General features: G+C 65.8%; 39 protein-coding genes and 1 tRNA gene (1 of these 40 only partly in view). 19 read left to right on the forward strand and 21 right to left on the reverse strand.

What is annotated here, in order from left to right; translation table 11 throughout:
• A protein-coding gene (locus ASG40_RS06320) for a tetratricopeptide repeat protein (RefSeq protein ID WP_082523930.1) crosses the window boundary here: on the reverse strand, positions 1-711 show its 5' portion. Its footprint begins 192 nt before the window's first position; 711 of the gene's 903 nt are visible here — the first part of the coding sequence; its start codon is at positions 709-711; its stop codon lies beyond the left edge, outside the window.
• 255 nt (positions 712-966) lie between these two features.
• On the opposite strand from ASG40_RS06320, the gene ASG40_RS06325 reads away from it, so the two are divergent.
• From ASG40_RS06325 to ASG40_RS06350, 6 genes are all read left to right on the forward strand, one after another.
• Positions 967-3,213: a TonB-dependent receptor gene (locus tag ASG40_RS06325; RefSeq protein ID WP_156387590.1), complete on the forward strand. Its 2,247-nt coding sequence runs from the start codon at positions 967-969 to the stop codon at positions 3,211-3,213.
• 91 nt (positions 3,214-3,304) lie between these two features.
• Complete coding sequence (locus tag ASG40_RS06330) at positions 3,305-3,988, forward strand: Fe2+-dependent dioxygenase (protein WP_055882585.1); 684 nt, start codon at positions 3,305-3,307, stop codon at positions 3,986-3,988.
• The gene (locus ASG40_RS06335) at positions 3,985-4,647 is read left to right on the forward strand and encodes a PepSY-associated TM helix domain-containing protein (protein WP_200938238.1); all 663 of its coding nucleotides are present in this window, start codon (positions 3,985-3,987) and stop codon (positions 4,645-4,647) included. Before ASG40_RS06330 ends, ASG40_RS06335 begins: the two co-directional genes overlap by 4 nt.
• 12 nt (positions 4,648-4,659) lie before the next feature.
• The gene (locus ASG40_RS06340) at positions 4,660-5,172 is read left to right on the forward strand and encodes a DUF2271 domain-containing protein (protein WP_055882588.1); all 513 of its coding nucleotides are present in this window, start codon (positions 4,660-4,662) and stop codon (positions 5,170-5,172) included.
• 11 nt (positions 5,173-5,183) lie between these two features.
• The gene (locus tag ASG40_RS06345; protein WP_055882592.1) at positions 5,184-5,984 is read left to right on the forward strand and encodes a DUF4198 domain-containing protein; all 801 of its coding nucleotides are present in this window, start codon (positions 5,184-5,186) and stop codon (positions 5,982-5,984) included.
• 79 nt (positions 5,985-6,063) lie between these two features.
• The gene (locus ASG40_RS06350) at positions 6,064-7,047 is read left to right on the forward strand and encodes an FAD:protein FMN transferase (protein ID WP_055882594.1); all 984 of its coding nucleotides are present in this window, start codon (positions 6,064-6,066) and stop codon (positions 7,045-7,047) included.
• A 110-nt stretch (positions 7,048-7,157) separates the two neighbouring features.
• Here ASG40_RS06350 and cobF read toward each other — a convergent pair whose 3' ends face one another.
• A complete protein-coding gene (gene cobF / locus ASG40_RS06355; RefSeq protein ID WP_055882599.1) occupies positions 7,158-7,922 on the reverse strand; it encodes a precorrin-6A synthase (deacetylating) in 765 nt (254 codons plus the stop codon).
• A gap of 173 nt (positions 7,923-8,095) precedes the next feature.
• On the opposite strand from cobF, the gene ASG40_RS06360 reads away from it, so the two are divergent.
• The 4 genes from ASG40_RS06360 to ASG40_RS06375 all read left to right on the forward strand — a co-directional run bounded on the left by ASG40_RS06360 (position 8,096) and on the right by ASG40_RS06375 (position 12,145).
• Positions 8,096-8,644, forward strand: coding sequence for a (2Fe-2S)-binding protein (locus ASG40_RS06360; RefSeq protein ID WP_055882695.1), 549 nt, complete (start codon positions 8,096-8,098; stop codon positions 8,642-8,644).
• Complete coding sequence (locus ASG40_RS06365) at positions 8,641-9,720, forward strand: FAD binding domain-containing protein (protein WP_055882603.1); 1,080 nt, start codon at positions 8,641-8,643, stop codon at positions 9,718-9,720. The genes ASG40_RS06360 and ASG40_RS06365 overlap by 4 nt, the downstream gene beginning before the upstream one ends.
• A complete protein-coding gene (locus tag ASG40_RS06370; protein ID WP_055882608.1) occupies positions 9,713-11,944 on the forward strand; it encodes a xanthine dehydrogenase family protein molybdopterin-binding subunit in 2,232 nt (743 codons plus the stop codon). The genes ASG40_RS06365 and ASG40_RS06370 overlap by 8 nt, the downstream gene beginning before the upstream one ends.
• Positions 11,945-12,071: 127 nt before the next feature.
• Positions 12,072-12,145: transfer RNA gene (locus ASG40_RS06375), tRNA-Gln, on the forward strand.
• A gap of 40 nt (positions 12,146-12,185) precedes the next feature.
• Here the strand turns inward: ASG40_RS06375 and ASG40_RS06380 are convergent.
• From ASG40_RS06380 to ASG40_RS06395, 5 genes are all read right to left on the reverse strand, one after another.
• Positions 12,186-12,896 (reverse strand): tyrosine-type recombinase/integrase, encoded by a 711-nt coding sequence (locus tag ASG40_RS06380; RefSeq protein WP_244480545.1) that lies wholly within the window; start codon positions 12,894-12,896, stop codon positions 12,186-12,188.
• Positions 12,897-13,222: 326 nt separating this feature from the next.
• Positions 13,223-13,411 (reverse strand): hypothetical protein, encoded by a 189-nt coding sequence (locus ASG40_RS20305; RefSeq protein WP_082523931.1) that lies wholly within the window; start codon positions 13,409-13,411, stop codon positions 13,223-13,225.
• A 3-nt stretch (positions 13,412-13,414) separates the two neighbouring features.
• Positions 13,415-13,828, reverse strand: a complete 414-nt coding sequence (locus ASG40_RS06385) for a hypothetical protein (RefSeq protein WP_055882610.1) — start codon at positions 13,826-13,828, stop codon at positions 13,415-13,417.
• Positions 13,829-13,980: 152 nt separating this feature from the next.
• On the reverse strand, positions 13,981-14,232 hold the full coding sequence (locus ASG40_RS06390; protein ID WP_055882614.1) for a hypothetical protein: 252 nt from the start codon (positions 14,230-14,232) through the stop codon (positions 13,981-13,983).
• 2 nt (positions 14,233-14,234) lie between these two features.
• Entirely contained in the window at positions 14,235-14,774 is a 540-nt protein-coding gene (locus ASG40_RS06395; RefSeq protein WP_156387591.1) for a hypothetical protein, read from the reverse strand.
• A gap of 1,154 nt (positions 14,775-15,928) precedes the next feature.
• Here ASG40_RS06395 and ASG40_RS21055 point away from each other — a divergent pair.
• From ASG40_RS21055 to ASG40_RS06410, 4 genes are all read left to right on the forward strand, one after another.
• On the forward strand, positions 15,929-16,912 hold the full coding sequence (locus tag ASG40_RS21055) for a hypothetical protein (protein ID WP_156387592.1): 984 nt from the start codon (positions 15,929-15,931) through the stop codon (positions 16,910-16,912).
• Between the two features lie 304 nt (positions 16,913-17,216).
• Positions 17,217-17,393, forward strand: a complete 177-nt coding sequence (gene rmf, locus ASG40_RS21060) for a ribosome modulation factor (RefSeq protein WP_156387593.1) — start codon at positions 17,217-17,219, stop codon at positions 17,391-17,393.
• A gap of 342 nt (positions 17,394-17,735) precedes the next feature.
• A complete protein-coding gene (locus ASG40_RS06405) occupies positions 17,736-17,954 on the forward strand; it encodes a hypothetical protein (protein ID WP_055882626.1) in 219 nt (72 codons plus the stop codon).
• Between the two features lie 11 nt (positions 17,955-17,965).
• The gene (locus ASG40_RS06410) at positions 17,966-18,226 is read left to right on the forward strand and encodes a hypothetical protein (RefSeq protein WP_055882628.1); all 261 of its coding nucleotides are present in this window, start codon (positions 17,966-17,968) and stop codon (positions 18,224-18,226) included.
• 103 nt (positions 18,227-18,329) lie between these two features.
• Here the strand turns inward: ASG40_RS06410 and ASG40_RS20310 are convergent, their stop codons facing one another.
• The 10 genes from ASG40_RS20310 to ASG40_RS06435 all read right to left on the reverse strand — a co-directional run bounded on the left by ASG40_RS20310 (position 18,330) and on the right by ASG40_RS06435 (position 27,724).
• On the reverse strand, positions 18,330-19,409 hold the full coding sequence (locus tag ASG40_RS20310) for a beta family protein (RefSeq protein WP_082523932.1): 1,080 nt from the start codon (positions 19,407-19,409) through the stop codon (positions 18,330-18,332).
• A 7-nt stretch (positions 19,410-19,416) separates the two neighbouring features.
• Entirely contained in the window at positions 19,417-19,932 is a 516-nt protein-coding gene (locus ASG40_RS20315) for an ImmA/IrrE family metallo-endopeptidase (protein ID WP_082523933.1), read from the reverse strand.
• 9 nt (positions 19,933-19,941) lie between these two features.
• Positions 19,942-20,280, reverse strand: a complete 339-nt coding sequence (locus tag ASG40_RS21065; RefSeq protein WP_156387594.1) for a hypothetical protein — start codon at positions 20,278-20,280, stop codon at positions 19,942-19,944.
• A gap of 831 nt (positions 20,281-21,111) precedes the next feature.
• Positions 21,112-22,308 (reverse strand): phage major capsid protein, encoded by a 1,197-nt coding sequence (locus ASG40_RS06415; protein WP_055882631.1) that lies wholly within the window; start codon positions 22,306-22,308, stop codon positions 21,112-21,114.
• A 279-nt stretch (positions 22,309-22,587) separates the two neighbouring features.
• Positions 22,588-22,830, reverse strand: a complete 243-nt coding sequence (locus ASG40_RS06420) for a hypothetical protein (protein ID WP_055882634.1) — start codon at positions 22,828-22,830, stop codon at positions 22,588-22,590.
• A 404-nt stretch (positions 22,831-23,234) separates the two neighbouring features.
• On the reverse strand, positions 23,235-24,464 hold the full coding sequence (locus ASG40_RS21070; RefSeq protein ID WP_156387596.1) for a hypothetical protein: 1,230 nt from the start codon (positions 24,462-24,464) through the stop codon (positions 23,235-23,237).
• Between the two features lie 443 nt (positions 24,465-24,907).
• Positions 24,908-25,819, reverse strand: a complete 912-nt coding sequence (locus ASG40_RS20320; RefSeq protein ID WP_082523934.1) for a DUF1376 domain-containing protein — start codon at positions 25,817-25,819, stop codon at positions 24,908-24,910.
• Entirely contained in the window at positions 25,816-27,228 is a 1,413-nt protein-coding gene (locus ASG40_RS06425; protein WP_082523935.1) for a replicative DNA helicase, read from the reverse strand. Before ASG40_RS06425 ends, ASG40_RS20320 begins: the two co-directional genes overlap by 4 nt.
• Positions 27,225-27,455 (reverse strand): transcriptional coactivator p15/PC4 family protein, encoded by a 231-nt coding sequence (locus ASG40_RS06430; RefSeq protein ID WP_055882640.1) that lies wholly within the window; start codon positions 27,453-27,455, stop codon positions 27,225-27,227. The genes ASG40_RS06425 and ASG40_RS06430 overlap by 4 nt, the downstream gene beginning before the upstream one ends.
• A complete protein-coding gene (locus tag ASG40_RS06435; RefSeq protein ID WP_156387597.1) occupies positions 27,452-27,724 on the reverse strand; it encodes a hypothetical protein in 273 nt (90 codons plus the stop codon). The genes ASG40_RS06430 and ASG40_RS06435 overlap by 4 nt, the downstream gene beginning before the upstream one ends.
• A gap of 216 nt (positions 27,725-27,940) precedes the next feature.
• Here ASG40_RS06435 and ASG40_RS22505 point away from each other — a divergent pair, with 216 nt between their 5' ends.
• The gene (locus ASG40_RS22505) at positions 27,941-28,258 is read left to right on the forward strand and encodes a DUF6538 domain-containing protein (RefSeq protein WP_443136588.1); all 318 of its coding nucleotides are present in this window, start codon (positions 27,941-27,943) and stop codon (positions 28,256-28,258) included.
• 84 nt (positions 28,259-28,342) lie between these two features.
• On the opposite strand, the gene ASG40_RS06440 is transcribed toward ASG40_RS22505, so the two are convergent.
• Together ASG40_RS06440 and ASG40_RS06445 are read right to left on the reverse strand one after the other, a co-directional pair.
• Entirely contained in the window at positions 28,343-29,110 is a 768-nt protein-coding gene (locus ASG40_RS06440; RefSeq protein WP_055882648.1) for a sulfotransferase domain-containing protein, read from the reverse strand.
• The gene (locus ASG40_RS06445) at positions 29,107-30,123 is read right to left on the reverse strand and encodes a sulfotransferase family protein (RefSeq protein WP_055882651.1); all 1,017 of its coding nucleotides are present in this window, start codon (positions 30,121-30,123) and stop codon (positions 29,107-29,109) included. Before ASG40_RS06445 ends, ASG40_RS06440 begins: the two co-directional genes overlap by 4 nt.
• Positions 30,124-30,329: 206 nt before the next feature.
• On the opposite strand from ASG40_RS06445, the gene ASG40_RS06450 reads away from it, so the two are divergent.
• From ASG40_RS06450 to ASG40_RS06465, 4 genes are read left to right on the forward strand one after another with little or no spacing between them, the layout of a single operon-like run.
• Positions 30,330-32,624 (forward strand): hypothetical protein, encoded by a 2,295-nt coding sequence (locus ASG40_RS06450; RefSeq protein WP_055882654.1) that lies wholly within the window; start codon positions 30,330-30,332, stop codon positions 32,622-32,624.
• Complete coding sequence (locus ASG40_RS06455) at positions 32,617-33,648, forward strand: hypothetical protein (RefSeq protein ID WP_055882657.1); 1,032 nt, start codon at positions 32,617-32,619, stop codon at positions 33,646-33,648. The genes ASG40_RS06450 and ASG40_RS06455 overlap by 8 nt, the downstream gene beginning before the upstream one ends.
• On the forward strand, positions 33,645-34,430 hold the full coding sequence (locus ASG40_RS06460; protein ID WP_156387598.1) for a DUF6270 domain-containing protein: 786 nt from the start codon (positions 33,645-33,647) through the stop codon (positions 34,428-34,430). The genes ASG40_RS06455 and ASG40_RS06460 overlap by 4 nt, the downstream gene beginning before the upstream one ends.
• 2 nt (positions 34,431-34,432) lie before the next feature.
• The gene (locus tag ASG40_RS06465; RefSeq protein WP_055882665.1) at positions 34,433-36,196 is read left to right on the forward strand and encodes a GT-D fold domain-containing protein; all 1,764 of its coding nucleotides are present in this window, start codon (positions 34,433-34,435) and stop codon (positions 36,194-36,196) included.
• Between the two features lie 76 nt (positions 36,197-36,272).
• Here ASG40_RS06465 and ASG40_RS06470 read toward each other — a convergent pair whose 3' ends face one another.
• Together ASG40_RS06470 and ASG40_RS06475 are read right to left on the reverse strand one after the other, a co-directional pair.
• Positions 36,273-38,111: a GT-D fold domain-containing protein gene (locus ASG40_RS06470; RefSeq protein ID WP_055882668.1), complete on the reverse strand. Its 1,839-nt coding sequence runs from the start codon at positions 38,109-38,111 to the stop codon at positions 36,273-36,275.
• Between the two features lie 464 nt (positions 38,112-38,575).
• Positions 38,576-40,577 (reverse strand): beta strand repeat-containing protein (locus tag ASG40_RS06475; RefSeq protein ID WP_162243296.1); only part of this gene is annotated, 2,002 nt, incomplete at its 5' end.

Below are 40,577 nucleotides of genomic sequence, written 5' to 3' on the forward strand. Positions count from 1 at the left end.
GAGGTCGACGATGGCCGAGAGACCGCCGGGCGTCGCCGTCGCGACGGCCTGGGCGAGGTGCGGGATCGCCTCGGCCCGGGCGCCGTCCTCCACCAGCATCAGGCCGAGGTTGAGCGCGCCCCAGCCGTCCCCGCCTTCGGCGGCGCGGCGGTAGAGGGCGCGGGCCGCCATCCGGTCACGGTCCGTGCCCCAGCCCTCCTCGTGGCAGCGCCCGAGCATCCCCATGGCCTTGGCATGGCCGAGATCGGCGGCGGCCGTGAAACTGGCGACGGCCTCGCCGTGGTTCCGGCCGACGCCGGTTCCGTAGAGCAGCAGGCAGCCGACGTTGTAATGCGCCCAGTCGAGCCCGGCCGCGGCCGCCTTACGGTAATGCAGCAGGGCGATCGCCTGATCGACCGGCACGCCCCAGCCGAGTTCGTGGCAGCGCCCGACCATGTTGCGGGCCTCGACGCTCCCGATCGCGGCCGCCTTCACGAACCAGGCGTGGGCCGCGGCCGGGTCGCGCACCACCAGCGTCCCGTCGAGGTGCATCTGGCCGAACACCAGCTGCGCCGCCTTGAAGCCGTTGGCGGCGGCCAGGGCGATCCACGCCACCGCCTCGTCGGGGCGGGCGGCGAGGATGCGGCGCCACTCGGCCTCGGTCTTTTGATGCAGGTCCCACAGGCCGACCACCGGCCCGGCCCGGTCACGACCCCGGGAAAGACGTATCATAATGCCTGTCTCGGCTCCCACGAGCCAACAATCTGGAACGCTTCCAGAGTAAAACTCGTCATCGTCGATGAATAGTTTCGCGCCCGCGGCGAAGCAAGATCGGTTTTTTCCAGTTTGTATCGGTTCAAAAGTAATTTATAACGATTTTAGTCTGTTGTGGTTCTGCAACTCGTCGGGAACGATTGTGTTTCTGTCTTGAAAGACAGCATCACAAATGCTTCAAGCGCCCTGGCGAGTACGTCAGGAGTTCGATCGATGAGCGAGTCGTTGTCAGTGCGGGACTGGACCGGGGCAGGTTCCCTCGGCATCGGCCTGGCGGCGACGCTGGGCGCCTTCCTGCCGTTCGAGGCCGAGGCCCAGGAGGGTGCCGCCGAACTGCCGCAGCTCAGCGTCGAGGGCTGGGGCGGGGGGCAGCCCAACACCCTCAACGAGGGAACCGGCCTGTCGCGCCTGCCCGGCCGCATCCAGGACACGCCCCAGGCGATCAGCGTCGTGCCCGGCGAGGTCATCCGCCAGCAGAACGCCACCACCCTGGAGCAGGCCCTGCGCAACGTGCCGGGCATCACGGTCTCGGCCGGGGAGGGCAACGGCGGCCTGAACGGCGACCAGTTCCGCATCCGCGGCTTCCAGGCCAAGAACGACATCTATCTCGACGGCCTGCGCGACTTCGGTGTCTACGCCCGCGACAGCTTCAACATCGGCGACGTCCAGGTCATCAAGGGGCCGTCATCCGAGACCTTCGGCCTCGGCACCGCGGGCGGGGCGATCAACACGATCTCGAAGCGCGCGCTGCTCACCGACTTCACGGCGATCGACGGCACCGGCGGCAGCGGCCCGACCGGGCGGGGCACCTTCGACGTCAACCGCCAGATCGACGCGACCACGGCGATCCGCCTCAACGGCATGATCCACCGCCAGGACATCCAGGACCGCAACAACGTCTCGTCCGACCGGGCGGGGCTCGCCGCCTCGCTCGGCTTCGGCATCGGCACCGACACCACCTGGTACCTGAACTACCTCTACCAGCACTCCGAGCGCACGCCCGACTACGGCGTGCCCACCGCGCGCCGGCCCGGCGACCGCTTCGCCCGGCCGCTCACGGAATACGGCCTGCCGCGCGCCACCTCCTACGTGCGCGCCACCGACCGCGACGACGCCAACGTCCACCTCGCCACCTCGCTGATGAAGTGGCAGGTGGCGCCCTGGCTGACCGTGACCAACGACTCGCGGCTGTCGTTCTACGACCGCAACTTCTCGACCACGGCGGCGACCTGCACGCTCGGCTGCATCACCGGGTTCTTTTCGGGCGGCAACCCCTTCGTCACCTACAGCGCCGGCGGCGGCCAGACCTTCGAGCAATCGGCCTGGGGCGCCCAGAACGTCACCACCGCGATCATGAAGTTCCACACCGGCTTCCTGCGCCACGAGGTCGTGGCCGGCCTCGATTTCTTCTACCAGAACGACGACCGGGTGAACTTCGCCGTCAGCGGCGCGCGCCGGGACCAGAGGGTCCGCACCCCCTCCTTCGCCCAGGAGGGCTACGCGCTCACCCGCAACTACGGCAACCGCCGCCTCGGCGACGGCGCCAACGCCGCCTTCTTCGTCAGCGACCGGGTCTGGCTCAACGAGCAGTTCTCGATCCTGGCGGGCGTGCGCCTCGACCGGTTCCTCAGCCGCTACGACGCCACCGCCACGACCGGCCCGCAGATCGGCCAGTTCCTGCCGCGACAGACCTCGGACACCAACGCCGCCAGCCCCAAGGTCAGCGGCATCTGGCAGCCGACGCCCAACCAGACCTACTACGTCTCCTACGCCAAGGGCTTCTCGCCCCAGGGCCAGTTCGTGGCCAATTCCACCGGCATCGAGGTGCCGACCGCCAACCAGCTCTCGCCCGAGGAGAGCGACCTCTACGAGATCGGCGCCAAGGTCGGCCTGTTCGACGGGCGCCTGGGCGTCGCCGGCGCCCTGTTCCGGGTCGACAAGAGCAACAGCTTCGACGTCGACCCCGTCACCGGCGGCCTCATCCTCGGGCCGCTGGATGCCGGCGAGCGCCGCCGCGTCCAGGGCTTCGAGGCCTCGATCACCGGCCGCCTCACCGACGAATGGAACATCCTGGCCGGCTACACCTACCTCGACGGCAAGGTCCAGTCGGGCGTCAGCATCGGCAACAAGGCCCCCTTCGTGCCCGAGAACTCGGCCTCGCTGTGGACCACCTACGACCTCACCGCCCCCATGCGCACCCTGTGGGACCTGCCCGGCAAGGTCACGATCGGCGGCGGCATCACGGTGGACGACGGCTACTTCCCGGCCAGCGACAACATCACCCGCATCCCCGGCAGCTTCTCCCTGGACGCGCTCCTCTCCTACGAGACGCCCACCTACCGGCTGGCGGTCAACGCCTACAACCTCACCGACGAACTCAACTACGGCTCGGCCTTCTCCACCCGCGCCGTGCCGCTCTCGGGCCGCACCGTGCTGGTGAGCCTCGGCACCCGCTTCTGAAACCGCGATCGCCTTCCCTCCCCGCGCGGACTTCTCTCCCAGCGGGAAGAGAAGGCGTTCCATCGCCAGCCCGCCACGGGATCCCGAACCCTTGCTCGTCCACGTCACATCCGTCCTCACCCCCGACGAAGTCGCCCATTGCCGGGCACGCCTCGACGCCAGCGACTGGGTCGACGGGCGCGTCACCGCGGGCGCCCAGGCCGCGCGCGCCAAGCACAACCTGCAGATCCCCGAGGATGCGCCGGTGGCGCGCGAACTCGGGGACCTGATCCTGCGCGCCCTCGGGCGCAGCCCCCTGTTCAACGCCGCCGCCCTGCCGCTGCGGGTGCTGCCGCCCCTGTTCAACCGCTACGACACCGGCATGGGCTTTCGCGCCCATGTGGACGGGGCGATCCGGGCGGTGCCCGGCGCGGGCATCCGGATGCGGGCGGACATCTCGACGACGCTGTTCCTCACCGACCCGGGCGACTACGACGGCGGCGAACTCGTGATCGAGGACACCTTCGGCTCGCACGCGGTCAAGCTGCCGGCGGGCGACATGATCGTCTATCCCGCCACCTCCCTGCACCGGGTCGAGCCGATCACCCGCGGCGCGCGCTGGTCGTCGTTCTTCTGGTCGCAGTCGATGGTCAAGGACGACGGCGCCCGCGCCCTGCTCTACGACCTCGACCGCGGCATCACCGGCGTGCGCGCCGCCCTCACCGACGACGACCCGTCGGTGATCGCGCTCACGGGCAGCTACCACAACCTCCTGCGGCGCTGGGCCGAGCTGTGAGCGACAGCCTCGCCCTGCGGGAGGCCGCCGCGGCGCCGCGGCGCGCCAAGGCGCGCCGGGCGTTCTGGCTGAAGCAGCTCTACGCCTGGCACTGGATCAGCTCGGCCCTCTGCCTCGTGGGCATGCTGCTGTTCGCGCTCACCGGCATCACCCTCAACCATGCCGGGCGGTTCGAATCGAAGCCCGTGGTGGACGCGCGCGAGGCGAGCCTGCCGCCGGACCTGCGGGCCCTGCTGGCGACGCTGCCGGCCACCGGCCGGGCGGCCCTGCCGGGCGCGGTGAGCGACTGGCTCGCGGCGAGCCTCGGCGTCGCGGCCGGCGCCCGCGAGGCCGAGCTGACCCGCGACGAGGTGCTCCTGTCGCTGCCGCGCCCGGGCGGCGACGCCTTCGTCAGCCTCGGGCGGCGCGACGGCGCGGTGCTGCACGAGCGCACGAGCCGGGGCTGGGTCTCCTACCTCAACGACCTCCACAAGGGCCGCAACGCCGGCCTCGCCTGGAGCCTGTTCCTCGACGTGTTCTCCGGGGCCTGCCTCGTGTTCTGCCTGACCGGGCTGGTGCTGCTGCAGTTCCATTCCGCCCGCCGCCCGGCCACCTGGCCGGTGGTGGGCCTGGGCCTGCTCGCCCCCGTGCTCCTCGCCCTCCTGTTCATCCACGCCTGAAAGGCGCGCCCCATGCGCACGGCCGTCACCGCCGCGTTCTCGACCCTCATCGCCGCGCCGGCCCTCGCCGGAGAGGTGGTCCTGAGCGTGCAGATCCCCCGCCTCGACGTCTCGGAATACCACCGGCCGTACCTCGCCGCCTGGATCGAGGGCGCCGACGGCCGGGCGCTGGCCAACCTCGCGGTCTGGTACGACGTGCGCAAGCGCGAGGGGGAGGGCGGCGCCAAGTGGCTCAAGGACATGCGGCAATGGTGGCGCCGCATCGGCCGCGAGACCGAGATGCCGCTGGACGGGGTCAGCGGCGCCACCCGCCCGGCCGGCACCCACGCCCTGCGCTTCGACGCCGCCGCCGCCCCCTTCGCCGCCCTGACGCCGGGGACCTACGAGATCGTGGTCGAGGCCGCCCGCGAGGTCGGCGGCCGCGAGGTGGTGCGCCTGCCCCTCGCATGGCCGCCGGCCGCGGCCGAAGCGTCCGTTCGCGGCAAGGACGAGCTCGGCGCCGTCTCCCTCACCGTCACACCGTAAGGACCGATCCCATGCGCGCCCTGTCCCTCGCCGCCGTCCTGAGCCTCGCCCTCGTCCTCCCGGCCTCAGCCCACCGGGTCTGGATGCTGCCCTCCTCGACGGTGCTCTCGGGGGGCGACGCCTGGGTCACCTTCGACGCCGCGGTGTCCAACGACCTGTTCGTGTTCGAACACGTGCCGATGCGCCTCGAGGGCCTGGCCGTCACCGGCCCGGAGGGCACCGCGCTCGCCCACGAGAACGCCGCCACGGGCAAGTTCCGCAGCACCTTCGACATCCACCTGACGAAACCCGGCAGCTACCGGGCGGCCATCGTCAACGACGGCGTCACCGCGAGCTACAAGCTGGACGGCGCCCAGAAGCGCTGGCGCGGCAAGGCCGAGGCCCTGAAGCAGGCCCTTCCCGCCGGGGCGCAGGACGTGAAGGTGACGCGGGTGGTGCAGCGCACCGAGACCTTCGTGACGCTGGGCAAGCCCGACGCCACCGCCTTCGCCCCGGCCGGTAAGGGCCTGGAATTGCGCTTCGACACCCATCCCAACAACCTCACCGCCGGCGAGACCGCCCGCTTCACGGTGCTCCTCGACGGGGCGCCGGCCCCGGGGATCGCCGTGGAGGTGGTGCGCGGCGGCAGCCGCTACCGCGACAAGTCGGAGGAACAGAAACTCACCTCCGGCCCTGACGGCGTCGTCTCCGTCACCTGGGCGCAGGCCGGCCAGTACTGGTTCGGCGCCGAGGCGCAGGACGACAAGTCCGGCATCGAAGGCGCCCGGCGGCGGTCCGTCTACGCCGCGACCTTCGAGGTGCTGCCGCAATAGGAACCTGGGAATCGCCGCCCGTGACGCGGACGCCCTCGCCCCGTCACGGTCGAAGGCCACCGACATACCAAAGCGACCGATGCGCCGCCTGCTGATCCCCGAAATCCTCGCGCCGATCGGCCCGGATGCGTTCCCCGCAGGGCCGGTGGAGCGGGTCGGCGGCCGCATCATGGGCACGACCTGGTCGGTGAGCGTGGTGACGCGCCGCCCCGGCGAGGGCGCGGCGGTGAGGGACGCGGTCGTGGTCGAACTCGCCCGGCTCGTGGCGCAGCTGAGCCATTGGGAGCCGGAATCCGCCCTCTGCCACTTCAACCGGGCGCCCGCCGGCAGCCGGCACGTGCTGCCCGACGACCTGTTCCGGGTGCTGGAGGCCGCCTGCGCCGTGGCACGGGCGAGCCGGGGCGCCCACGACCCGACCCTGGGCGCCCTCGTCGACCTCTGGGGTTTCGGACCGCCGGGTCCCGTCGCGCAGCCGCCGGACGAGGCCGTCATCGCGGCCGCGCGCGCCCGCTGCGGCTGGCGCCGTCTCGCCCTGGATGGGGAGAACCGCAGCGCGCTTCAGCCCGGCGGACTCCGGCTCGACCTCTCCGGCAGCGCCAAGGGCCACGCCGTCGACGCGATCTCGGACCTGCTCGCGGCCCGGGGCTTCGCCCACCACCTCGTGGAGATCGGCGGCGAGTTGCGCGGGCGCGGGCTCAAGCCCGACCGGCAACCCTGGTGGGTGGCCCTGGAAGCGCCGGCCGGCACGACCGAGACCGTCGCCGCCCTGCACGACCTCGCCATCGCCACCTCGGGCGACCACCGGCGCGCCCGCGACCTCGGCGGGCGCCGGATCGGCCATACCCTCGACGGGCGCACCGGCCGGCCCATCGAGACGGGCCTGACGGCCGCCACGGTGCTGCATGCCTCCTGCCTCATGGCCGACGCCTGGGCGACCGCCGTGATGGTGCTGGGCCCCGAACACGGCAGGGCCCTGGCCGAGGCGCAGGGCCTCGCCTGCCTCACCGCGAGCGGCGCCGGCTGGGACTGGATCAGCCCCGCCGCCCGCCGCATGCTGGCCTGAACCGCCGGCTCAGGTCGCCGCGAGCCGGCCGGTGGCTGCAAACACCCCCAGGCGGGCGGCCCGGTCGTTCGCCGGGACGGGGATGGCCGTGGGGATCGTGCGGCGGCCGATCAGGACTCGGAGTCCGGCCGGCGCAGCAGGTAGGTGTCCATGATCCAGCCGTGGCGGGCCCGCGCCTCGGCGCGCACCCGTGCGATGGTGTCGGCGACCTCGCCCAGGCGCCCCGAGACCAGGATCTCGTCCGGCGAGCCGAGGTAGGCGCCCCAGTGGATCTCGAGGTCGGGATCGAGGGCGGACAGCGCCGGATTGCCGTCGAGCATCACCGCCACCGATTCGTCGCCCTGCGGCAGCCCCCGGCTCAGCCGCCGCCCCGTCGTGATCCGCACCGGCGCGCCGATGCGGTTGAGCGGGATGCGGTGCCCGGCGCAGAGCGCCTGCACGCTGGTGATGCCGGGGATCACCCGGAACCCGAAGGCGATGCGCCCGCGCGCCACGATCCGGTCGATGATCCGGATCGTGCTGTCGTAGAGCGAGGGATCACCCCAGACGAGGATGGCGCCGCACTGGTCCTCCCCGAGTTCGCGGGCGAACATCGTCTCGTAGAGCGCGGCGCGGGCGGCATGCCAGGCCTCGACGGTGGCGCCGTAGTCGGCCGGGTTGCGGTCGCGCTCGGGGTCAGACGCCTCGACGATGCGGTAGGGTCGCCCGGTGATGTAGCGCGCGCAGATCTCCCGGCGCAGGCGCACGAGGGCGTCCTTGTCGCCGCCCTTGTCGAGGACGAACACCACGTCGACGGTGTTGAGCGCCCGCACCGCCTCGACCGTGAGGTGCTCCGGGTTGCCGGTGCCGATGCCGATGACGAGGATCCGTCTCATGCGCAGGTCCCATTCGACTGCAAAGGTCGCGACTGCAAAGGTCGCGACGGCAACGGTCGCCGCCCCTGGTCGGCCGGCGCGGCAAGGCTATCTGGAGCGGTTCCAGACATCCGCTGTGGAAGCCGGCCCGGTCGTGGCCGGTCCTCTGCACGCCCATCATGGGTCTGTCCATCATGAGCATACCGATCACGCTGACCGTGAACGGCGTCCGCCGCGAGATCGTCCTCGAGGACGCGCGGGTGACGCTGCTCGACCTGTTGCGCGAGCGCCTCGACCTCACCGGCGCCAAGAAGGGCTGCGACCGCGGCCAGTGCGGCGCCTGCACCATCCTGGTGGACGGGACGCGCATCAACGCCTGCCTGGCGCTAGCCGTGAGCCACGACGGCGCCAGCCTTCTCACCATCGAGGGGTTGGCGCAGGGCGACGTGCTGCACCCGGTCCAGGCCGCCTTCCTCGACAACGACGGCTTCCAGTGCGGCTTCTGCACCCCGGGCCAGATCCTGAGCGCGGTGGCGCTGATCGGCGAGGGCGGGCTCGCGGAGGAGGGCGGGCCGGCGGACCCCGAGCGGGTGCGCGAGGGCATGAGCGGCAACCTCTGCCGCTGCGGCGCCTACGCCGGCATCACCCAGGCGGTGCTGCAGGCCCACGCGGCCATGACCCATGCAGCGATGCACGCACCGGACGTGCTGCCCGGCGGCAACCTGACGGAGGACGCGGCGTGAAGAGCTTCGATTACGTCCGCGCGGGCTCCCTCGCCGAGGCGGTGGCGGCCGCCTCCACCCCGGGCAGCGCGTATCTCGCCGGCGGCACCAACCTCGTCGACCTGATGAAGGGCGGGCTGACGCGGCCTGACCGCCTCGTCGACCTCACCCGCCTGCCCGGCCTCGACCGGATCGAGACCCTGCCGGACGGGTCCACCCGCATCGGGGCCATGGTCCGCAACGGCGCGCTCACCCGCGACGCCGGCTTTGCCGGGCGCTATCCGGCGGTGGTCGAGGCCCTGCTGTCGGGGGCCTCGGCGCAGCTGCGCAACGCGGCCACCACGGCCGGCAACATCCTGCAGCGCACCCGCTGCGGCTATTTCTACGACCCCGCCAGCGCCTGCAACAAGCGTTCGCCGGGGGCGGGCTGCGAGGCGCGGGGCGGCATCACCCGCACCCATGCGGTGCTGGGCTGGAGCGAGCACTGCATCGCCACCCACCCCTCCGACTTCTGCGTTCCGCTGGCCGCCCTCGACGCGGTGGTGGAGATCGAGGGGCCGACAGGCCGCCGCGAGGTGCCCTTCGACGTCTTCCACCTCCTGCCCGGCGACACGCCCGAGCGCGAGACCGCGCTTCGCGCGGGCGAGGTGGTCACCGCGATCCGGCTGCCGCCCGAGGCCGCCGGCTTCGCAGGCCATTCGCGCTACCTCAAGGTCCGCGAGCGCACCTCCTACGCCTTCGCCGTGGTCTCGGCGGCGGTGGGCCTGCGCCTGGAGGGCGGCACGATCGCGGACGGCCGCATCGCCCTGGGCAGCGTCGCCCTCAGGCCCTGGCGCGCCCGGGAGGCCGAGGCCCTGCTGGCCGGCCGCGCACCGAGCCCCGAGGTGTTCGCCGAGGCGGCGCGGGCGGCGCTGGCCGGGGCCACGCCCTCGGGCGACAACGCCTTCAAGATCGAACTCGCCCGGCGCATCGTCGTGCGCGCGCTCACCCTCGCGGCGGCCGGAACGCCGGGGCGCATGCCCGCGCTTCCTGCAAGTCCTTTCGCCGCAAGTCCCTTCGCCACCAGCCCCACCGCCGGAGCGTCCCACCATGCCTGAGCGCCAGCGCCACGGTTCCTCCATCGGCCTGCCGCTCACCCGGCGCGACGGCCCCGACAAGGTGACGGGGGCGGCCCGCTACAGCGCCGACATCCGGCCCGACGGGCTCGTCCATGCGGTGATGGCCACGAGCACCATCGCCAAGGGCCGCGTCACCCACCTCGACCTGGCGGCGGCCGAGGCCCACCCCGGCGTGATCGCGGTGATGACGCCCGACAACGCGCCGCCGCTGGCCAAGTCGCCGGACGAGAAGGACAATCCCTTCGCCTTCCGCCTCAACCTGCTGCAGGACCACACGGTCCGCTACGCCGGCCAGCCGATCGCGGTGGTGGTCGCCACGACCCTGGAGGCGGCCACCGAAGGTGCCGCCCTGCTCAGCCCCCGCTACGAGAGCGAGGCCCCGACGATCGGGCTGGGGGAGGGCGGAATCTTCACCCCCGACAGCGTCGGGGCCGGCTCGCCGACCTCGGACGGGACGGGCGACATGGAGGCCGGTCTGGCCGCGGCGGACGCCCGCGTCACCGCCACCTACGAGACGGCCGGGCAGTACCACAATCCCCTCGAGCCCCATTGCAGCGTGGCGCAGTGGGACGGCGATCGGCTCACCCTCCACACCCCGAGCCAGGCGCTCTGGATCGCCAAGGCCCGGCTCGCCGGCTTCTTCGGCATCCCGCCGGAGAACATCCGCGTCGTCTGCCATTATCTCGGCGGCGGCTTCGGCTCGAAGGGCTTTCTCAGCCCGCCGCAGATCCTCGGGATCATGGCGGCGAAGCTGACGGGCAGGCCGGTCAAGCTCGTGACCCGGCGCGAGCAGATGTTCGGCCCCGTCGGCCACCGCTCGCCGACCCGGCAGACGCTCACCCTGGGGGCCACCCGCGACGGCGCCCTGACGGCGCTGGGCCACCACACCCTGAGCCAGACCAGCGCCTACGACGACTTCTTCGAGGCCTCGGGGCTCGTGGCGCGCCATCTCTACGCCTCGCCGGCGATCTCGACGACGCACGAGGGCTCGCGCGCCGACATCGGCACCCCGATCTTCATGCGCGCGCCCGGCGAGGCCTCGGGCAGCGTCGCGGTGGAGAGCGCGCTGGACGAACTGGCGCTGGCCCTCGACATCGATCCCCTCGACCTGCGCCTGAAGAACTACGCCGAGGTCGAGCCCATCACCGGGCGCCCGTTCTCCTCGAAGGCCCTGCGCGGGTGCTACGCGCAAGGGGCCGAGCGCTTCGGCTGGGACCGCCGCCCGCGGGCGCCGCGGGCGATGCGCGACACCGACGGGCTCCTGGTCGGCTGGGGCATGGGCACCGCGACCTATCCCGCCGGCATGATGCAGGGCGAGGCCCGCGCCACGATCCGGGCCGACGGCACCGCGCTGATCGAGACCGCGGCCCAGGACATGGGGCAGGGGGCCTGGACGGTGCTCGCCCAGATCGCCGCCGACGGCCTCGGCCTGTCCCTCGACCGGGTCACCCTGCGCATCGGCGATTCGGACCTGCCCAACGGCGGCCTGGCCGGCGGCTCCACCGGCACCGCCACCTCGGGCACCGCGGTCCACGCCGCGGCGCAGGCCGTGATCGCGCAACTCGCCGATCTCGCCACCACGGACCCGGCCTCGCCGCTCTACGGGGCCGGCAATGCCGGCGTGACCGCGAGCGAGGGCCGCCTCGCCCGCCGCGACGACCCGGCCCGCTCCGAGCGTTTCGGCGACATCCTGGCGCGCGCCGGAAAACCGTCCGTGGCGGCCAAGGGCCAGGGTGCGGGCGAGCCCGCCTCGCGAAAGACCTATGCGATGCATGCGCATGGGGCGGTCTATGCCGAGGTGAAGGTCGACCCCGACCTCGGGCAGGTGCGGGTGACGCGGCTGGTGGGGGCCTTCGCGGCCGGCCGCATCGTCAACCCGCGCCTCGTGCGCAGCCAGTACGAGGGCGGCATGATCTGGGGCCTCTCCCTCGCGCTGCACGAGCACGCCGCCCACGACCGGCGCTCGGGCCGGATCGTGAACGCCAACCTCGCCGACTACCACGTGCCGGTGAGCGCCGACCTGCCGTCGATCGAGACGATCCTGGTGGAGGAGCACGATCCGCACGTGAACCCGCTCGGCATCAAGGGCGTGGGCGAGCTCGGCATCACCGGCACAGCCGGCGCCATCGCCAACGCGGTCTGGCACGCCACCGGGGTGCGGGTGCGCGAGATCCCGATCACGCTGGACAAGCTGCTGACCTGACCCGTAACCTTGCGGTTGACCCTGCGCGAAAGGTGCCCTAATGGGGCGTCTCTCGCGGCTCGGCCGGGAGAACGTCAGGCCACGGTGCGTTTCCAAGGGTGTCCACATCCAGGATCGCCGGGCGTGATGGGGGATAGTTTAACGGTAGAACAGTGGACTCTGACTCCTCTAGTCGAGGTTCGAATCCTCGTCCCCCAGCCACTGATTTAACTACGCTTTTTCCACTTCAGTCCAAGAACAGCTAGGCCCGGTCGGGCACTTGGTCGGGAAAAGCTGTTCTCATTTCGAGCTTCCTGATGGCCGCGATGGCGAGTGCCGGATCGCGGTTCAGGTAGTGAGCATCCAGGATCGACCGCACGTCGTTCAGCGAGTGTCCGGTCAGCGTCGCGATCTCAGCCTCAGAACATCCAGCGAGCGCCAAGCGGCTCACCGCCGTTCCGCGCAGATCGTGGAAGGTCAGGCCGGAGATGCCACACGCCTTGCAGGCCTTCCCCCACGAAGAACGGAAACCGTCGCTGGTCCACGGCCGATGTTCCGAGTTGAGCAGGATCACCGGGCTGCGGCGTGGGACGACATCCAGGGCCAGCTTGAGCAAGCTGCTGACCGGGATCACGACACGGGCGCCGGTCTTTCCCTGCTTCAGACGGATCGTCTTCCCGTCATAGGCGCTCCAGGGAAGCCTCAGGAGGTCGCCTTGGCGCTGACCGGTCCAGAGGGCCAGGATTAGCGGCAGATGCAGGTGAGCAGGCGCTGAGGCGAGGAACGCGGCCTCGTCGGCATCGGTCCAGACCTTGTCCGTCCGCGTCGCGCGATAGAGCCGGCCGCCCTTCTCGCAGGGATTCACCAGGATCAGCCCGCGGTCGAGCGCCCAGGACAGGATCCGCGCAAGAACGCTCCAGGCGTAGTCCGCTTGCCGGCGCGAGCGGAGGGCGAGACGATCGCGCCAGGCCATGAACTCGCCACGCGTCCGCCGATCGGTGAGGGCGCCCAGGGGGAAGTCCCCAAACTCGGCCTCGATCGCCTTGATGTGCCGGATGTAGTCCTTGCGGGTGATGTCGCTCCGAGACCGGAAGGCGTCGCTCGCCTGATAGCCCTGAGTGATCGAGGATCACGCCCTGCGCCGGCTGTGCTTTCGCACTCACGGCGGCGTTGTAGCTCGTCATGAACTCCGGGGTGCCCGGCAGGCCTTCGATGCGTGGCCCGCCCTTCCAAGCGTACCAATAGGTACGCTTGGTGCCGTCAGCGAGCGCCTTCGTCTTGGAGTTGAGACCCTTCAGCCTAACCCGCATGGCGCTTCGCCTTCCATCCATCGAGCAAAGCTGCCGGCTCGGAACGGGCCTCCTCGCCGGAGTAGAGAACGATCCTGCTACCCTCAATCTCGACCCGGCCGACCTTGAGGCCGGCTGCTTGCGCGCCCTTCACGGCGCGAGAGATGGCAGCTTGAGTGATGGTCTGGCGACGCGCCAAGTCTCAGCCCTCCTGCGAGGCGATGAAGAGCTCGTCGACACGCCGGAAGAGGCCGGACATGTCGACGAAGTTGAAGGTGGGCGGGCAGGCGAGGCTTTCGGACAGCTTGGCCAAATCGGGCTCGTCCGTGAGAATCGCCCGGGTATAGTCACCGGCCGGAAAGACCAGCCATTTCCGAAGCGTACCCCGATACACGCCAGGCGCTGCCGCCGAGACGACGAAGGTGCGGGCGAAGGCGACGGCCTCAGAAGCCGACAAGCCAGCAGCAACGAAGGACGCGATCAGGGCCAGCTCGACCGTGTTCTTGTACGAGTAGTCGCGATGCTGGCCGTAGCTGACGATGGCGAGATCGGACGTGAATGTGAGGCGCTTCTGCCAGTTTCCGACATCGGCGCGTCGCACGCCCAGCGATTCCATTTCAGATAGCCGCATGACTTGACCCCCGGTAATCATTGACTACCGTAAAGCGCTTGCGCCGGTTGTCAATGACTACCGGCGCTTCTGGTGTGGCTCCTGACCTGCAACCTGACCGTTATGAGCGGTCTGGATGAGGAGAGGGCGGCATGCGATCAACGCCCCTCCAGATCGCGGTCACCGCCGTACGCCCATAGGCGCTGCGATGGTCCGCTGAGCGGAGATGCAAGGGAGGGGTCGGCATCGGCGTCCGCCTCGAAGTCAGCATCCCCATCGACGGCGTCGAGGATCGCGACGATCTGATCAACGACATCAAGGGCGAGATCGGCGAGGCGCTGGAACTCCTCCCGCGGGATAGTCGTCGCCTGGAGCCGGCGAGAAGCTGGGAAGCGTACGATGTTGCTCATGGCTAAGCGGCCTCCGGTGAGAGGACCGACAGAGCGTCGAGCCGCAGGGGCATCAACTCGGTTGCGCCGAAAGCCATACGTTCGACCCCTGTCCAAGCGCACAGGGCAGCAGCAATCGAGAGGAGACACCGCTCTGCTCTCGCTTTGGCATTCTCCTGGACGTCCTCAGTGAAACCGTCCTTGATCGAACCCAAGGCATCGTAGGCGACGCAAAGCTGGGCGAGCACGCCGCCTGCCGAGCCCGCCCGGCCATAGCTGATGGCCTGCTCAAGCGCCGCCTGCCGCTCCTCCAGCACCTTCATCCGCAATCGGATGTCGACGCCCTTGTCTTCAGCCGGCAGCGCATCGAGAGCCCAGTACTCCTCGTGCGCCTCCGCCAGGCGTTTCCCGATGCGCGAGACCCCGCACGCTGGGGCCAATGCCGCGCTTTCAGTCGGTTGCTCAACGTGACGGGTGCGACCTGCTGCAGCTCGCGACGTGCGCGCCCGATGACGGAGATCGGTGGCCGGCTGAGAGGCCTTCACCTTGGATGTTGACGTCATGACAGCCCCCTCAGCCGAGCTGCACGAAGCCGTAGGCGAACACGCCCCCGGCGATGATGAGGACGGCCGAAACGAGGTCTCCAGCGAAGTCGAGAAAGCGTGGGGCCCGGACGTGGGCCGTGTCGGGCCGCGCGGGGGTGATGATAGGGCCGTGCTCTGCCTCAGCCTCGTCGGGCTCTAGAAGCGGCATTGGACGGGAGTAAACCGCTGCGAAAGGCGAGCGGGAGCGTTCACCGGCGCGAGCCGATGCTATAGGTTTGTGGATAGCCATGATGCGTCGTCCCTCGACGTGAGTGGTCAGGGCCGTTCAAGAGCACCACCTCTTGTTCGGCCCGGCAGTTTCTGACATTATCAACCCCTGAGAGGTTGTCAATGTCGGAAACCAGAAAAGGTAAGGGGGGGCGTCCCAGAGTGGACGCCACACCCGTGACCGTCCGCATCCCGCCGGATCAGCTAGCACCCCTTGACGCCTGGATCGCCGACCAGCCCGATCCAAAGCCCTCACGTCCGGAGGCAATCCGCCACGCCCTTACGGACTGGCTCAGTGAACGCGGCTACATCAAGAACAGCGTAGATCCGGAGCAACCATGAAGCGAAAAAAGCCCCTGTTGCTCCGCATCTTACCGTGGGGCCTTTCAATTGACTGATCCTGTTCTTTACTCGACCAACCCGTATTTCGCAGTAGACGTCGCACGCCGATACCGTAAAGGAGTATTTTACGCTTGGGTAAGTGACGTTTTCTCGTCTAATCAGCAATCCGGTCATGCACCAAGCAGCGGAGTAGCTGCAAGCTCGGATCCTATGACAATATATCATCAACTTTTTAAGGCGGTAGACACTGAAGACGTTCATGATGCTAAAATAAAATCATATAAGAAGACTTTTTCTAGGCTTGCCGATAGTTGGTATGATCAAGAAATAATAAAAAAAGAAGATAGGGACGAAATAAAGGGGCAATGCAAGCTTCAGACTTTCAAAATGTGGCGTCCATTGTTATTTGTAATACCTCGGGCTTCCATAGACGAAAGCGGCCGCCTCAAACTGGTTCCGCCAAACAAAAGGGCTGGTTCAGGACGTGAGTATATTATATCAGATCTTCAGCCGAACGAGTTAAACATCATCGAACTACCAAAGCTTAGCTGAAGGAGGTCACAGTGTTCATTCCTGAACTTGATTCTCTTGACCGCAAGCGAGCTGCGGGAATTCTAGCCAGAATGGTTTTGGATCTTGAAAGCGGAGGCTTGAATCCAGCTAGCGTAGCACAGGACAACGTAGAAGTTGCTCTTCGAAGCACAATTCTTGAGCGCGTTAAAATCTATGCTTCGAATGTGGGCCAATATGATAAAGATACGCCAGAGTTAAATGATCGCGTTGTTGAGTTGCTTGACAAAGAAGTAGACCTTAGGGCGGAGCCTTTTGATGAAAGTGAGATTATAAATCGTCTTTCTAGAGAAGGCGAGTTGCCAAATGACGTACTTAAAGTATTTTCATCCGAATCCACTAGCATGCCACCTGAAAACGAGCTGGACGATCGAGTACTAATAAATAGCGTTATCAAAAACCCAGATTTTTCTGAGCCTCTAGTTGTTTATAACGGGGAAATAATCCCGGGGGCGTGCTCGTATGCCAAGTATTTCAACTTTGGATCTGATTCTGACCAATTCTTATTGGTTGTTTGCGGCCTAAGAATTGGTGAAAACTTTTATGCGCAATACTCGTTGCGCATATATTCAGCGGACGTAAATCTACATGCTGTATTAAGCCCAAGCACTGCTCTCGCTCGTTGGGCGGCCATCTATGGTAATGAGTTTTCAATCGAAGGATGGAAAGGAAAATTCCTTCGATGCCTTCAAGTGAATCCAATTGATGCAAGCAAATATATAACCTTAAAGTTCAATCAAAAACTTATTAGACTCCCCAAAAATAAAGGTGTTATAATGACAGCAACTTATAAACCTTCTGTGAAAAATATCGATGGCATCATGCTTATCTGCGGAGATGAATTTGAGGAATTCGTTTTATTTGGGATAGCAATCGACACCAATAGATACATCTATGACACAAAAAAACATATTAAAAGAGAAAAGCTTGTATTCAATCAGCCGGCCGCGAGATTGGCAAGTAAGTTTATTAGCTAATTTATAATTTACTGTACATACCGCGGATTAATAAATTGTTAATGCTGAGATAAGATCAGTGCCATTGGAGTTTACATCTTCCGGCATAAGATAGCGCTCTAAACTAACTCAGCGCGGCTACTCTTGTCGCTGCTGGCGGACTGGGGGACGTGCCCAAGCCAGAGCATGGCTCGCCCACCTCAGGCTCAGGTGAGTAACTGAGCAGCAGCGTCATCTTCGAAGGGTTGATCCCGTCTCCTATGCCGCGGGATCATGTTCCATATCAGAGTAGTTGTTTGGGGACACTGGAACGCGGAGCCCTGTCATGGCCCAGACCCGTCATTCACATCCTGATCCAATCGAGGAAGGCGCACAGGCGCGCATCCACGGCCGCCCGAAGGATGCCTGCCCTTATCCTCGTGACAGTGAGGAACGCGAATCCTGGATGGAGGGCTATGACGGCACGCCCCGAGATGATGCGGCTGATCCGGCCCAGAGATGACAAGGGCGTCGCATGCGTAGGTGGTTGGCACTGATCGTTCTGGGTTCGCTCGGGATGGCTCTTCAGAACGGAAATGCTTCGGCGCGAGGTATGGGAGCCAGCCCGCCTGCCGGACTTGCTCCAGCCACGGCGCCGGGATGTACACAGGGTATTGCCGGGCCACGGAACGCTGCCGACGCGGTCCGGAGCGGGCAAGCCTACGCCGTTCGGCCCGGTGTCGGCGTTATCCGTGTCTACCGACCGGTATCGAATGCGAACCGTCCAGTACGCAGTCCCTATCGCTGAGTAGGGGCCGGTTCCATCGAACTCCGGTCACGTAAGGCATCCCGAAAGGCCGACGACATGGCGACCTCGTTCAAGGGCATCTACCTGTGCCTGCCCAAGCAGCCCCAGCCAACGCACGTGCGCGCGGAGGATGGGGAGCAGGGGCAGCTAACGCTATCGCGAGAGGACTACGTGGCTCGTGGCGGCCAGCCGCCTTGGCAGAGCCTGCCGTGGGAGGGCGAGGAAGCACTTGCGTCTGACACTGAGGGCAAGGACATTCCTGACACCAGCATGTGAGGGTGTGAGCCATGTCGATCCCGGACCGCGAATTGAAGACCTCGCCTCTTGGCGGCGCGATCACCCGCGACGGCCAGACGGTGACGGTTCACATCTACAGGTTCGCCGGCACTGAGGATGAATGGACCTTGGAGGTCGTGGGCGTTGATCGCAGTCACATCGTCTCGGACGAAACATTCGAGAGTGATTTGGACGCATATGAGGCCTTCGAGCATGCCGTCGCCAAGGACGGCATCGGGTCATTCAACGAAGATGCGCCGGCAGGGCAATGACCGCCCAGGAGATGGCTGGAGTCAGCTCCCCATAATACATACGGAATGCGCGTTCGAAGCACCAAGTAAGGTTAGGTGCCCTTGAGATCGAAAAAGTCTATTACTAATCTTCCCATTCTTCGTCGAGCGCTGCCGGCGGTAGCGGAGGCTGGCCATAGAACGTTTGTCTGTAGAGATGAACGTTAACTCGTGAAGCAACATTCTTCTGGGGAGTATCGATTCCTAGAGCCTGATTTATCGTCGTGTTCGTAATCATCTCCTCACCCCAAATGCCAAGCGAGCCGTTCCATTGGGGAGAGGCAACTATAGCTAATGCTGCATCACGAAAATTCCAATTCTCGTCTTTGTTTCTCGCAATAAGCCATGAATTCTCAGCCGGGTAGTCAATCCGATCGAGTGGACGACTGGCAAAACCTGATTCCGCCCTGGGCCTAGTGCTTCCCCAGTCCCCGTAGATAATACGCTGCCTATTGGTCGATCTAGCTACCTGATCCACGAGCGTCCGGTTATTGAAATTTACTATTGAGGGGGTTCTCCCACCAAATTCAGTGAACATGTTGGGAATAGATGTGCAGGAAATGACGACTGGTATCGTAGCGTCGATACTTGTTAGGCTTGCAGAAATTACTCCAGCGAACCAAGCAGAGAGACTTAGAGGATCGGATACCCATCCACCCTCAAGTATGATCCCGAAGTCTGCGGATCCTGATGATGCTAGAGCGCGAACGATATCGGGAAAATTACTTGGGAAACGTTCGCGGTATATCCGAGCGCAATATGGCCTACCCAAAGCCTGGAACGCCTCAATCTGGCGTCGAATTTCGATTTCTGACAGATTTCTTGTTTGCAGACACGGAAGCACGGCATCATGCTCCCGCACAAAATCTACCCAATTTGAGAAGGATCCGGTGCTGTCCTTCAATCTTTCGAGCTGCAGCTGTGGCTCGCTTTCTTGATTGGTAATTTGATAATCGCGGTCGATATCTAAAATAAAAGGTCTATTTGGGAACGCCCTGTCAATACGGACCAGCGTGCGCTCCAAAGTCGATGAATTTGCCCATGGCGCCAAAAGGAAGCATGGAGTCATGCGATCTTTTGCAGCGCCGGGCAAAAACTCAAGCCCATTCATCTCACTTGGTCGGACGGCCAACGTCGGAACATAGGACTTGTTCTCTAGCGCCATCTCTAACCTACGCTCTAGCCATTCGCTCTAGACGCAGCTCCATTGCAGCTTTTGACACGCCAAACCGCGCGGCTAGGTTCTCAATGGTCGCTTCTGTTACGATCCCCTGATACTCTGACTTGAGCATGTCGTCCACTAAAGCGCTCGGCATTACGATGTCTGCCGCCAATCTGTTGGCCTCGAATTCGACCTGTTCAGGTGCGCCGGACCGATACAGAACGGTGTCCGTAATTCCTTCTGATGAAGTATCGATCAGGTTACGGTGAAGGAGATAGTGAGCAAGTTCATGTGCGATAGTGAATCTTTGTCTTTCGCGTGCTTCATTGCGGTTGACGCGAATAATATACTCGTCCCCTTCGCGTGCGACCTGACCTGATACGCCCGTGCGCATGCTGGAAACCTTGATCGCGCTCACCCCAAGTTCGCGCGCAAGCTCGCCCAATCGGACTGGAACCTGAGATAGATGGCGCTCAATGATCGAGCGCTTGTCCGGATCGATTCGAAGCAGTTCTCTGGATGCCATAAATAATTCCTAGCGTTCTTCGCCTTCGCCCCCCGGTGGGCCCCACTCTTGCTCTTGTTCTCTTTGTAAATAATACACTGATAATTGGGCTTCAACAATACTTTTTATCTTAATTTCAGATAGTGCTTCGGAGGCAATATCTTTTGCGGTTTGCTCTGATACTTCTTTCGCAGTACCTATGGCCGTAGATCTTGCTTCTGTTTTCAGACCAGAGAAAGTGTAGGCTCCAATAATGCCTATTGCGATCGCAAGAGCGGCAAGCACAACAGTCACTGCAGTGAGCATCACGCTAACAAAGCTTAAATAAACCGAAATATTCTGGGATGCATCCGATGATACGGTCTGCATCCCGCTTATTCGTTGCGGCAAGCCGAACGCAAAGAGGGCGTAGCAGGCAACTAAGCCTCCCGCGAAAGACCCAATGCCAATCACTACCTTCACAATTGCGGCCCAAATGAATGAGTGCCTAGGGTGATCATATGTTCTCGTTCCGTTCCCAGCAAGCACCGGCCATCGCATGGCTGCCTCAGATCTATGATTCGGCGATTGAATTGGATGCCCGGCTGCCAAAGCGCCAACGCCTTATCGGAAACCAGCGCAAGTGCAAAAAGAGCGAGGTCGGGCCCCATCGTCAATTGCTAGGTGACACCGGCTTGGGCGCGTATCTGGTAGACGAAGGGCTGCTGCAGAGAACGGTGTGGGCCAGAGAGGGGCAGTCTCGAACGGATGCCCCTGAAGGGCGGCTGCATCGAGCCGGACGGCCGCGCAGGGCTGCTGAAGAATAAACTGCGTGCTGATAAGCGGTGGTCAACTAGCTGCCGCCTCCCATTGCGCCTACGTTGACATAATCTCCTGATGACCGACGACCTGCCGGCCCTGAGGGGTCTTTGCCCCCGTCGCAACCATATCGCTGAGGGTCACCTGAAGGCAGCGGCTGCCTTTCTCGTCCGCAACATATGGGTCGGCCCGGAGCGCTGCTGTCGCCGGTGAATTTGAGAGGCGGCGCTCCCAGGCGGGCCAGTACATCCGTGGTCCCGCCTGGGGCGTCAGCGCCACACAGCGGTGCTGATGAGGAAGCGTCGGCCGCGCCCTGCTCCCGCGGGGCCGCCGACTGTCGGGGTTGTCTCGGGCACTCGCCGACTTGCCCGCGCCGGGGAAAGTGACCCGGCAGAACCTTGATTACGCGCCGAGCAGCTGCCCCTTCACGAAGGCCGTCGGCCGCTTCACCGCGAAGGCTAGGCGCTCCTCGCAGAGGACGGTCACGAGGTTGCGGATGAAGTCGTCCTCGTTCTCGGTCGAGATCATCACCGTGGCCGTAAGCCGGTCGTAGATCTGGGCACCCAGAGCGAAGGCGCCGACGAGGAACATGCCTTCCGGCATCTGCGTGGTGAGCGCACACGGCAGATCCCAGAGCCGGCGTGAGTCCGCGGGACCGAACGGCCCAGCCGAGAGATAGGCGCCGGTCGTATCCTTGATGGAGATCATCCGGTACCAATCGACCGGGTTGAGGACCATGCCGCTGGCAGGGAAGAGCGCCTTCTCTGACTGAGCCACCGCCTCGATGATGCGATCCAGCGGAGTTTCGGCCGCATTCGTGAACGGCGGGGCGAAGGCCTGGGCGTAGCCCATCAGGCCGCCGAGGTTCTGCCCGGTCCCGTTGCCGAACAGCAGCTGCGAGTCCTCCTGCTCGGCGAGCCCGTAGCGCAGCTCGGAGTCGATCATCGACTGCATGGCCGGAGCATCGTCCAGCATCTGCCGGGACGTCTTCGTGAAGTGAGCGATCGTGACGACCGGGCTCTGCACGAGCTCGTAGGTCATCTCGGATTTGGGCTTCAGCGCTCCCTCAGCGACCGACGCCGCGTTGTTCGTGCGAGCCGTCTGGCGGCTCCAGAAAACCATGTTACTGTTGGTCTGCCCCGGGGCCACCAGGTTGCGGATCGCAAGCCGCTTCTGCGGCAGGCCGACAGGCTCTGCGACACGGTAATCCGGGGCGATGAGGGCTCCGCCGCTCCCGACGGTCGAGAGGATGTTCTTCGTCTCGACCTCGATGCGGGCCTTGCCGCGCTGCTCGGCCGATCCGGCGAGAGCCTTGAACTGCTCGCTCTCGACCAGAGACTGGCCCCAGCTCTTTGTCTCGAGAACGCCACCACCGCCGCGACGGGAGCTCTTCTGCTCTACATCCGCAAGGCGGGCATTGGTCTCGTCCGCAAAGCGCTTCACCTCGCCGAACTTCTCGCGGACCAGCGTCCCGAGCTGCGTGATGTCGCTGATCGCGGCGTCGGGCGGAGCCAGGGCGACGCGGATGCCGCCGATCGAGCACGCGGCCAGGAAGCTGGAGTGAACCGCGCCAGTGGCGCGATGGGTGGTAGCGGTCATGGATGCCTCACGCCTCGGCACCGCTCAGGCGGGCCTGCGATGATCGGGGGTCCGTCCGGCACGTGCTGACACGTTCACCGAGACGAACGACAAAACGAGGACCCTGCGGTCCTACCAGTTCTGCCCTGCCACTCCCCCTCCCGAGGGCCGCGATAGGCGCCCATCCGATGGTGCGGACGCAGCGGTCACCCAAGCCTCATCCCGAGGCCAAGTGCGCGTTTCGAAGGTAGAAAAAACGATACCCTGAGTCAATCACCAATCGTCTTTTGATAGTCTCAATCAATGGGTTATTCTGGTCTGTCCACCGTCGTGCCGAGCAATCGCGGACGAGAGCTGTCTGGCCACGATAAGGATCTGCCGGATCGTTTCCTCCAAGCCATCCGCCTGAAGCTTGGCTGCCAGCGCTACGGTGAACGCCGCCTCGGCGACGGCCGCTGCATCGATGCCGTCGCCGGCCATGGCGTTGAGGGTGGCCTGCACTCGCTGGTGGTGCGGTAGGTCTATGAGATCTTCGTGCAGCATGCCGAGCTTCCTGAGCCGGAACTCCGCAGCTGCGGAGTAAGTGCGGAGTGCGGAGTAGAATTTCCGCAGGAAAGGACCATGGCAGTTGTAGCGATTGAACTCAGCCTAAGCCACTGTGAAAAAGGCAAAATCCGACATTGATTTGGAGGGAAAAGTGCGACGGGCCTGCAGTCCTACCTGCGGACTCCGCACTCCCGATAACACCCAGCAGGATTAATTCTGCGCATGCGATCCCATGCGGTAGCCAACCCTTGGATCCCCGAACTTCGGCCGCCCCCCCACCATCTGAGGCTTGCGGTCGGATTTCTGAGGCGCGTCCCAATCCGCCGACGTTCAGAGAATGACCTACGATGAAAATGCGTAAGGAGATAGGACGCCGACTTGAAATGCACAGAGGGCAAATCTTAAAAATCTGGCGGCCTATAATTTGGGTGCCATTCCAAGGTATTTTTATGTCTCGACAGCGTTCCAACGACTTGGTCGATTAAATGATACCCTTCAAAAGACTTGGTAGTTATGATTACATTCTCCCATGATAAAAGATGAGGGGCACTCATTGCCTGACGAGTATGCTCAATTGCGGCGATGTCGTCTTTCACGCGCACTTGAGACATAACAGTGTGACTTCCTCTTTTCCAGTCAAGCCTATAAGAAAATCCTACGTCCGCATCTATCTGTTCGAATTTTGAGCGAAAGTTATACGGTGAGTCATGCTCTGACAGACAAGTAAGACATCTATCCTCGTAAACAACATTTCCTTTGCAATCGGGACTTGTGCAATCAATCCGCTCGACTATTGTCTCTTCGTCACAGACGATGCAGTGAATTTTTGTGCACTCAGGCGTCTTTGAAGTCAGCTGCGCCAATGATGGCCATTCCTCTTGCCAATCTCTATTGGCATTATACCAGCAGTTAGGGCATACGTAAGCGCGGCGCTTGGAGTCATATGATAAGAAACGTTTTTTCTCGGAAGTATCTAAATAACCGAGTGCAGTTTCAATTTGACCCATCACGATATTTTGCTGAAAATCTTCCCCTATGCCATACGCGGCATACTTCCCTTCCTCTTCCATCTTAATCAACCGAAGCGGCCATTTGATATCCGAAAATAGGGTCTCTACAGCTAGAAGTATTGCTCGGATCAGAATTGATGGATTAAACGCCTGAGTAGAAATCGAGTGCATTAACTTATTTCTATCCCGCCGCACCCCGTCCCAAAAGATCCTAAATTCCTCGTTTAGTGGCTGTTCTGAGAATGTGTTATGGACCTTTATTAAATCTGCCGCGTCCAAAGTTCTAAAATCGCTGAATGGTACAGCATGAATATCCACTTTTGACGGCCAGTCTTTAGGGTCTCGAGCGATGAGAAGGTATGGGGAAATCGCTGCAATACGTCCTTTCAACGACATCTCCATCGCTTGCTGTACTAAGCCAAACGCATTGGCTAATATTGGTTGGGACTTCAACCAGTAGGCTGCCCCTGCCTCAGCAATCTCGTTTTCTTCTAGATGAAGTGCATTTCCCTGTGCTCGCTCATATTCCTGTGTAGTTTGCATGGCGATCTGCCAAGCCAGATAAATCTGGTTCAGACCAGCATCTTGGAATTCTACGGCTGTTGGAATTTCAGTGATCATGTCGATATACAATCCATCGCAGATTTGCGGTCATAATGGCCTTACGCACTTGGTTCCAGGGTCAGCCTTAGCTGAACGGTGTTAGACCCCGGCTCCTGCAGCCAGTTCAGTCCATCCGACGCAATCTTGCACTGGTTGCCAGATGAGTCTTATGGGAGGCTTCTTTCCCGGCCGGATAGGACAACGCAATTTTGCGTCGTGCTCCGGTTGGGGACCGGTCTGAGAGTTTCCGCCCGATCCGGCGAGAACTCGACTGGCAGAGAGGTTTGCATCCGATCCGGCTGAAACCCCGAGTCGGGTGAACCAACCGGTGAGCTCCCCCGATCTGGGGAGCGCAGATTGCCGGTCCCCAGATCGGGGGGGCGGGAATGCGGTCGCTAACCCACTGGAAAACATTGGCTGAAACTTCAGCCGATGTCGTGAGGCCTCAGTTTTGAGGGCTCTCATCGGCCTGTCCCCGTCATCAGGGCGAGCGTCGGCCGCTCCGCCGGATGCCGAATGCCGAACTCGGCCAGGACTACAGGCGGGACCTTCGTCCGCGGGTCGTCGGGCGGTTCGGTGCGCTGCCAGGGCCAGTGGCCGCCACGAGATTTCCAGGCCCGCACCCGTTCGCGCCAGACCTCGAGCGGGATCTCCGCTGCCAGCGACGGCTCGCCAGCCGTCTGGGGATAGTCCCGCCAGCGTCGTTGATGCAGCCAGGCGTCGGCGGTTTTCACAAATTCTGTGCCGGCTTTGCCGATCCGCTCCTGCTCGACGGCGTAGGCCTTGGCGCCAGCGATGATCTCGGCGGGCGTGGCTCCTCGTCGGCGAGCCTCGAGCCAGCGCTTCCGGGCGTAGGTCGTCGGGAACGCGACGTTGCGTTTCGGGTAGGCCGATTTGAACTCGGCGAAGCCTTCGGGATCCTCGTCCCCCGTGGGGACTATAGGGGATTCTTTAGCTTTAGCTTTAGCTGCTTTCGTTTCGCTTTCGTTTCCCTTTCCAATTGCGGAACCTAATGCCTCCTCCTGATCCTGTAATTCCAATGACTTCGGACGTCCGCCCAGCCTCCCAGCGGCGCGTTTCCGCTCGACTTTTTCGCTGACAAATTGATGCTCGCGAGCGACCTGATCGTTGCTCCAATTACCATTTTGGAGCGTCCAATTGGCCAGCACGATTGGCTTCAGAACGGCCCAGCGCTTCAGAGTGGTCCCGAGCATGCGGGCGAACCGGGCATCATCGTCCGGCAGGCAGCAGCCGGGCGAGCGCCACGCGAAGATCTGCAGGCGAAAGTAGGCGCCGGCCTCCTCGTTCGTCATGTGGGCCGTGTCGGCAATGTGCCTGTCTACGCCTACCGGCATGGTCGGGAGCGGGCTCATCGGCCAAGCTCCGCCAGGACGTTGCAGGCGACATCGCAGAAGCAGGTCAGTCGGATCGTCGGACCCGAGCGCTGCTTCAGGATCTCGATCTCCAGTTCGTTCTGGGAATCGAAGAGCCGAACCTCCTCCTCGTCGGTCCGATCGCCCTTGTGTTCGAGGTAATAGCTCTCGCGGTACAGCCCGAGCACGACATCCGCATCCTGCTCGATCGATCCCGATTCCCTCAGATCCGAGAGTTGGGGCCGCTTGTCCGGACGCTTCTCGACCTCGCGATTGAGCTGGCTCAGGCCGATCACCGGGATGCCGAGTTCCTTGGCGAGCCCCTTCAGGCCGGAGGAGATCTCGGTCATCTCCTGCACCCGGTTGCCGGAGTAGCGCTTCGAAGGCCGGATCAGGCCGATGTGATCGATGATCAGGCCCGCCAGCGGGATGCCCTGACGCTCGGCACGCAGGCGCATCTGCCGGGCCCGGGCGCCGATCTGCGAAAGCGTCAGCCCCGGCTGCTGCTCGATCCAGAGCGGGATGCCGGCGCAGGCCTCCTCGGCGCGATACAGGCGCTCCAGTGCCGCCTGCGACAGCCCCCGCGCCTCGGCAATCGCCCGATAGGTGATCGTCTCGTGCTCGCGCGGATCGTAGGCTGCGGCCGACAGCACCCGCTCCGACAGCTCAGCGGCGTTCATCTCCAGCGAGACGAAGCCGATGGCCCCGGACCGTCGCGCACCGGTCAGCGCGAAGTGAAGGGCCGCTGTCGTCTTGCCCATCCCCGGCCGGCCGGCGAGCACGATGAACTGGCCCTCCCGCATGCCAAGGGTGGCGTTGTCGAGCTTGGGTAAGCCGAAGGGGACACCGAGCGGGGCGTTGCCCTGACGCACCTGTTCGATCCGAGCGAGGACGCTGCTGACACCCTGGCCCAAGGTCACCCGGCGGGCATGCTCGGCCAGACCGGCAGTGGCCACCGCGTCGAGTTCTTCGATCATGCCGGTGGCGTAGGCCGCGGGGCTTCGGACCGAGCCGTCCGTCATCATGGCCACCGCGGCCTGTGCCGTCTCCAGCACCTTCCGCATCTGGGCTGCCTGGCTGATCGTTCGGGCGTAGTCCGCCGCACCCACCACCGTGATCGCCTCGGCGGCGAGCTTGGCGATGTAGGCGCCGACGGTGACGCCGCCGAGATCGGCGTTGCCGCAGACGGCCTTCATCAGCTTGATGTCGATCGCCTCGCCGGCATCCCTGCGCAGGCACATCGCCTCGAAGAGCTGGCGGTGCACATCCTCGTAGAAGTCCTCGGCCCGGACGTGATCACGAGCACGGTCCAGGGCCTCGGCATTCATCAGGATCGCGCCGAGCAACGCCTGCTCCGTCTCGAAGGCGTTGGGCGGCAGGACGGGGGCGGATGCGGACGGCGCCATCATCGCACGGCCTCCCGCTCGGCCGCCTGCAGTGCGAGGATCAGCTCCGGGAGCGTGGTCCGGTTCAGGCAGATGCCGGCCTTGGTCGGGTGCGGCTCACCACGGGCGCCGCGGGGCGTCGAGAACACCCGCATGTCGACGAGGGTGAAGCCGTCATGGACAGCGACGCTGATCCGGATCTCCTCCGAGTTGTTCTTGCGGACGGTGGCAATGGTGCGGAGGTCGCTCATGCGTGGCCTCCCTGGAGGAAGGCACGCACCTCGTCGGGTCGGTGAAAGAGGCCGGTCACGGTGCCGTCGCGATCGATCAGCGCGACGAGGCGCCTTGCCAGCGCGGGCCGCGGAGCGGTATTATTTGCGCTGAGGTTCTTCCCCAAGACCTTCCGTTCAGCGCCGTTGCGGGCCTTCACCCCCGCGACGGCGTTTTTCGTTTTGGGAGCTTTTGCCGGACCAAAGTCGGTCGGGTTTCCCGTTCTAACCCTTTGATATTGCATGGTCACCTTTCTCCATGTTCGGAGAAAAAGTGCAGTTATTTCAATAGGGCAGGGGGGACTCTGACTCCTCTAGTCGAGGTTCGAATCCTCGTCCCCCAGCCACTGTCAGAACTCAGCCTTTCAGATCATTGAGCGTCTCGCGCCGTCGCCCTGAGGCGTGAGTCCGCTGCTACACAGGTCGCCCACCCGGGCACCGAAGGAGCGGAGTGGGCACGATCCGGAATGTCGTCCCTGCGTGGGCGAATCCTCCATTTCCTGCGACGTGTGCCGACCGTCCTGCAACCGTATCTGCGACTCAGCGAACTGCTTCGTAGCCTCGCGATCTGCGACCCACGCACTGCCAAGCTCCGCGCATATCGGCTGTACTTGGCCTCGGAAAGCCTGCCTTGGCCTCGGAAAGCCTGTTCTCGGCTCCGAGACCCCGTTTCACGACTCGCCGTCTTGCGGCGTGAAGGTCCAAAAGGGCGGTGGTTCGGGCACGATCCTCACGGCTGCGAAGAGGGCGACCCATGGCCCGGAGCCGCGCTACGCGGGTCATGAAACGGAGTCTCGGACGAAAGAAATCGTTCTGCGTCTCAGATCCGAGTTTGCGATATGCCCGTGTCGGTTCCGGTCTGCTCGCGGTCAAGCGCCGTACGACCGCGTCGCGCGCCAGCCCGAGATGTCAAGACCGGAGAGCTTCGCGAACCGGGCGAGATCCGCAGCATAGAGCCCATGCAGATGGTCGTGGTCGTCGCTCGTCACAGGCGCGAGGGGCGGCACGGGTGGCGTCAGATGCTCAACGACGGGATCGAGCATCGGAAATGGAGCGATCCCCATGAATGCGGCGATCCGGTCCAGGACGGCTCGATGGCGGTGCAGAAGATCCTCGGAGGCCAGTGCCAAGACTTGTTGCGCTGGAAAATGCGACAGGACGCGGGCGAGTTGCCTTCCATAGAACCCCCGTTCGACGAAGCTTTTGTCACGCCAGGAACCGTGGCACGGATCGTCGGCGGGCAGGCGAGCCCGACCCTCCCGGATGCTGGCCGAAAACGACAGGTCCTCGGTCCCGCGGCGTACCTCCATACTCCAGTGGGAATAGGCTCGCTCGATCGGGTCTCGAAAGATGAGGATCAGCCGCGCTTCCGAATTGTAGGCCCTGATGCGATCGAGGGCGGGAGGCCAAAACACGTAGATCGGTGTCGCATCGAAGCGGATGCGACACCGAGCCTCGCCCTCGAAAGCCTCGTCGTGAAGGCGGTGGTGGCGAAGGCTCCAGTCGCGCGTCTCGTCGTCGAAGAGATGGAGCTCCTTGCGGCGCGGAGCTTGCAGGTCGCGATGGGCGGCGAGGTAGCGGAACAAGCTGGTCGTTCCACATTTCTGCACCCCAGCGACGAACATCCCGATCGTCATCGGGGCGCCGGCTCGGCCCGGTGCAGGCGTTCGAGTGCCGCCGCCAAGAGCCGACGCTCGCGCAGGGGATCGGGTGCTTTGACCGCGTCGTAGGGCGACGTCAGCCGCTGGAAGCAGAACTCGACGCTGAAAAGATCGGCCTGCCGCTCCGAGATGACGGCCAGTCGCTCGGCCAACGCATCGAGACGGGCCCCATCGATGCGGTCCTCGCACGACCTGCTCAGGACCGTGTGAATCTCCAGAAGCAGCGCGCCGAGCGGCGGGCTGAAGACGTCGTAGGCAGCCGTTCGGTGATGATGCAGCGCGGCCTCGAAGGGGGATTCGACCCACGCGAGATCGACGGCCCGCGTCCCGGCCACCATGAACTCGGCGAGGCGTCGCGCGGTCGGCCGCCAATCCGAAACCAGGGTCTCGTAGGAGACGACGATCCGCGGCAGATCCCGCGTGTGCCGCTCGACGTCGAGCAGGTGGTGGGCCCAGAGCACGCCGGCGTAATCGGCCGAAATCTGGTTGCGCGTGAACAGCGACGCCGCCACGTCGGCCGGAGCGCGCAACGACAGCACGACCTTCGGGTCGATTCCCATGCCCCCGAACAGGTCGCGGTAGAAGGGCACGAACCGACAGATGCGCGGATCCTTGAGGACGAACAGCCCGGCCGTCCCGAAGCTCCTGTCCAGCGCGGCCTGAAGGTGGCCGGTGAAGGTTCGAACTCGTTCGGCCCCCATCGCGGAGAGATCGAGCGGACGGGTATCGAGCCAGGCGCTGTCGGCCGCCGACAGCATCTGGTCGTGGAGACGCACGAGACCTGCCGGCTCCCAATACCCCCTCGGATTGTCGGGTGCGGGCGGGTTCGGATCCGTGGGCGGCGCCGCACCGAGCCGCGCGAGCAGGTCTGTCAGGACGGAGGTGCCGCTACGGTGCATACCGAGCACCAGCACGGCCGTGCGCCGCCCGGCGGCGTCTCGGTCCTCGACGGCAGACGGGATGGCGGATGCCGGCATGACGGTCGCCAAGTGCTTCTCCGGTGTCGTTCGCCTCCCGTCCGCGACGTTCCCACACCGAGACAGGCCACGACCGGCTACCGCAATGGGCGGCTTTGCGCTACCAGCACCGACGATCACCAGCCGCGAGCCGAGCGCGAGAGGGGGGGTTCCGCCTCCCTGCGAGCTGTCTCTGCGCCGCCGTATCTTGGTCCAGCAAAGCAAAAACACCACCCGGCATGAGCATCTCGGTCACTGATGGCCCCCGGCGCCGCGACGATTACGATCTGATCGTGCCGCATTTCGATGCAGGTCATTATCGAACCTACCAGACCGATTTGAGCGCATCCGGCGGCGACCCGGTTTTGCATTTCCTCATGCATGGCTGGCGTCAAGGTCTCAGCCCGAGCGCTGCCTTCGACACCAAATTTTATTTGGATCTGTATCCCAACCTTTTGGCCGAGAACGTCAATCCGCTCGTGCACTATCTTCGTCACGGCGCCTGGGCCGGATATCTTCCGCGCTCCAACCGGCTCGAGCAACGGTTCTACGAGCCCGGAGCCGTCATCCCGTCCTGGGCGTTCCTGCTCCCGACGGACTCGACGATGAGCGAGGTGCGCAGGCTGGTGGCCGGCCACTTCGACGAAACCGCCTATCGGGCTTTGTGTCCCGATCTCGATCCGACGGGGGGCGATGCCCTGTTGCATTACCTCCTGTGGGGTTGGCGGCAGGGCCTACGTCCCCAGGCGACCGACGGCTTCGACGATGCCTTCTACTGCGAGACCTATCCGGATGTCGCGGGCACCGACATCAGCCCGCTGCTGCACTATCTGCGCTGGGGCGCTTGGGCCGGTCGCTTGGCGCGCCGACGCCCGAAGGGGCGGGAGTTCCGTCCGGCGACTCCGGACACGCCCGGCTGGCTGCCCGTTCGTCCCAGCGACGAGCAGGTGGGCGAAGCGCGGGTGCTGACCGAAGGGCATTTCGACGAAGCGCACTACCTGTCGCAGGCGCCGGATCTGTCGCCCGCTGGCGGCGATGCCTTCCTGCACTTTCTGGTCTGGGGATGGCGCGAGGGCTTGAATCCCGGGCCGGGCTTCGACGTCGGGTTTTACCTGACCTCCTATCCGGAGGTGGCGGCGACGGACGTGAACCCGCTCCTGCATTACCTCCGCGACGGCGTTCACAGGGACATGCTGCCGCGCAAGTCGCTTATCCCGTGGCGCACGCAGCTCGATCAGGCGCGCTCCGGCCGGGAGCGTGCCGCCCGGATCGGACCGGTGCAGAATCCGACATCGATCAATGCCCGGGATCTCGCCCGGGCCTTGGTCGGCGCCGACGAGCCGGCCGGAGTGGCCGTGGTGCTCAGCCACGACGACTTCACACGCTCGCTCGGCGGCGTGAAGAACGTCATCGAGGACGAGTTCGCCGGCTTCCGCGCGGCGGGCTGGCGCCACCTGCACGTCTGGCCACTCCGGATCATTCCGATCCTGGCGGATCCGGCAGCGTCGGACGAAGCGATCGTGCAGCTCTTCATCGATGGCGAGCCGGCCGGAACGGCGTCCGTCGCGGACCTGCTGCAGGCCATCGCCGATTGCCGGACGGGCGGCCGGGTCGTGCAGGTGATCGTTCACCACCTTGCCGGCCACGCACCGGAGCATGTCCAGGCCCTCGTCGCGGCCGCCGGATCGGCACCGCCATTGGTCTGGCTGCACGATTACTTCACGCTCTGTACCAACTACGCTCTGATGAGGAACGACATCGCGTTCTGCCGGGCGCCGCCCGTCGATTCTCCCGCCTGCGCGATCTGCTGCTACGGCGAGGAGCGAGCCGATCACCTCAGGCGGATGCGGACCTTCTTCAGGGAAACCCTGCCGGTGGTGCTCGCCCCCTCGGAGACGGCGTTGGAGCTCTGGCGAGGTCAGGGGTTCGACCATGCCCGCGCCGTGGTGACGCCCCTGGCCCGGCTGGACCTGGACGCGCCCGTTCACGTCTTGCGCAACGCCCCGGGACCGGTGCCACGGCCGATCCGGGTCGCCTTTCTCGGGACCCGCATCTTCCTGAAGGGATGGGCGACCTTCCAAGCGCTCGTCGAGCGTCACGCCGCCGATGGGCGTTACGCGTTCTTCCAATTCGGGATGCCCGACGGACTTCCGTCGCCGGCCAATCTCCACGCCATCCCTGTCGCGGTGAAGGCCGAGGATCGTGACGCCATGGCCCGTGCGATCGAGGAGCACGAGATCGACGTCGTCGTCGTCTGGTCCCTGTGCCGGGAGACGTTCTCCTTCACGCTTCACGAGGCGCTGGCCGGCGGCGCCTTCGTGGTGGCCAGGAAGGCGGCGGGCAACGTCTGGCCGGCGCTCGCTGCCCACGCGCCCGAACAGGGCTGCGCGCTCGCGGACGAGGACGACCTGAAGGCGCTGTTCGCAGGCGAGCGGCTCGGCGAGTTGGTGGCGCGTCCGCGGGCGAAGGGCAGGTTGAAGCCGGGGCGAGGGGCGCTGGACTGGTTGGCGGCCAACGGGACGGTCCATGGCTGAGGTGCATTGCTTCACCAGCGCGACCTTCGCCTACCTCGATCGAGCGAGGGTCCTGGCCGAGACCCTGCGGCGCCATCATCCGGACTGGCACGTCACCCTCTGCCTGCCGGACGAGGAGCCCCCGGGCTTCGCCTTCGATCCGGCGAACGAGCCGTTCGACCGCATCGTGCGCCTACCCGAGTTGGGCATTCCCGATCTCGCCGCCTGGCGCTTCGGCCACGACGTGGTGGAATTATGCACCGCGGTGAAGGGCGCGATGCTCGCGCTCCTTCTGGAGGAAGGAGCAAGGAAGGTCGTCTACCTCGATCCCGACATCGCCCTGTTTTCCAGCCTGCGCCCGGTCGAGGCGCTACTCGAGCGCCACAGCGTCGTCCTGACGCCGCACCTGCTACGGCCGGAGGAGACGGAGCAAGGGGTGCTCGATAACGAGATCGGTGCCCTGAAGCACGGCATCTACAACCTGGGTTTCATCGCCGTCGCCGGCACCGGGGAGGGCCGCCGCTTCGCACGGTGGTGGCGCGCCCGGCTCCTCGCCTTCTGCCGCGACGACATCCCCGCCGGGCTGTTCACCGATCAGCGTTGGTGCGACCACGTTCCGGCCCTGTTCGACGGCGTCCACATCCTGCGCGACGAAGGCTTCAACGTCGCCTCCTGGAACGTCGCGCATCGGCGGATCGAGGTCGACCCCGACGGGACGATCCGCGCTGCCGGCCGGCCGCTGCGCTTCTTCCACTTCACGAAGCTCGGAACCGCCGGCCGGCTCATGCTGGAACGCAACGGAGGCGACCAGCCCGCCCTGTTCGAGTTGACGAAGTGGTACGAACGGCGACTCACCTGCAACGCGGTCGCGATGCTTCCCGAGGGTTGGTGGGCCTACGGCTCCTATGCAGACGGGACGCCGATCCCGATCACGCACCGGCGGCTCTACCGCGAGCGGCCCGACCTGAGGGCGCGCTTTCGCGACCCCTACGCGGCCGGGCCGCACGCGTTGGCGCAGTGGATGGGCGAGGCGTCCGGGACGTGAGCGCACCTCCCGCCCGGATCGCCATGCTCGCAAGCTGCGTCACGCGGGAGGCCTTGCTGACGGGAGGCCGTCCGCTCCGATCCTTGGCGGCGAACTACGCGCGCATCTCGCTGGCAAGCCTGACCGCCCCCTTCCCCGGCTGCCCCGGGATCGATCCCGGAATCGTCGAGCGGCTCGATCGGCCAGCGGCCGTGCGGCACTGGCTGAGGGCGGAACTCTGCAAGACGGTGCCGCACGCGCTCGCCGAAGCGCGGCCGGACGTGCTCCTGCTCGATCTCGCCGAAGAGCGCTTCGATCTCCTCGTGCTCCCGAGCGGCCTCATCCTCAACGCGAGTCTCGATCTCGTGGAAAGCGGGCTCCTGGAGACCCCGGCGCTGGCCGGTGCGCGCCGGGTCCCGCGCCTGTCGGCGGAAGCCTGGGACCTCTGGGAGGCGGGCCTGGCCCGCTTCGCGGCGCTCGCCACGTCGCTGCCCGCCTGCCGCATCGTGCTGCACCGCTTTCGCTGGGCGAGACGGGCGCAGGGCACGGCGGTCCTGCCGGCCGCGCTCGCGATCCTGCCCGGGCAGCCGATCGTCCGGGCTGCCGACCATGATGCCCTGCTCGGGCGGCTTCAGGACCGGTTCCTGGCGGTCTTTCCCGGGACCCAGGTGCTCGAGGCGCCGCCGGAGCTGTGCCTCGCGGACCCGGAGCACCGCTGGGGACTGAGCCCGCTCCACTTCGTTCCCGCCTATCATAGGGCCATCGCCGAAACCTGGCACAGCCTGGAAGGGACGCTGCCGTGACGATGGCTTCCACGACGGCCGAGGAAGGCCGGGCCGCGCTGATGCAGGCCGCCTGTGCGGTCATCGACGGAGCGATCGAACCAGCCGAGTCGGCGGCCACCCATCCAGTCTGGGGCCGTCGGGCCCGTGAAGTCGCGCGCTGCATCCTGGAGGAGGATCTCGACGGCTTCACCCGCTGGCCCGTCGTCATGCAGACGATGTTCGTGGGCGAGCAACCCGACACGCGGCGACAGCTCGACGCCCTCAAGAGCCTCCCCGACTGGCGTTTGCGATGGCGGCCGGCCCTGAAGGAGAGTGCGCTCGGGCGCCCGGCGGCCTCGAGCCTGCACCCGGCATCGAGCGCCAACCAGATCCGGCAGGCCTACCTGCTGGCCCGCTTCGAGGCCGCGATGGAGACCCGGATCGACGCCTTCGACCAGATCGTCGAATTCGGCGCCGGGTTCGGCGCCCTGTGCCTGCTCGCCCGCCGATTGGGGTTCGGCGGGCGCTACGTCCTTCTCGACATCGAGCCGATGCGTAGCCTGCAGCGCTGGTACCTGCGCAGCAACGGCATCGCGGTGACGGGGGACGGAACGCTGCCGGAGGCGGGCGCGGTGACGCTGCCGGTCTCGGAATTGCCCAAGCTGTTCCCGGAGACGGACCCGCGCACGGCCTTCCTCGCCCATTGCTCCCTCGGCGAGACGCCGATCCCGCTGCGGGACGAGATGCTCCACACGCTCAAGCGCGTCCAGACCGAGGCGATCTGGCTCGTCTACCAGCAGAATTTCGGAGTTCACAACAGCCATTACTTCGCTGGCGCCGCCAAAGATTTTCTGAATGTGTACGAGGTCGGAATTCGGCCGCTCGAGCCCGGTGCCGCTCCGGATTCCCCCACATACGGTCACGCCTGCCTCGCCCTGAAGCGCGTCCCCGGCCGCGCCTTCCGTCCCGGCATCAAAAACCTGCGCAGGCCTCCCTTCGAGACGCGCGATATGCGCCGCCTCGCGGTGGAGGAGGTGAGTGCCGTCGTGCGGCGAGCGGTCGACGCACGGACACCGCTGTCGCTCCTGCGCCTCGGCGACGGCGAGGGACGCGTGATCGGCTATCCGGACCACGTCCCGCCGCGGCTGCTCGCCGATATCTGGCGGGTCTGGTTCGGTCACGCCGGGTTTACGGACGAGGCGGTGGCGCGGCTTCGCCACGACCTGAAGATCGCCTGCCGGGAGGCGGACGTCGTGGGCATCCCCAAAGCGGAGCCGGACGTCGACTGCGAGTTCGGTCGCGTGGCCGCCCTGTTGCCGCGCGAGGATTTCATCACGCCCTCCACGCTGCTCTGCCACGCCGGGGTCCATTTCGGGCTCCAGCGGGCGGGCCTCTATCCCGCGCTGCTGGCGGGCCTGCCGTATGTCGGCGTCATCGGGCCGCGCGACCTCGGGCAGGTCCTGCCCGCCCTCTACGGCGTGCGCGGCGTCGCATGGCTGCCCGTGCCCCCGGAGATGGCCTATTCGGACCTGCCAGAGGCCGAGAAGGCCGCATTGGTCAGCGCCGACGCGCATCTCAACGAACGCTACCCGGAACTGATGGAACGCGAGATCCCCGACCTGCTGGCACGGGCTCCCGGCCTTTTGGTGCTCGTCGGCGCCGGCATCCTGGGCAAGATCTATTGCGGGCGCGTCAGGCAGCTCGGCGGCATCGCCATCGACGTCGGCAGCATGATGGATGTCTGGGCCGGCTTGAAGACCCGCGACAACCAGGATTTCGCCAATCTTCGCCCGGTCTTCGGGTGACATGCGGTCGGCTCGATCGACACGGCATCCGGTCGCCACGACCGAAGGCCACGGGTCAACGACCGTCCGGACCGTATCAGGTGAGGAACTGCCCCGAGGCTGTCGCGTAGCAATATCCGGCAAGGCCCGAACCGCCTTCGATACGTAGCCGGACGATCGCATTCGGAGGCGTCGTCGTGGGCAGGCTGAAGCGCCAGCCGACCGGCGCGCCCGGTCCGGAGCCGAGGGCCCGCGGCACCATCGCCGGGCGCAGCCCAGGGACGAGGCGAGCGTCGACAGCGACCGTGAGCCGCGCGATTCGATCGCCGGGCGCGGCGGCCCAGCCCGCGAAGGCCGTGTCCCCGTTCGCAAGGATCGTCGCGCTCTCGAAGCCGCCCATCGGCGGTAACCCGACCCGCAACGCCGTCACGTCCCGGTCCGGTCCGCCGACGAGGTAGAGATCGTCGCTTCCCCGAGGTGCGCTGGAGAGGCGCGCCCAAGTCGGCGGCGCCTCCGGACGTAGCCGACGCAGGGCCGCCTCCACCAGCATCGCGTTCTCCCGGCCGGAGGGAAGGCCGAAGGTCAGGATCCCACGCGGCGTGAGAAGCCCGTGCAGCGTCGCCAGCCGGGTGTCGAGCCACGCCTCAGCCGTCCAGGTGCCCGGAACGATCGGTCCGGCAACGATCAGATCGTGCTTTTGCCCCTCCGCAGGCGGCGGCCAGGGCACGTCGGTCGTCCCGAACAGGCGCGCCTGCCACGCGCGTGCGTCCGCCCGTTCGTCCGATACCGACAGCCGACCCTGCGGCAGCCATTGCGCCAGCGCCCGCGTCAGGCGCCCCCAGCCCGAGGCGACGTGCAGGACGGAGCCGACGGCCGCCATCCCGTCGAAGGCACCGTCGGCGACCTGCCGGCAGATCTCGGCCTCGCGGACCGCCGCCTCGGTGAACCGGACGAGGGCGAGGGAGCGGTCGTCGCCACAGGCCGGCAGCAGCGCCTTGAAGAAGGTCGCATCCTCCCGTGGGAGCGGCTTGCAGAACCGGGCTTCGTCGAGGTGGTGCAGGTGCAGCACATCCTCGATGAAGCCGCGGTGAGCCGGCCCCGCCATGTCGAAGCTCAAGGGCTGCGTCTGCACGGGCTGGCTGCCCAGCGGCGTGCGCAGGTCGACGAAGACGGGGTTCTCGCGCGTCTTGAGGCCGGCCCACAGGTCCATCATGCTGCCGAGGTCGATCGCGACGCCGCCCAATACCTTGACGCGGGCACAATAGAGCTTGCCCGGCAGGCCGGCCCCGACCAATACGACGAGGCCGGGGTATCGCCGCATCAGGCGGGGAATGCCGTCGTCGAGAAGTTCGGGCAGGCGGGTCGTCAGATGCGCGTCGCGGCGCGCAAGTGTTGCGGCCTCGGCGTCCGGCAGATCGGCAAAGCGCATCTCCGGGGGCGTGGGAAGCCAATGGACCCGGCCGATGCCGAAGCGGTCGGGCAGAACGCGCGTCAGGTCGCGCGGCCCGATCACGCCGACCTCGGGCAGACCGGCGAGCAGGCCGGCATACCATCCGTGCCGTTCGAACCACAGGTGAAAGCCCGCATGGCACAATGCCGTGCCTGGCCTGATCGAGCCCTCCCGCGCCAGAAGCGCCGCGACGCGCCCGAACTCGGAGCCGAGATACGGTTCCGCCTGCGGGACGCCGATCACGTCGGCCGCACGGCACGCCTCGCGCAGGGCCTCCCTCAGGGCAGCGACCTGTGCCTCCCTGTAGGCGGTGTGGCCGAACCAGGTGCGCCAGATATCGGCGAGCAAGGGCGACGGCACATGCTCCGGATAGCCCATGACCCGGCCCTCCCCGTCACCGAGCCGGATGATCGAGAAAGGCACTCCGGCCGAGACCGCCGCGGACAACCGTGTGCGCAGGGCGTCGAGGGAGAGACGATCGTCCATGCCGAACCACCGCGATCGTCGCGCCGTGCCCCGATCGGCAGCCCGGCTCCAGCGCGATCCTTAGCGGCGACACCGCGTCCATCCAAGGCCAGCGGTCGTCGACGTCGACGCTCTTGCCGTTCGATCGCGGGCTCGCCTCGCGCGGAATGTGGGCTTCGTCCCGGGCCCCCCGGAGCCGGGCGCGGACTTCGTCGCCGTCGATTTCCCGCAAGCCAACCGGCTGACCGTGCCCATCCCGGCGGCGGTGGCAGGGCACGAGGCGACGATGATCTCCGGCCGAACTCGCGCGGCGGTGAGGCAAGCAACCGATTGAGCTTAGCGGACTTGCGAGAAGTCTCGATGATATCGTTAGAGAATATCAACAATACGCCAGCACTGCCGGATAGACCGTCCTTCCGTCTTCGTCGGCCGCGACCTCCGGCAGGCGCTTCTTGGCTTCGAGCCCTACGGCCTGGTCCTGCGGCTCACACCACGAAGAGGTCGAGGTGCGTGAGGGCGGCCTTGGTGTCGATGGTGGCGAACCGCACCGCGGCCGAGGCCAGGCCGCTGCCGTCGGCGTCGTAGGACAGGGCCCCCGTCGCCTTGTCGTAGAGGATGCGGTCGCCGGCATCGGCCGATCCGGTGGAGAGGTCCTTGAAGGCCGCCTCGGCCAGGGCACCGGCTCCAAGCACAGTGAACACGCTGCGCGCGAGGTGCACCGTGTCGTCGATGACCGAGAAGTCCGTGATCCGGTCGAGGTTGCTCGGGCCCAGCGCCGTCCTGAACACGAAGCTGTCCGCCCCGGCACCGCCGGTCAGGAGGTTGGAACCGCCGTTGCCGGTGATCACGTTGGCGAGGGCGTTGCCGGTCCCAGTGAGGTCGCCGGTCCCGGTCAGGGTGAGGTTTTCCAGGTCCGCGCCGCCGAGCCCGTACGACACCGAGGCGGAGACGAGGTCGGTGCCGACGGCGCCGCCGACCTCCACGACTTTGTCGCCGATATCGTCGACGTAATAGGTGTCCGAGCCTGCCCCGCCGATCATGGTGTCGGCCCCGCCGAGCCCGTTGAGGACGTTGGCGCCGCCGTTGCCGGTGATCACGTTGGCGAGCGAGTTGCCGGTGCCGGCGAGGTTGCCCCCGCCGGTCAGGATCAGGTTCTCCAGGTCCGCGCCGCCGAGCCCGTACGACACCGAGGCGGAGACGAGGTCGGTGCCGATGGTGCCGCCGACCTCCACGACTTTGTCGCCGATATTGTCGACGTAATAAGTGTCGGACCCGGCCCCGCCGATCATGGTGTCGGCCCCGCCGAGCCCGTTGAGGACGTTGGCGCCGCCGTTGCCGGTGATCGCGTTGGCCAGCGAGTTGCCGGTCCCATCGAGGTTGCCGGTGCCGGTGAGAATCAGGGCCTCCAGATCCGCGCCGCCGAGCCCGTACGACACCGAGGCGTAGACGAGGTCGGTGCCGATGGCGCCACCGATCTCCACGACTTTGTCGCCGGCGTTGTCGACGTAGTAGGTGTCGGACCCCACCCCGCCGGACATCGTGTCGGCCCCGCCGAGCCCGTTGAGGACGTTGGCGCCGCCGTTGCCGGTGATCGCGTTGGCGAGCGAGTTGCCGGTCCCGGTGAGGTTGCCGGTGCCGGTGAGGATCAGGGTCTCCAGCTCGGAGCCGGACAGGGAGTAGGACACCGAAGCGTAGACGCGGTCGACGCCGGCGGCGGCGTTGGCCTCGATCGCACGGTCGCCGGTGTCGTCGACGTAGTAGGTGTCCGAGCCCGCCCCGCCGATCATCGTATCGGCCCCGCCGAGCCCGTTGAGGACGTTGGCGCCGGCATTGCCCTGGACGGTCTGGGCCAGTTCGTTGCCGGTGAGGTTGATCGCCGTCGTGGCGGTCGCGTCGATCGTGGCGAGGATCTCGATCGATTGTGCGATGGCCAGGGCGTAGCTGGCGGTGGCCAGGACCCGGTCGTTGCCGGCGTTGGCCGCCTCGACGACCCGGTCGCCGGCGGCATCGACGACGTAGGTGTCGTTGCCGCCGAGCCCCGTGAGCGTGTCGTTGCCGGCGCCGCCGTCGAGGACGTTGGCGCCGGCATTGCCGCGCAACGCATTCGCCGCGGCGTTGCCGGTCAGGGCGATGGCGCCTGTGCCGAGGTCGTTCGTGGTCGCCAGGGTTTCGATGGCCTGCCCGGCGCCGAGCGCGTAGCTGACGCCGGCGCGCACGGTGTCGCTACCGCCGTCCGCCGCCTCGACGACCTGATCGGCGGCATTGTCGACGAGGTAGAGGTCGTCGCCGCCCTTGCCCGTCATGACGTCGGCGCCGGCACGGCCGTCGATGACGTCGTTGCCGTCTCCGGTGACGACGGAGTCGCCACGTGCGGTGAGGGTGAGGTTAAAGTGCTCGACGCCCGCGAAGGCGGCGCCGTAGTTGGAGTTGTAGATGTTGAAAGCCCCGCCGTAGCCCGCCGCGAGCGAACCGCCGCTCGCCACGCCG

This window comes from Methylobacterium sp. Leaf399, from assembly GCF_001424525.1.
In the GTDB taxonomy this organism is placed as follows: domain Bacteria; phylum Pseudomonadota; class Alphaproteobacteria; order Rhizobiales; family Beijerinckiaceae; genus Methylobacterium.

Excerpts from the sequence above, each read along its gene's own strand:
- ASG40_RS06325 (WP_156387590.1), top strand. The coding sequence starts at position 967 with ATGAGCGAGTCGTTGTCAGTGCGGGACTGGACCGGGGCAGGTTCCCTC.
- ASG40_RS06340 (WP_055882588.1), top strand. The coding sequence starts at position 4,660 with ATGCGCACGGCCGTCACCGCCGCGTTCTCGACCCTCATCGCCGCGCCG.
- ASG40_RS06345 (WP_055882592.1), top strand. The coding sequence starts at position 5,184 with ATGCGCGCCCTGTCCCTCGCCGCCGTCCTGAGCCTCGCCCTCGTCCTC.
- ASG40_RS06350 (WP_055882594.1), top strand. The coding sequence starts at position 6,064 with ATGCGCCGCCTGCTGATCCCCGAAATCCTCGCGCCGATCGGCCCGGAT.
- cobF (WP_055882599.1), bottom strand. The coding sequence starts at position 7,922 with ATGAGACGGATCCTCGTCATCGGCATCGGCACCGGCAACCCGGAGCAC.
- ASG40_RS06360 (WP_055882695.1), top strand. The coding sequence starts at position 8,096 with ATGAGCATACCGATCACGCTGACCGTGAACGGCGTCCGCCGCGAGATC.
- ASG40_RS06370 (WP_055882608.1), top strand. The coding sequence starts at position 9,713 with ATGCCTGAGCGCCAGCGCCACGGTTCCTCCATCGGCCTGCCGCTCACC.
- ASG40_RS06380 (WP_244480545.1), bottom strand. The coding sequence starts at position 12,896 with ATGGCCTGGCGCGATCGTCTCGCCCTCCGCTCGCGCCGGCAAGCGGAC.
- ASG40_RS06385 (WP_055882610.1), bottom strand. The coding sequence starts at position 13,828 with ATGGAATCGCTGGGCGTGCGACGCGCCGATGTCGGAAACTGGCAGAAG.
- ASG40_RS06390 (WP_055882614.1), bottom strand. The coding sequence starts at position 14,232 with ATGAGCAACATCGTACGCTTCCCAGCTTCTCGCCGGCTCCAGGCGACG.
- ASG40_RS06395 (WP_156387591.1), bottom strand. The coding sequence starts at position 14,774 with ATGACGTCAACATCCAAGGTGAAGGCCTCTCAGCCGGCCACCGATCTC.
- rmf (WP_156387593.1), top strand. The coding sequence starts at position 17,217 with ATGGCCCAGACCCGTCATTCACATCCTGATCCAATCGAGGAAGGCGCA.
- ASG40_RS06405 (WP_055882626.1), top strand. The coding sequence starts at position 17,736 with ATGGCGACCTCGTTCAAGGGCATCTACCTGTGCCTGCCCAAGCAGCCC.
- ASG40_RS06410 (WP_055882628.1), top strand. The coding sequence starts at position 17,966 with ATGTCGATCCCGGACCGCGAATTGAAGACCTCGCCTCTTGGCGGCGCG.
- ASG40_RS20310 (WP_082523932.1), bottom strand. The coding sequence starts at position 19,409 with ATGGCGCTAGAGAACAAGTCCTATGTTCCGACGTTGGCCGTCCGACCA.
- ASG40_RS20315 (WP_082523933.1), bottom strand. The coding sequence starts at position 19,932 with ATGGCATCCAGAGAACTGCTTCGAATCGATCCGGACAAGCGCTCGATC.
- ASG40_RS21065 (WP_156387594.1), bottom strand. The coding sequence starts at position 20,280 with ATGCAGACCGTATCATCGGATGCATCCCAGAATATTTCGGTTTATTTA.
- ASG40_RS06415 (WP_055882631.1), bottom strand. The coding sequence starts at position 22,308 with ATGACCGCTACCACCCATCGCGCCACTGGCGCGGTTCACTCCAGCTTC.
- ASG40_RS06420 (WP_055882634.1), bottom strand. The coding sequence starts at position 22,830 with ATGCTGCACGAAGATCTCATAGACCTACCGCACCACCAGCGAGTGCAG.
- ASG40_RS21070 (WP_156387596.1), bottom strand. The coding sequence starts at position 24,464 with ATGATCACTGAAATTCCAACAGCCGTAGAATTCCAAGATGCTGGTCTG.
- ASG40_RS20320 (WP_082523934.1), bottom strand. The coding sequence starts at position 25,819 with ATGAGCCCGCTCCCGACCATGCCGGTAGGCGTAGACAGGCACATTGCC.
- ASG40_RS06425 (WP_082523935.1), bottom strand. The coding sequence starts at position 27,228 with ATGATGGCGCCGTCCGCATCCGCCCCCGTCCTGCCGCCCAACGCCTTC.
- ASG40_RS06430 (WP_055882640.1), bottom strand. The coding sequence starts at position 27,455 with ATGAGCGACCTCCGCACCATTGCCACCGTCCGCAAGAACAACTCGGAG.
- ASG40_RS22505 (WP_443136588.1), top strand. The coding sequence starts at position 27,941 with ATGTCGTCCCTGCGTGGGCGAATCCTCCATTTCCTGCGACGTGTGCCG.
- ASG40_RS06440 (WP_055882648.1), bottom strand. The coding sequence starts at position 29,110 with ATGACGATCGGGATGTTCGTCGCTGGGGTGCAGAAATGTGGAACGACC.
- ASG40_RS06450 (WP_055882654.1), top strand. The coding sequence starts at position 30,330 with ATGAGCATCTCGGTCACTGATGGCCCCCGGCGCCGCGACGATTACGAT.
- ASG40_RS06455 (WP_055882657.1), top strand. The coding sequence starts at position 32,617 with ATGGCTGAGGTGCATTGCTTCACCAGCGCGACCTTCGCCTACCTCGAT.
- ASG40_RS06465 (WP_055882665.1), top strand. The coding sequence starts at position 34,433 with ATGGCTTCCACGACGGCCGAGGAAGGCCGGGCCGCGCTGATGCAGGCC.
- ASG40_RS06470 (WP_055882668.1), bottom strand. The coding sequence starts at position 38,111 with ATGGACGATCGTCTCTCCCTCGACGCCCTGCGCACACGGTTGTCCGCG.